The sequence below is a fragment of the Falsiroseomonas sp. E2-1-a20 genome, assembly GCF_051433195.1.
In the GTDB taxonomy this organism is placed as follows: Bacteria; Pseudomonadota; Alphaproteobacteria; order Acetobacterales; family Acetobacteraceae; genus Falsiroseomonas.
In genome coordinates this window covers 53,867-108,089 of the sequence record NZ_JBHMFT010000014.1, presented here as the reverse complement: position 1 = coordinate 108,089, position 54,223 = coordinate 53,867, and the positions used below count along the sequence as shown (strand labels likewise).

Here is a 54,223-nt window from a genome sequence, read left to right as displayed (position 1 = left end):
CGATCCGCGGACCCGCGCGATCCATGCGGCGGGGACAGTTGCAGGGCTGGGGCTGTTCGCCTGGGGTCTGCTGGTCGGGCCCCTGTGGTTGCTGCTGGCGGGACTCGTCGTCGGGTACGGCGCGGCTTGGATCTCGCATCTGGCCATCGAGGGAAACCGCCCGGCCACCTTCGGCCATCCGCTCTGGTCGCTGGGTAGCGACCTGCGGATGGCCTGGCTGCTGCTGACCGGCCGCCTGGATGCGGAACTGCGTCGGGCCGGGGTGCGGTAGCTCAGCCCACCGCGAACTTCACGGCGGAAAGGGCGGCGAGCAGCCATACGGCGCCATGCACCTCTCCGGCGCGGCCCGCCACTGTCTTCACCAGGGCGTAGCTGATGAAGCCCAGGCCGATGCCCGTGGCGATGGAGAAGGTGAAGGGCATCGCCAGCGCCGTCAGGATCGCCGGCAGGTATTCCGTGGTGTCGGCCCAATCCAGGTCCTGGAGCGCCTTCGCCATCAGGCAGGCGACGAAGACCAGGGCCGGGGCGGTGGCATAGCCCGGGATGCTGGTCGCCAGCGGGGCCAGGAACAGCGTCAGCAGGAACAGCACGCCGACGGTAACCGCCGTCAGCCCCGTGCGCCCCCCGGCCTGAATGCCGGCCGCGCTCTCGATGTAGGAGACGGTGGTCGAGGTGCCGAGGGCGGCGCCCATCATCGCACCGCCTGAATCCGCCATCAGCGCCCGGCCCAGCCGCGGCACGGTCCCGTCCGGATTCATCAGCCCGGCCCGATGCGTGGTGGCGATCAGCGTGCCGGTGTTGTCCAACAGGTCGACCAGGAAGAAGGTGAAGACGATCCCGACCAGGCCGATCCCGAGCGCGCCGGCGATGTCCATCTGCAGGAAGGTCGGCGCGAGGGAGGGCGGCAGGGACGCGATGCCGCCGAACTGCGTCAGTCCGAAGGGAAGCCCTGCCACCGCCGTGGCGATGATGCCGAGCACGATGGCACCTGGCACGGCCCGCGCGACCAGGCCTGCGATGAGCACGAAGCCGGCACAGGCCAGCAGGGTACTGGTTGCGGAAAGCGGCCCGAGCCCGACCAGCGTCGCAGGATTGGCCACCACGAGCCCCATTCCCCGCAACCCGATCAACCCCAGGAAGAAGCCGATTCCCGCGGCGATGCCGAGCTTCAGCGACATCGGGATGCCGTTCACCAGCCATTCCCGGATCCGCAGCACCGAGACCAGGAAGAACAGGAAGCCGGAGACGAAGACGGCGCCCAGCGCCACCTGCCAGGGGATGCCCACGGCGCCGACCACCACGAAGGCGAAGTAGGCGTTCAGCCCCATGCCGGGTGCCAGCGCGATGGGGAAGTTCGCCAGCACGCCCATCAGCACGCTGCCGATGGCGGCCGCGAGGCAGGTGGCGACGAAGGCGGCGCCCTGGTCGATGCCCGCGGCCGCCATGATCGAAGGGTTGACCACGACGATGTAGACCATGGTCAGGTACGTCGCGAGACCCGCCATCACCTCGGTGCGTGGCGTGCTGCCGCGGGCGGTAAGTTCAAAGAAGCGGTCCATGCGGGCGCGACTCCGGTTGCTGCGACGCAGCGTAAACCAGACAGGAATTCTTCGACCAGTCGTGCCCCTGTGGGCCGGAGGATTTTGCGTCAGCCCGGCGCGTGATCCGTGCAAAGCACCTGCACCAGCCCTACCAGCAGCGACTCCGCGAAGGCTCGCCCGACGAGTTGGACCGAACAGGGCAGGCCGCCATCCTCCGCCGGCCACGGGGTGGAGATGGCGGGGAGACCAGCGATATTGGCAAGCGCGGTGAAATCCGCCTGGTCCACTGGCGCGAGCATGCCATGCGGAAAGGCGCGCTGCGGCGCTGTCGGCATCAGGAGGACGTCGCACGCATCCAGCGCCCGGAGCACGGCGGCGCGGACTTCCGCAAGGTGGAACAGGGCGCGCACCAGGCGCACCGTGCCGGCATCCCGGCCGAATGCGAGTGCGGCGCGGAACTCCGGCGACGCGGCGCGTGGATCATCGATCAGCGCTGGATGCAGCGCGGCCGCCTCCGCCTCGATCAGCAGCAGGCCGGCGCGACGCGCGGCGGTGGGGTTCCAGGCTGGCATGGCGACGGGCACGACCGATGCGCCGATCCTGCGGAGTTGCGCCGCCGCGGCCATCCACGCGGCGCGGATGGCCGGCTCCATCGCAGCATCGAGGACCGGCTGCGGCAGACCGACTCGCAGACCGGCTGGCTCGGCAGGCGCATTCGGCACGGCACACCAACCGGCGGGCGCTGGCCTGAAGCCAGAATCGGCAGGATCATCCGCGACCATGGCCTCCACGCCGCGCGCCGCCATGGCCGCCGTGCGCGCCAGGGTCCCCAGGTGGTCCAGCGAAGGCGAGAGCGGCACCACGCCACTACGGCCCAGCAGCCCCGCCGTCGGCTTCAGGCCCACCACGCCGCAATACGCGGCCGGGATGCGGACCGAGCCCATCGTGTCCGTGCCAACCGCCAGGTCCACAAAGTCCGCCGCGACCGCCGCGGCCGAACCGCCGGAGGATCCGCCGGGCGTATGGCCGGCGCGCAGAGGGTTGATGCAACGGCCGAAGCCTGGCGTATCCGTCGTCGCGCCCAGGGCGCCCTCGTGCATCGCGAGCTTGCCGAGGATGACCGCGCCCGCCCGCCGCAGCGCGGCGACGCAGGGCGCATCGGCTGCGGCGACCCGGCCGCGAAAGGCGGCGAGGCCGGCGGTGGCCTGCAGGCCGGCGACGTCGACATTGTCCTTGATGCCTACGGCCAAGCCACGGAGCGCGCCTTGGGCAGGCCGAGCCGCCAGCGCGCCAGCGGCATCGACCTGCCAGAAGGCGCCGAGCGCGCCATCCTCCCGTGCGATGCGGTCGAGCCGGCCGGGTATGTCGGTCGGATTCATCGCGAGGTGCTGATGCGGCGGGCCGGCGTCCGCCGAGCTGGCGTGGGGCCTGTCAGGCTCATTTTGCATTTCCGGTTGCGCCAGCGGCCGGGCGCGCGATCAGGCCTGGCAGGTACTGGGCGGCGGGCCACGCGGTCAATCCCATCCGGCGCGAAGGCGCGCCGCATGAGACTGCCCAAGCCTGGGGCAGGTGCCGCAACCAACCGAGGCAGAAGGTGCGGCGCAGGCGCCAGCGGCGGCAGGGCGGCAGGTGCGTCGCCGTGGCACGCGCGTTGCTGGCTCCCATGGGGATGGTGGATGCGGAACCCATGGCGGAGTTGGACGGCGCGGCGGTGACCGCGGGGCTGTTTCATGTGGCGGTCAAGACCAACGACCTGGTGGCCACGGTCGCCTTCTACACGCGCATCATCGGGCTGCGGCAGGCGGCACGCCCGGATTTCGGCTATCCGGGCGCCTGGCTTGCCGTGCCGATGCCGGGCGGTGCCGCCATCCTTCACGTCTATGCCGGCGGCCCGGCCCTGGGGCGGGACGGGGTGGCGCCGATCGGGACCGGCGCGATCGACCATGTCTCGCTGACCTGCCACGGCTACCACGCCTTCATCGCCCGGTTCAGGGCCGCCGGCCTGGACTGGCGCGAGTTTCTCGTGCCGGGCACCCATCTCTGGCAGCTTTTCGTGCACGACCCCTCCGGCGTCCAGCTCGAACTGACCTTCGACGGGATGTCGGAACGTGGCGCGCGGCCGGACCAGTCGGACCACAGGCGCTACGTCGCCGGCGCCAACTTCCACGATCCCGCCACCTATCCGAATCTTGCATGAGGATGCCCCAATGATCCGCCGCCGCCCGCTGCTGCTGCTGGCATCCCTCGCCGCGCCGTCCATCGCCAGGGCGCAGGCGCGCGACCGCGTCCGCGTCGCCGTCTTCAACGTCTCCTCCGCACTGCCCTACCACGTGGCGGCCGAGCGTGGTTTCTTCGCGGCCGAGGGCATCGAGGCGAGCGCCATTCCGTTGCAGGCGGCGCCGCTGATCGTGCAGGCCATGGTCTCCGGCGATGTCGAGGCGGCGTCCAACCTGGTGACGCTGGAAGGCGCCAACATCAATGCGCGCCGCGCCGATACGGCGCTCTACATCGCGCTGAACGGCCAGAATGCGCGCTACCGGATGGAACAGTTCGTGGTCCGTCCGCAGCACCCGGCGCAGGCCATCCGCGACCTGAAGGGTGCGCGCATCCTGTCCGCGCCGGGCCCGGCCAACCTGTCCGCCGCGCGCGCCGTGCTGGCGGCGAACGGCCTGCAGGAAGGCCGCGACTACACCATCCAGGAACAGCAGATGGGCGTGCATGTCGGCGCCCTCGCGGCCGGCACCTTCGATGCCGCCTACACGCTGGAGCCGGTGGCGACGATCGCCGAGCGGGCCGGCGCCGCGCGGCGTCTGGAAGCGGGCGTCATCGCCACGCACCTGCTGGGCCGCGCGGAGGCGCAGGCCTTCGCGGCCGGCGCCGCCCTCACCGGCAAGTTCGTGCAGGAAAAGCCGGATGTCGCCCGCCGCTTCGCCAGCGCCTGGTCCAAGGCCTGCGCGCTGATCGCCTCCGACCCGGCGGCCGTGCGGCCGCTTCTGGTGCAGCACATGCAGACCTCGGCCGAGCTGGCACCCACCGTGCCGCTGGTGAACTTCGTCATGGTGCGCGACCTGACGCCGCAGGACATCGCCGACTTCCAGAAATTCGTGGACCTCGCCGTGGCGCAGGGCGTGGTGCGCAACCAGATCGCCGTCGGCAGCTTCCTGCGCGCCTTGTGAAGCCGCGCGACGCCGCCATCACGATCCGGGGGCTCAGCAAGTCCTTCGCAGGCCAGCCGGTCTACGAGGGTTTCAACCTCGACGTGCGCCGCGGGGATATCCTGGCCATCTTCGGGCCGAATGGCTGCGGGAAATCCACGCTCATCAACATGGCCGCGGGCCTGCTGCCGAAGGATGGCGGCGAGATCCTGTACGATGGCCGCGAGGTATCCGAGATCCGCGTCGGCTACGTCTTCCAGAACTACCGCGAGGCGCTGTTCCCCTGGCGGCGGTCGGTCGACAACATCCGCTACCCGTTGCGCCGCATGGGCCTGCCGGCCGCCGAGGTGGAGGCGCGCGTCGCGAGCCTTGCGGAACGCTTTCGCGTGCGGTTCGACCTGAACCGGTATCCCTACGAGTTGTCCGGCGGCCAGCAGCAGCTTGTCTCCATCATGCGCGCCCTGGCGGTGGAGCCGGAGGTGCTGTTCCTGGACGAGCCCTTCTCGGCGCTGGATTTCGAAACGACGCTTTCGCTGCGGAGCCTGTTGCAGCGGGTGCTGAAGGACCTTGGCGTCACAACCATCCTGGTCTCGCACGATCTCGAGGAATCCATCATCCTCGCCGACCGTCTGCTGATGCTGACGCGGCGACCCACGACGGTGGCGGATGACCTTGCCATCCCGCTGCCCTGGCCGCGGGAGGCGGAGGCACTGTCCACCCCGGACTTCGTGCGCCTGAAGGCGCATAGCCTCGACGTGTTCCAGAAGGCCGTCGCCACATGAAAGCCCTCGCCGCGCCCATCGCCGGGGCTGCCGGCTTCCTGCTGCTCTGGCAGGTCGCGGTGTGGCTGCGGGTGGCGGACCCGATCCTGCTGCCGCCGCCGGCGGAGGCCTTCAGCGAGACCTGGCGTGGCTTCGCCAGCGGCACGCTGCTGCACGATACCTGGCGGACGGTGGAACGCACCGGCCTCGCCTTTCTTATCGCGAGCGCCATTGGCGTTCCGCTCGGAGTCGCGCTGGGAGCGCAGGAGCGTTTGTATCGCAGCGTCGAATTCGTGGTGGACTTCTTCCGCTCCACCCCGGCCTCCGCGCTGTTTCCGCTGTTCCTGGTGCTGTTCGGACCAGGGGAGGGGACCAAGGTCGCGGTTGCGGCCTTCGGGGCGGCGCTGGTGATCCTTTTCAACGCCGCCTACGGCGTGATCAACGCCCGCCGCACCCGCGTCCTTGCGGCCCGCATCATGGGCGCCGGCAGCGGGCGCATCCTGGTCGACGTGCTGATCTGGGAGGCGCTGCCGCAGATCCTGGTCGGCATGCGCAGCGGAGTCTCGCTCGCCCTGGTGATCGTGGTGGTGGCGGAGATGTTCATCGGATCGACCGATGGCCTCGGCCATCGCGTCATCAACGCGCAGATGCTGTTCGAGAGCGGGCTGATGTACGGCGTCATCTTTGTCGCGGGTGCGCTGGGCTATCTGCTGAACCTGCTGTTCATCCTGCTGGAGAAGCGCTTCGTTCACTGGTCCGGACGCTGAGGCCTCAGTTGCGCCGCCGCCCGCGCCACGCAGCGCGCGAAGACCTCCAGCGAGTCGAAGGGCAGGTCCTGGTCGCCCTCGGGCAGCAGGATGGGCAGGCCGCCGCCGGCCTCCACCGCGCCGGGGATCATCAGGTTGTCCGGCAGGCCGAAGCCGCCGACCATCAGCCCGGGAATCGGGTCCGGCACGGCCGCACACTGCGCCGTGCTGCGGGTGGCGAAGGGCGTGGCGGTGTTGGAATAGGCGAAGATCGGCAGGCCGCGGCCAAGAAACCAGCCCAGTTCGACCAGGGTGCCAGCATCGGCCGAGGCGCCGCGGAACGGCGTCAGGTTGGCGATGACGAGATCGGCCCGCTGCATCATCGCCAGGTCCTTGGCGAAGATTACTCGCCACGCCTCCGCGTCCGGCATGGCGGCGAGGGTGGCCACATCCTCGTTCAGCGGCGGCAGGGCGGTCAGGCCATGGCTGGCGCAGATGGCGGCCTTGCGCGCGGCGTGCGCTGGCGCGTCGGGCAGGAACACGTCGGGGCCGGCGAGATAGGCGAGGGGCATGGGGCAAGCTGACCATGCCGCGCGCAGCCTGCGCAAGCGATGGGCAGTCTGGCATCCACATTCCGTGGTCGCGACAAAAATGCCTGTGGCCCGGCGCGGCCGGCTTCTGGCAGGCTTGATTGCATGAGGATGAATGCGTGAAGCCGGCTCCGTTCCAGTGGCATGCGCCGGAGACGATTGAGGAAGCACTGGCGCTGAAGGCGGAGCATGGCGACGCCGCGCGGTTCCTGGCCGGGGGCCAGTCCCTGGTGCCGGCCATGAATTTCCGGGTGGCGCAGCCCGCGGTGCTGGTCGACCTGGCCCGGGTTTTGGCGCTGGATCATCTGGAGTTTTCGGCGGACGGAACGCTGGCGATCGGCGCCATGACCCGCTATCGCCGAATCGAGCGCGATGCCGCGGTCACCCGCCGGCAGCCGCTGCTGGCGGAGGCGCTGGCGCAGGTTGCGCATCCGCAGATTCGCACGCGGGGCACACTCGGCGGCAACCTGGCCCATGCCGATCCGGCCAGCGAGATGCCGGCGGTGATGCTGGCGCTTCAGGCCAGCTTCGTGCTCCGCAGCAGGAACGGCTCGCGTATCGTGGTGGCGGAGGACTTCTTTGTAGGCCCACTGGCGACGGTGCTCAATGAGGAGGAGATGCTGGTCGAGATCCAGGTGCCACCCTTGCCGCCCGGTTCCGGCACGGCCTTTCTCGAGGTCGCGCGGCGGCGCGGAGACTACGCCATGATGGGCGTCGCGGCGGTGCTGCGGCGCGGCGCCGACGGCCGGTGCGCCGCGGCACGGATCGCGCTGTGCAGTGCCGGGCCGACGCCGATGCTGGCGGTGCGGGCAGCGCAGGGATTGGTCGGCACAGGGTTGACGGTGGCCGATGGTGCGGCGGCAGCCGAACTGGCGACGCGGGAAATCGAGCCGATGGGCAGTGTGCAGGCCTCGCCGGCCTATCAGCGGCACCTGGCTGGTGTCCTGGTGCGGCGCGCCCTGGCGGTGGCCGCGGAAAGGGCGGCGGCATGAAGGTGACGGTTCGGGTGAATGGCACGGACCATGTCCGCGATGTCGAGCCACGCCTGCTGCTGAGCGACTTCCTGCGTCACGAGATCGGCCTGACCGGCACTCATGTCGGCTGCGAGCATGGCGTCTGCGGAGCCTGCACCATCCTGTGGGACGGCGCACCCGCCCGCGCCTGCCTGGCCTTCGCCGTGCAGGCGCAGGGGCACGAAATCCGGACGGTGGAGGGCCTGGCACCAGGACCGGGCCGGCTCAATGCGTTGCAGCAGGCGTTCCAGGACGCGCATGGCCTGCAATGCGGCTACTGTACGCCCGGCATCCTGATGACCCTGACGGCCTTCCTGGCCGAGAATCCAACCCCCGATGAGGCGGAGGTGCGGGAGGCGCTGTCCGGCAATCTCTGCCGCTGCACGGGCTACCAGCACATCGTCGATGCGGTGCTGCGGGCGTCACGCGCGTGAACAGCTTCGGCAAGCCGCTGACCCGCAACGAGGACCCGCGCCTGCTGCGCGGCGAGGCGCTGTTCGTGGATGACGTCGAACTGCCCGGCCTGCTGCACGTCGCCTTCTTCCGCAGCCCGCACGCGCATGCACGCCTGCTGTCGCTGGACACCAAAGCTGCGAAGGCGCGGCCTGGCGTGGTGGCGGTGGTGACCGCCGCGGACCTTGGCGACTACTGGAAGCCCGGGCCGCTGCTGGTGCCGCCGCCGCCGGTGCCGGGCATGGAATTCCATCAGCGCTGCCAGGTGCCCCTGGTGCGCGACAAGGCGCGGCATGTGGGCGAGCCGGTGGCGATGGTGGTGGCGGAAAGCCGCTACCTCGCCGAGGATGCGGTGGGCGATATCCTGGCGGAATGGGAGACGCTGCCGGCGGTCGGTGACCTGGAGGCCGCCCTGGCGCCCGGCGCGACGCGTGTGCATGACGACCTCGCCGGCAATATCGCCGCACATGTGCATCAGGCGCGCGGTGACTACGCGGCGGCGGCCAGGTCCGCGCACGTCGTGCTCCGACGGCGCTTCACCTACGATCGCGGCGCGTCGATCCCGATGGAGACGCGCGGTGTCGTCGCGAACTGGGATCCGCGCGCGGATCGCCTGACCGTGTGGGACACGACCCAGGCGCCCGTCGTGATCCGCAACGGGCTGGCCGCCATGCTGGGGCTGTCGGAACGCCAGGTTCGCGTCGTCGCGCCGAACATCGGCGGCGGCTTCGGCCCCAAGATGATGATGTTCTATCCGGAGGAGGTGCTGGTTCCCTGGGCCGCCATGCAACTCGGCCGCCCGGTGAAGTGGATCGAGGACCGGCTGGAGCATTTCTTCGCCACGACGCATGAGCGCAGCCAGATCCACGATGCCGAGATCGCGCTGGATGCTACAGGGAAGATCCTGGGCGTGCGCGACGTCTTCCTGCACGACACCGGTGCGTACGATCCCTATGGCCTGACGGTGCCGCTGAACAGCCAGTGCACGCTGCTCGGCTGCTACGTCGTGCCAGCCTATGACAGCAGCTTCACCGCGGTGTTCACCAACCGCACGCTGGTCACGCCCTATCGCGGGGCCGGCCGCCAGCACGGTGTCTTCGTGATGGAGCGCCTGCTCGACCTCGCGGCGCGGCAGCTCGGGCTGGATCGCGCCGAGATCCGCCGCCGCAACTTCATCCCGGCCGACGCCTTTCCCTTCGACCAGGGCGTGATCTACCAGGATTTCTCCCGTCTTTCCTACGACAGCGGCAATTACGAGCCGATCCTCGACAAGGCGCTGGCCGCCATCGGCTACCAGGACTTCCTGTCGCGCGTGCAGCCGGAGGCGCGGGCGGCGGGCCGTGCCCTGGGCATCGGCCTGGTCTGCTATGTCGAAGGCACCGGGATCGGTCCCTATGAGGGGGCCAAGGTGCAGGTGCAGAGTTCCGGAAAAGTCAGCCTGGCGACCGGCATCGGCAGCCAGGGCCAGGGTCACGCCACGGCCTTCGCCCAGGTTGTGGCGGAACAGCTCGGCGTCGATGTGCGCGACGTCGAAGTCACCACCGGCGATACCGACCAGTTCTACTGGGGCGTCGGCACCTTCGCGAGCCGTGGCGCGGTCGTCGCTGGCTCCGCCGCGCATGAGGCGGCGAAGGTCGTGCGGCAGAAGGTGTTGCGGACGGCAGCCAGGCATTTCGAATGCGCCGAGGAGGACCTGGTGCTGGCCGACGGCGCCGTGCATGTCGCCGGCGTGCCGGACCATGCGATCCGCCTCGGCGCGCTGGCCGGCCTCGCCAACCCCATGCGCGGCGCGGTGACGCCTGGCACGGAGCCGGGGCTGGAGGCGACCAGCTATTTCGGCCCGGCCAGCGGCGCCACGGCGAGCGGTGTGCATGCGATGATCGTGGAAGTCGATCCCGCGACCATGCGGCCTACCATCCTGGACTACGTGGTGGTGCATGACTGCGGCACGGTGATCAATCCGCTGATCCTCGCCGGGCAGATCCATGGCGGCGTGGCGCAGGGCATCGGCAATGCCTTCTTCGAGAAGCTGGAGTGGGATTCGGAGGGCCAGTTGCTGAATGCCAGCCTGGCCGACTACCTCATCCCGACCGCGCTCGATGTGCCACGGATGCGGCTGGAGCACACGGTGACGCCTTCGCCGCTGAACCCGCTTGGCGTGAAAGGGGCTGGGGAGGCAGGGGCCATCCCGGTCGGCGCGCTGTTCGCCCAGGCGCTGGAGGATGCGCTCAACCTGCCGGGCCGGGGGATCGAGATCCTGGAAATGCCGCTGGGTCCCTGCCGGCTGTGGGAGATCAGCAACGGTGGCTGAGCCGGTCATCTCGGCCCGGAAGCTGTCGCTCGATTTTCCGACGCAGGACGGGACGGTGCATGCGCTGTCCGACGTGACGCTGGATGTCGCACCGGGCGAGTTCGTCTCGCTGATCGGGCCATCCGGCTGCGGCAAGACCACGCTGCTGCGCGTGATCGCGGACCTGGAGCGCGCGACCGCGGGCAGCATCAGTGTGAACGGCCGCACGCCGGAACAGGCGCGGCTGGCGCGCGACTACGGCTATGTCTTCCAGGCGCCGGCGCTGTATCCCTGGCGCACCATCCTCGGCAACGTCATGCTGCCGCTGGAGATCATGGGCGTGGCGCGGGCGGAGCGGGAAGCGCGGGCCCGGGCGCAACTGGCGCTGGTCAACCTCTCGGGTTTCGAGCGCAGGTTCCCCTGGCAGCTTTCCGGCGGCATGCAGCAACGCGCCTCCATCGCGCGAGCCCTGGCCTTCGAGCCGAAGCTGCTGCTGATGGACGAGCCCTTCGGTGCGCTCGACGAGATCGTCCGCGACCACCTGAACGAGCAACTGCTGAAGCTGTGGGCCGCGACGCGCAAGACCGTGGTCTTCGTCACCCATTCGATTCCCGAAGCCGTGTTCCTGTCCACCCGCATCGTGGTGATGTCGCCGCGCCCGGGACGCATCACCGACATCGTGGAGTGCGACCTCGGTCCGGATCGCCCGCTCGAGATCCGCGAGACGGCGGCATTCCTGCGCATCGCCCAGCGCGTGCGGGAAGGCCTGCGGGCCGGGCATTCCTACGATGTCTAGAAGCATCCTGCCCGTGCTGACCATCTGCGCGGTGCTGGCGGTGGCCTGGTACCTCGGCGCCATCTGGATGAACTGGCAGGTGGTGGCGGATACGCAGGCACGGGCGGGTGCGGCGCCGGATGCGGCGGAGATGGTGCGGCTGACGCTGAACCACGCGCGGCCACTGCTGCCCGCGCCGCACCAGATCCTGGAGGAGTTCTGGCGCACCACCGCGACACTGCCCGTGACCTCCCGCCGCAGCCTGGTGCACCACGCCTGGGTCACCCTGTCCGCCGCGCTGGTGGGGTTCGGCATGGGCGCGGCCTTCGCGGTGGTGCTGGCGGTGGCCATCGTCCACATCCGGGCACTGGAGCGCAGCCTGATGCCGTGGATCGTCGCCTCCCAAGCCGTGCCGGTGTTGGCCCTCGCGCCCATCGTCATCGTGGCGCTCGGCGCGCTGGGGCTGCAGGGGCTGCTGCCGAAGGCGATCATCGCGGCCTATCTGTGCTTCTTCCCGGTGGCCATCGGCATGGTGAAGGGGTTCCGGGCACCGGATGCGATGGCACTGGACCTGATGCGGACCTGGTCGGCCTCGCGCGCGCAGCTGTTCTGGAAGCTGCGGCTGCCGGCCTCGCTGCCCTACCTGTTCGCGGGCCTCAAGGTGGCCATCGCCGCCGCGGTGGTCGGGGCGATCGTGGCGGAGCTTCCGGCCGGGGCGCAGGCCGGGCTGGGCGCGCGCCTGCTGGCCGGCTCCTACTTCGGCCAGACCATCCAGATCTGGTCGGCCCTGCTGATGGCGGCGCTGCTCTCGGCCAGCCTGGTCGGGCTGCTGGGCGCGGCGGAGCGGATGCTCGCGCGCCGCATGGGGGCGCGTGCATGAGGACGGCGCCGCTGGCCGCCCTGGTCGGTGCCGGTTTCGCCGCGGCGATCGCCGGCGCGCATGGCGGCCTGCCCGGCGCCGGCATATGGGCCTCGGCGGCACTCCTGGCGTTGCTCGCCGCGGTCCTGGTGCAGCGCCTGGGGGATGCGCCCGGGGAGGGTTGGCGCGCGCTCGGTGCCCCGCTGGCCTTCGGCGCGACGCTGCTGGCATTGTGGGAGCTGCTGGTGGTGGGCCTCGGCGTGCCGATGGTGCTGCTGCCGGCGCCTTCTGCCATCGCCCTGCGCATGGCGGCCTCGGCGCATCTGCTGTGGCAGGATTTCGCGCAGACTTTCCTCAAGGCGGTCCTGGCCGGCTACGTCATCGGTGGCGCTGCCGGTTTCGCAATGGCGCTGCTGGCGGACCGGGTGCCGTTCCTGCGCCGTGGCCTGCTGCCGCTGGGCAACCTGGTCGCGTCCTTGCCGGTGGTCGGCATCGCGCCAATCATGGTGATGTGGTTCGGCTTCGACTGGCAGTCCAAGGCGGCCGTCGTCGTGGCCATGACGTTCTTCCCCATGCTGGTGAATACGGTGGCCGGGCTTGCCGCGGCCGGGGCGCTGGAGCGCGACCTGATGCGCAGCTATGCCGCCAGCCATCGGCAGACGCTGTGGCTGCTGCGCCTGCCGGCGGCGCTGCCCTTCATCTTCACAGCCCTGAAGGTCAACGCGCCGCTGGCCCTGATCGGCGCCATCGTGGCCGAGTTCTTCGGCAGCCCGACCACCGGCATGGGCTTTCGGATCACCACGGAGGCGGCGCGGCTGGCGCTCGACATGGTCTGGGCGGAAATCGTTGTCGCGGCGGTGGCTGGTTCGGCATTCTATGGACTGGTGGCGTTGGCCGAGCGCGCGGCAACCTTCTGGCACCCCTCGGTCCGCAACTGAAACAGGAGAGACAGGCATGCACAGGACACTTCTGGGTGGGTTGGTCGGACTTGGCCTTCTGGCCGGCGCAGCGGCGGCGAGCGCGCAGGAGCGGGTCACGCTGCAACTGAAGTGGGTCACGCAGGCGCAGTTTGCCGGCTACTACGTGGCGCAGGCACGCGGAATGTATCGCGCCGCCAACCTGGATGTCCGGATCAACGCAGGCGGGCCGGACATCGCGCCGCCGCAGGTGATGGCCGGTGGCCGTGCCGACGTCGTGGTGGAGTGGATGCCGGCGGCGCTGGCCAGCCGGGAGCGCGGCGTGCCGCTGGTGAACATCGCGCAGCCCTTCAAGCAATCCGGCCTGATGCTGACCTGCCGCGCCGAGACCGGCATCCGCACGCCGGCGGACCTGCGCGGCCGCACGCTGGGCGTCTGGTTCTCCGGCAACGAGTACCCGTTCCTCGCCTGGATGGCGCGCCTGAACCTGCCGACCAACGGCACGCCGCAGGGGGTGCGCGTGCTGCGCCAGGGCTTCAACGTGGACCCGCTGCTGCAGCGCCAGGCCGATTGCGTCTCCACCATGACCTACAACGAATACTGGCAGGTCATCGATGGCGGCTTCCGGCCGGAGCAGTTGACGGTGTTCCGCTACGCTGACCAGGGCGTCGCCACGCTGGAAGACGGCCTCTATGTTCTTGAAAGCCGCCTGACCGATGCAGCCTTCGTGGCCCGCATGGGCCGCTTCGTGCGGGCCTCCATGCAGGGATGGGACTGGGCGCGGGCGAACCCGGATGCGGCGGCGGCCATCGTGCTGGACAACGATGCCTCCGGCGCGCAGACCGAAGCGCATCAGCGGCGCATGATGGGCGAGATCGCCAAGCTGCTGGACACCACCAATGGTGGCCGCCTGGACCCGGCGGATTATGAGCGCACGGTGCAGACCCTGCTGTCCTCCGGCGGCGAATCGCCCGTCATCACGCGTGCGCCGACCGGCGCCTGGACGCATGCGGTGGTCGACGCGGCGCGCTGACCTTCAGGCGCGGGCGAAGACGCAGACCAGGCCGCCACCCGGCGGCCCCTGATGCTCCGCCCCGCCGCTGACGAAGACCTGGCCGGTGCCGGCCACGCTGGCGACGATGGCGCCCAGCGCACCCCGCAGGTGTCGCTGGGCGTCAAGGTCCGTATCGCCCAGCATGGTGTGGCGCGCGCCGCGGATCGCACCGTTCCGCTCCGGCTCGCCCTTCGCGATCACGCCCAGAACGCGGTCCCGCTGTCTGGCGGGCACCGATGGCGCGGCATCCAGCCCGGACGCGCGGAAGGCGGCGACGACGCCTCCGAGGTCGAGAAGGTCGGCCATCGGCGCGACGCCGGCCGTCAGGCCTGGCGCCCAGCCCTCTGCATGGCCGAAGACCACCACCTCATTCGCCGTGACCTCGATGCCGGAGGAGATGCTGGCGCGGTTTGAAAATCTGTTCAGGTCACGCAGCAGGTCATGCTCGGCAGCATCCAGAATGTCCCCGAGAGCCAGGCCAACGCCGAAGGCGGCGGCTGCGCGGGACAGCGCCATCAGCACGCGCGGGTCGGGCGAGCGCGCCTCCGGCCCGGGCGCCTGGGCGCAGGGCGCCTTTACCTGTACCAGCACGACATCCTCGGCCCGCGTGATGCCCGCCTGCGCCATGGCCTCCCGCACCGCCTGCGCCACCTGGCTGATCTGCGCATTCCGGCCGATAGCCGCCGCAGGTGTCGGCGGGCTGAAGGCGGTGCCGAGGGCCAGGCCACGTGCGCCGCCCTGCGCCCGATCCACGGCAAACACCAGGTAGTGCGGCGACAGCGCGCCTTCCGTGCCGCCGGACAGCACGCAGGGAAGGCGCGCGGCCAGCGAGGCAGCGTCCTCCCCCGTCTCCCGCGCCAGAAGCAGCATCAGCGACTGGGTGAAGTAGCCACGGGTGAAGTCGTTCAGCCCGCCATTGCCCTCGGTTTTGCCGATCACCGCCCGGATGTCGCCGGCGCGCAGCTCGCCCGTCGCGATCAGCGCGGCCAGGACCGAAAGGTCGCCCGGATGGGCCATGGGCAGGCGGTGGATGGAAAGCTTGGGCATGGCGGGAGCATAAGTCCTCTGGCGCGGCGATTGCACCGCCAAGGACGAAATTTCGGGACGGGCTCATGCGGATCGGCATCATCGGTACCGGCGTTGCCGGCAGCCTGCTGGCGGAGGGGCTTGAAGGCTTCGACGTCACGGCCTTCGAGCGTGTCGCGCCGGGTGACCAGGCGGAGGCCGGCACGGGGCTGAACATCGGTCCCAACGCGCTCAAGGCGCTGCGGCTGAACCGCACGGCGCGGCACGCGGCGCTGCGCGCGGCCTCGTTGCCCTGGCAGCGCTGGTTCATCGACCTGGCCGACGGCACCCGCCTGTTCAACCTCGACCTGCGGGAGGTGGCGGAGGAGCCCGGTGTCCGCATCCGCTGGTCCGAACTCTACCGCCTGCTGCGCGCCCCCGTGGCAGGCTGCACCCGCAGCGCGCACGCCCTGGAAGCGCTGGAGGAGGATGCCGCGGGCCGCCTCGTGCCCGTGTTCCGGACGCCCGGTGGCCTGGTGCGCGACGGCGGCTTCGATCTGCTGGTCGGTGCCGATGGCCGCTACAGCCGGCTGCGCAGCCTGGCGGCCGGAGAGCCTGAAGGGACGCTGCTCGGCGTCTGCATCTGGCGGCTGCTGGTGACGGAGGCTGGGGATTGTCCCTATGACGACTACGGCCAGTGGTTCAACGGCAATGCCCGCCTGCTGTCCTTTCGCGTACCGGGTGGCGCCGTCTACATTGCGGGCACCTTCCCACTCGGCATCGACCGCCAGATCCCGGATGCGATGAAGACCGCGGCGGCGCAGCGCGCGCTGTTCACGCCGGCCGATGCGCCGCCATGTCCGGCTGTCGCCTGGATGCTGGCCAAGATCGACGCGCATGTGGCGGAGATCCATTGGGCGCGGTCGGCCATCGTGCCGGTGCTGCGACATGCGCTGGATGGCCGCGCACTGTTCCTCGGCGATGCGGCGCAGGCGATGGTGCCGACGCTGGGGCAGGGCGCGACCCAGGCGGTGGAATGCGGCGTCATCGCTGCCAACGTGCTGCGCGCCGGCGGCGACGCGGCGGCCGTGGCCACGGCACGCGACCAGCGTGTTGAATTCGTCCGGCAGTTCTCGATGGAGTCTTCCGACACGCTGCTGCCACCGGTGGACGTGCAAGCCGGCACCGCGAAAAAGCGGCAGCCGGACTACCTCGCGAAGCTGAGGAAGCTCTACACCGAGGTCGTGTAGATCTATTCCGCCAGCGACATGCCGAGCGCGGGCTTCGCATCAGCCGGCAGCGGGCTTTCATAGGGCCGGCCGCCGGTGCGCGCCGCGTGGTCCGCCTTCGCCTTGGCGATCAGGTCCGGGTTGCGGTTGGCATCCACGGCCGTGCCGGCCATCACCTTCGCCACATGCACCATGCCGGTGTGCGCCGCCGGCGCCTTGCCCTGCGCCACGACCTGCCAGCTGTGACCCGGCGTGCCGATGGCATAGGTGGCGCCGCGCGCCTGGACCGTTGGCACCTTCCAGGACACGTCGCCGACATCCGTCGAGCCGTTCATGCCGGCCCCCTTCGCAGCCAGCGGGACGATGAGGTCGCACAGCGCCTTGCCAGTGTCGGGTACAACGCCCTGCCGCCGGTAGCCGGACAGGATGTCCTCCTCCCGCAGCGTCTTCTGGATTTCGGCCGCGAAGGTGCGATCCTCGTCGCTGAACTGCGGCGGCCCGAGCCGGTCGAAATTGTCGTGCCTCGCCTGTTCCAGCGGCGAATTGCCGAGCAGGTTGGACACGGCGGAGATCACCTGCGTGGAGACCGTCGTCTCGGTCATCAGCGCCGCGCCGTCCGCGATCTTCCGCACCCGCAGCACCAGGGCGTTCAACTCCACCAGGTTTCGGGCGCGGATCAGGTAGCGGACCTTGGCGCGGGACTGCACGACATTCGGTGCGATGCCGCCGGCGTCGAGATAGGCGTAGTGAATCCGCGCGTCCGCCGGCATATGCTCCCGCATGTAGTTCACGCCGACGCTCATCAATTCCACCGCATCCAGCGCGGACCGGCCGAGATGCGGCGAAGACGCCGCATGGCTGGCGCGGCCGACGAACGAAAAATCGATGCGCGTGTTGGCCAGAGAGATCGGCTCGTTGACGCCGGAGAAGCTGGCCGGGTGCCAGGAGATCGCGATGTCCACGTCGTCGAAGGCGCCCTCCCGCACCATGAAGCCCTTCGCCGCGCCGCCTTCCTCCGCCGGGCAGCCGTAGTAGCGCACGCGGCCGGGGACGCCGTTGGCCTTGAGGTAGTCCTTCACCGCAGCCGCCGCCAGCAGGCTTGCGGCACCGAGCACGTTGTGGCCACAGCCATGGCCCGTGCCGTCGCCGGGCACCGGCCGATGCTCCGCCACCCCGGCTTCCTGCGACAATCCGGGCAGCGCGTCATACTCGCCGAGAATGGCAATCACAGGCCCGCCTTCGCCGGCCTCGCCCATCACCGCTGTCGGGATGCCGGCGAGATCGCGGGTGATGCGGAACCCCTCGGCCTCCAGCATCGCGACATGTTCCACGACACTCCGGTGCTCGTTGTAGCAGAGTTCCGGCATGCCCCAGACGCGATCGCTGAGGGCCGCATAGGCCTCGCGCCGAATGTCGACTTCGCGCCAGACCTGTTCGTCATTGCGCATGTTCGCGCTCCCTGTCCTGTTCAACGCCGCGCCGGCACCCGGCCCTCTCCGATGTCCCACCAGATGCCGGCGATCAGGCCCAGCCCCTCGCGCAGCAGCGGCGCCAACGCGTGTTCGTCCGGGCCATGCTGGTTGCAGCCGGCATAGCTGTTGGGAATCCAGATCACCGGCGTGCCCAACTCCTCCAGGAACATGTCGGACGGATTGGAGCCGGAGGAATTCGGAACGATGTTCGGCGCCCGGTTGCTGGTCCGCGCCATGGAACCCGCGACCATCGCCACCCAGGGATCGTCCGGGTCGGTGCGGGATGCGCCGAACATGTCGCGTTCCATCATCGGCACGATCTCGACCTCCGGGAAGCCCCTGGCATCCAGGTGTCGCCGCAACGCCGGGATGAAGGCGGTGCCGGGAACGTCCGCGGTGTGCCGCACCTGCAGCCGCGCCCGCGCCTCGCCCTGCACGGCGTTGGTCGGCGCGTCCGGGTGGCCGACCAGCGCCGCCAGCACGATCACGCTGGTCCAGCCGAAGATCTTCTCGGCCTTCGACAGGCCAGGCTCGCCCCAGCCGGGATCACCTTCCGGCAGGCCGGGAATATCCTCGAAGACCAGGTCGCCGATGGCGCGCTTCACCGAAGCCGGCATGGCATCGGGCGTCCAGCCCTCGACCAGGATGCGCCCGTTGCGGTCGACGATGCTTGCCATGGCATGTGCGAGCACGAACCCCGGGTCCGTCAGCACGCCGCCCCAGTGGCCGGAATGGTGCGCATGGTCGCGCAGCCGCACCACCAGGTCGAAGGCCACGCCACCGCGGGCGCCCAGCTTCATCTCCGGCATGAAGGTGGTCTGCCGCGGACCGTCGAGGCCGATGAACACATCAGCCGCCAGCCGCGCACGCTCCGCCCGCAGCAGGTCGCGCAGGCCGGGCGAGCCCTGTTCCTCCCCGGTCTCCACCAGCACCTTCGCGTTGAAGCCGAGCCGGCCGCCCCGTTCCGCCAGCACCGCGCGCAGCGCCTCGATCGCGATCAGGTGCTGGCCCTTGTTGTCGACCGTGCCGCGGCCATACCACTTGTCGCCACGCGCGGTGACCTGCCAGGGGTCGAGCCCCTCGCTCCACTTCGGCGCCAGGCCGCGCACCACATCGCCATGGCCATACACCAGCACGGTCGGCAACGTTGGATCTTCGATGCGCGACGCCAGGAACACCGGTCCGCGCCCGGCGCGCGGATTGGGCAGCACCGCCTGGTCGAACGGCATGTCCCGCATCAGGTCTGGCAGCGTTTCGGTGCAGTAGCGTGTCAGGGCCGGCAGGCTGTCCGGCAGCTGGCTTTCCGTCGGCACCGCGACCAGGCGCTGCAACTCGGCAAGGTAGGCGCCGCTGTCGAAGCAGCCTTCCGCACGCGCGATGGCGCCAGCCCTGGTACCCGCCATGTCCAAGATCCCTCCCGTGGTGGGCGAAGCTTGGCATGGTGGTGCGGCATGCGGGAAGATGCCCGCCTATTCGGCGGCGAGCCGGCTGGTATCCAACTCTACTTGCGCAACATCATAGGCACGAAGCGATTCGAAGTAGCGAGGCAGCTCGGCCGCGAAAAGGCCACGTGTGACCCCGGCCGCGAGTCGCGGCACCGCGATCCCCATCGCATTGATGGAAGCGCCGGCTGGGCCGAACGACATCGTCGTGCCGATCCCGAACAGGTGGATGTCGCGGATCCAGGGCGTCTCGCCGGCCACGCGCTCCTCGAAGGCGTAGTCGGCACCGAGATACGGGAAGGCACCAAGCCGTGCATCCGCCTCGGCATCCGGCGGCGTATAGCGATCCGCCCAACTGGCGATGTTGTGCGCGCAGCCCGCCAGTTCCGGCACGCGCGTGGCGTCCATGCGCACGCCGGTCCCGCAGATCAGGAAGTCGGCCGTGACCTCGCCGCGTGCGGTCGAGAGAACGGCGCGACCATCCTCGCCGACCCGCGCACCGGTCCAGGGCCGGCCGACATGCATGCTGAACTGCGGAAACCGCAACACGCGTGCATAGGTGTCCGGGGGGAAGCCCTCGCGCAGGCCCAGCACATGCGCCATGAAGCGCCAGCGCCATGCATCCGGCATTTCGTGGATGTGCCGCAGGAAGCCGGCGAAGGTCAGCCAGCGATAGGGCTGCACCACCATCGGCTCCGCCCTGCGGCAGAACAGGTGCACCTCGGCCGCGCCCGCTTCCAGCGCCATCGCCGCATTGTCGAAGGCCGATGCGCCGGCACCCAGCACTGCGACGGCCTTGCCGCGCAGCCGGGCAAAATCGATCGGGTCCGCGCTATGGGCGCGCAGGTGGCGGGGCAGGGCGGTGACGAAATCCGGCATCCACCAGAAGCCCGCGCCTTCCTGCCCCGTGGCCAGCACGACCTTGCGCGCCAGCATTGGGCCGGCGCTGGTCTCGACCCGGAGGCAGGGCAGCCCGTCATCCGTCCGCGCCGGGTCGATGCGCCCGGCGGCGACGCCATTGCGCACCGGCACGCCGACGACGCGGCGCAGCCACAGGAGGTAGTCGGCCCAGAGCTCCTTCGGGATGTAGCGCAGCGTGTCCCAGGATGCGGTGCCGAACTGCGCCTCGTGCCAGGCCTGGTAGGTGAGTGAGGGCACGCCAAGATCCGGACCGCTCTGGTCCTTCCAGGACCGCAGGTTGTGCATGCGGGCGTAGGTCTGCCACGGCCCCTCGCGCCCGTAAGGCTCGCGGTCGATCACCAGGATGTTGCGCACCTTGTCGCGCATCAGCGCGAAGCCTGCCACCACGCCGCACTGCCCGCCGCCGACGATCAGCACATCCAGCACCGGCGCACCGCCGCTGGTCTTGGGTTGCAGCCATTCCATGCGGGGATGCGCGATCAGGTCGAGGTCGCGCCGCGCATCGGCCTCGAGCGCGGCGAGGGTGCTGGGTGCAGGCAAGACTCGGTCTCCGGGTTTCCACTCTAGCCGACCAAGATGGGCGCAATCCTGCCGGCCACCAGTCCGGAATCCTGGCGTCCCATCACGCGGCTTCGGCAGGTGCCGCGTATACCGGCAGGCGATGCATCCTCCGGACGCAGCGGCGGATCCACGCGGTCCGGACGCGAGGCAATCGGCCTTGCCAGCGCGGTCCGGTTGCGGCCACGCTCCATCCCGATGGAACAGCCAAGACGAACGGAGACGACGACCATGCTGCGACGGACCTTGTTGGGCACCAGCCTCGCCCTCGCCGCGCCGGCAACGCTGCGCGCCCAGGGGGCGCCGCAATTCACCTTCCGCCTGCACAGCTTCTCCTCGCCGACCGCGCTGGACCACACCATGCATCTCGACCCCTGGGCGGCGAAGGTGGCGGCTGAATCCGGCGGGCGCATCAAGATCGACGTGTTTCCCGCCATGCAGCTCGGCGGGCAGCCGCGCGACCTGGTGCAGCAGCTCGAGGACGGCGTCGTCGACATCATCTGGACGGTGCCGGGCTTCACGCCTGGCCGGTTCATGGGGACGGAGGGCCTGGAGCTTCCGTTCCTCAACACCGGGCTGAGCGTGACGGAAAGCGCGGCGGCCATGGAATTCGCCGGCAAGCACCTGGCGGAGACGGAATACCGCGGCATCAAGATCATCTCCATCCACTCGACCGACCGCGCGCTGATCCACACCTCCCGCAAGCCGATCCGCACGCTGGAAGATTTCCGCGGCATGAAGCTGCGCGTCGCCGGACGATTCATCGGGGAGGCGGTGACCGCGCTTGGCGCCACACCCGTCGGCATCCCGCTCGGCGGCGTGTACGAGGCGACGGCACGCAGCCAGGTGGACGGGTTCCTGATCAACTGGGCGATCACCCAGCCCTTCCGCCTGTACGAGGTGGCCAAGTTCCACAGCGAGCCGCCGGGCGTCGGCCTGTTCCAGGGCATGATCCTCACTTTGATGAACGGGCGCAGCTACAACCGCCTGCCGCCGGACCTGAAGGCCGTGATCGATGCCAATTCCGGCCCCGCGCTCGCGGTGAATCGCGGCGCCATCTGGGACTCGCAGACCGCCGCGGCCGTGGATGCGGCGCGCGGCGCGGGCAACGAGATCATCGCGATCGGGCCGGAGGAGAAGGCGCGCTGGCGCACCGCCGTGGCACCGGCCTATGAGGCCTGGGTGGCGGAGATGACTCGCCGCGGCCGCAATGGCCGTGCGATGTTCGAGGACCTGCAGGCGATCACGGCCAAGCACGGCCGCGCATGAACCTGCCGGCCCTGCGCGTCGGCCTGACGCGCCTTGCCGTGGCCTGCGCGCTGGTGAGCGGCTTCCTGCTGCTCGCCGCGGTCGCCGTCACCACCGCCTCCGTCATCCGCGGCGCCTTCGGCACGCCGATCCTGGGTGACAGTGAGGTGGTGGAGATGCTGCTGGGCGTCGCCGTCGTGCTGTGCATGCCGCTGTGCGAGATGAAGGGCGTGCATGTGCTGGTGGATTTCTTCACCCAGAAGCTGCCGCCGCGGGCGACGGGCGCGCTGGATGCCGTGATGCGGGTGGTGGTCGCCGTGGTCGTCGCGGTGCTGGCCTGGCGACTCATCGTCGGCGGCATCGGCATGTGGGAACGCGAGAGGGATACGATGTTCCTGCAATTGCCGTACTGGTGGGGCTACGCGGCGGCTGGTGCGGGCATGATGGCGTGGAGCCTCTGCACTCTCTTCGTCGCGGTCGAAGGCTTCGCCCGCCAGCGTCGGCCGGCATGACGGATTTCGGCGTCGGACTGCTGATGTTCGGCGGCGCTCTGGTGCTGATCGCGCTGCGCATGCCGGTCGGGATCGCCATGCTCCTCGTCGGTGGACTGGGCTACGCTGAGCTGTCGGGCTGGGACCGTCTGTTCGCCACGCTCAACACGCTGACGTTCAGCCGCTTTTCCTCCTACACCCTGTCGGTCATCCCGCTGTTCCTGCTGATGGGCGACTTTGCCACCAAGGGCGGCATGAATCGGGCCCTCTTCGCCTGCGCCCGCGCCTGGATGGGGCATTGGCGCGGTGGCCTTGCGGTGGCCAGTATCGGCGGCTGCGCGGCCTTCGGCGCCATCTGTGGATCGTCCCTCGCCACCGCCGCCACCATGTCCCAGGTGGCGCTGCCGGAGATGCGCAGGCATGGATATTCGCCGGCGCTTGCCACCGGCACCCTGGCCGCCGGCGGCACGCTCGGCATCCTGATCCCGCCCAGCGTCATCCTGGTGATCTACGCGATCTACACGGAACAGAGCATCGGCAGCCTGTTCATCGCCGCCGTCATCCCGGGCCTGCTCGCCACGATCGGCTACATGCTGGTGGTGAACATCTACACCCGGGTGGCCCCTGGCGCCGCGCCGCCCGCCGAGCGCATGCCCTACCGCGCGCGCCTGCGTGCGACGGCGGAGGTCTGGCCGGTGATGACGGTGTTCCTCGTCGTCGTCACGGGGATTTACGATGGCTGGTTCAGTGCGACCGAAGGCGCGGCCATCGGCGCGGCGGCCACCGGCCTGCTGGCTTTCGGACTCGGCGGCATGCGGTGGCAGGGTCTGCGCGAGAGCCTGCTGTCCACGGCCGAGACCACCGGGCTGATCTTCATCGTGCTGCTGGGCGCAGAGCTGTTCAGCGCGGCCCTGGCTCTGTCGCACCTGCCGTCGGAACTTTCCAGCATGGTCGCCGCCCTGCCGGTGCCGCCGCTGGCCATCCTGTTCGCCATCCTCGTAGTCTATCTCGTGCTCGGCTGCTTCATGGAAAGCATGGCGATGGTGCTGCTGACGCTGCCCATCTTCGTGCCGCTGATGCTGAGCCTGGATTTCGGGCTCGATCGCACGCAGGTGCTGGTCTGGTTCGGTATCCTGGTGCTGATGAGCGTGGAGGTCGGCATGATCTCGCCGCCCTTCGGACTGAACCTGTTCGTCATCAACGCCATGGCGAAGGACATCCCGATGGGCCAGACCTATCGCGGCGTGATGGGATTCTGCGCCTCCGACCTGCTGCGCATCGTGCTGCTGCTGTTCTTTCCGGCGCTGTGCTTGTGGCTGCCGGGGCTCTGGTAGCTACACCGTCAGCAGCTTCCGCACGGCGGCCTCGTCCAGCGTCCCGGCCGGCCCACCCAACGCCACTTCGCCGCGCACCATGACCGCGATGCTGTCAGCCAGCTCGCGGGCGAAATCGTAGTACTGTTCCACCAGGATCACCCCGATGCCGCGATCGCGCGAGAGGTGGCGAATGACGCGGGCGATGTCCTTGATGACGGAAGGCTGGATCCCTTCCGTCGGTTCGTCCAGGATCAGCAGGCGTGGCCGGGCACACAGCGCGCGGCCGATCGCCAGCTGCTGCTGCTGCCCACCGGACAGGTCGCCGCCGCGCCGGCGCAGGAACTGCCGCAGCACGGGGAAAAGGTCGAAGATTTCCGAATCGACACCGGAGCCGCGTGGCGCGGCCGCCAGAGCGGTCTCCAGGTTCTCCTGCACCGTCAGGAAGGGAAAGATCTCCCGCCCCTGCGGCACATAGCCGATTCCGGCGCGCGCACGCTCCGCCGGCCCCAGCCGCGTCACGTCGCGCCCTTCCCAGGTGATGCTGCCGGCGCGGACCTTCTCCAGCCCCATGATGGCGCGCAGAAGCGAGGATTTGCCGACGCCGTTCCGACCCAGCACAGCAGTGACCTTGCCAGGTTCGGCCACCAGCGAGACTCCGCGCAGGCACAGGCTTGCGCCGTAGGACAGGTCGATGGCGGCGACGTTCAGCATTTCAGCGCCCCAGATAGACTTCGATGACCCTGGGGTCGTTCTGCACGTGGTCGATGGAGCCCTCCGACAGCACGCTGCCATCGCACAGCACCGTCACCCGCCGGCCGAGCGCGCGGACGAATTCCAGGTCATGCTCGACGACCACGACGCTGCGCTTGCCGGCGATACGCACCAGTAGCGCGGCGGTCTGCTCGGTCTCCGAATCCGTCATGCCGGCGACGGGTTCGTCCACCAGCAGCAGTTCCGGGTCCTGCATCAGCAGCATGCCGATCTCCAGCCACTGCCGCTGCCCGTGGCTGAGGATGCCGGCCAGGTCGTGCGCCCGTTCGAGAAGGCCGATCTCCTCCAGCGTGGTCTCGACGCTGGTCCGCGCCTCGCCGGTCAGGATCCATCGCAGGCAGGCGATCGGCCCGCGCGGGGCCTTCAGCGCCAGCTCCATGTTCTCGAACACGGTCAAGGCATCGAACATCGTCGGCTTCTGGAACTTGCGGCCGATGCCGAGATTGGCGATGCCGGCCTCGTCCATCCGTGTCAGGTCGATCTCGCCGAAATTGACGGTGCCGGCGGTGGGGCGGGTCTTGCCGGTGATGACATCCATCATTGTCGTCTTGCCGGCGCCGTTTGGCCCGATCACGGAGCGGAGCTCCCCCGGCTCCACGATGAGGGAGAGGTTGTTAAGCGCACGGAATCCGTCGAAGACGACGGAGACGCCATCGAGGTACAGCCGGCGACCCTGGCTCACGGCCCGCGCCCCTTCATCAGCCCGATCAATCCCTTCGGCAGGAACAGCGTGACCGCCACGAACAGCCCGCCCAGTACGAACAGCCAGAGGTCCGGCGCCGCGGATGTGAGCCAGGTCTTCAGGGCATTGACCGAGAAGGCGCCGAGCACTGCGCCGACCAGCGTGCCGCGGCCGCCGACGGCAACCCAGATCACCGCCTCGATCGAGTTGGCCGGGCTGAACTCCCCGGGATTGATGATGCCGACCTGCGGCACATACAGCGCACCGGCCACACCGGCGAGCATGGCCGACAGCACGAAGGCGAACAGCTTGTGATGGGTGGTGTTGTAGCCGAGGAACCGCACCCGGCTTTCCGCGTCGCGGATCGCCGTCAGCACCCGGCCGTATTTGCTGCGGGTCAACCGCACGCAGATCATGAAGGCCAGCACCAACGCCAGGAGCGAGGCATAAAACAGGCCCGAGCGCATGACGGAGGTGTTCAGCGGCTGGCCAAGCAACTCCTTGAAGTCGGTGAAGCCGTTGTTGCCGCCGAAGCCCATGTCGTTGCGGAAGAAGGCCAGCATCAGCGCGAAGGTCATCGCCTGGGTCAGGATGGAGAAATAGACACCTGTGATGCGGCTGCGGAAGGACAGGAAGCCGACGACCAGGGCCAGCGCGCCAGGCACCAGCACAACCATCAGCATGGCAAAGGGGAAGCTGTCGAACCCCAGCCAGTACCACGGCAGTTCCTGGTAGCCCAGGAACACCATGAAGTCCGGTAGCACCGGATGGCCATAGGACCCGCGCGGCCCAATCAGCCGCATCAGGTGCATGCCCATGGCATAGCCACCGAGCGCGAAGAAGGCGCCGTGGCCAAGCGAGAGGATACCCGCATAGCCCCAGGCCAGGTCCAGCGACAGCGCCAGGATGGCGTAGCAGATCCACTTGCCGGTGATGGAGACCAGGAAGTCCGAGACGTGCAGCGGATGCGCCGCCGGCAGCAGGTTCAGCAGCGGCATGACGCCGAGCGCCAGGATGAAGACCAGCAGGCCGGCGCGCAGGCCCAGCCGCAACCTGGCATCCGGGGCAGGTGGGGACACCGCGATGCTCATGCGTCCGCGGCCCTTCCCTTCTGCGCGAACAGGCCGCGTGGCTTGCGCTGGATGAACAGCATCGCGGCCACCAGCACGAACACCTTGGCCAGGACCGCACCGGCCCAGGGCTCCAGCATCTTGTTGATGATGCCGAGCCCGAAGGCGCCCACAAGCGTGCCCGCCAGCGACCCGACGCCGCCGAACACCACCACCAGGAAGCTGTCGATGATGTAGCCGGTGCCGAGGTTGGGGCTGACATTGTCGATCTGGCTCAGCGCCACGCCGGCGATGCCGGCGATGCCCGACCCGAAGGCGAAGGTCAGCGCATCCACGCGGCCGGTCCGGATGCCCATGGATGAGGCAATGGCGCGCTTCTGCGTCACCGCGCGCATCTCCAGCCCGAATCGCGTAAAGCGGATGGCGGCCACCGTCAGGCCCAGGATCACCATGGAAAAGACCAGGATCCACAGCCGATTCTGCGTCACGGCAATGTCGCCCGGCAGCATCAGCGTACCCTGCATCCAGGCGGGGCTGATGATCTCGCGATTCTGCGCGCCGAAGGTGAGCCGGACCGATTGCTGGATCATCATGCCGACGCCGAAGGTCATCAGCAGCGTCTCCAGCGGCCGGCCGTACAGGTGGCGGATCAGTCCACGTTCCATCGCCGCGCCACAGGCGGCGGTCACCAGGAAGGCGGCCGGCACCGCAAGCGGCAGCGACCACGGCGCAAGCACCGGAATGCCGCGCAGCGCCTCCTGCACCACGAAGGTGGTGTAGGCGCCGAGCATGACGAACTCGCCATGCGCCATGTTGATCACGCCCATGACGCCGAAGGTCACTGCGAGTCCCAGTGCCGCCAGCAGAAGCACGGACCCGAGCGACAGCCCCTGGAACAGAGTCTCCGCCGCACGCCGTACCGCCAGGCGCTGATCGATCGCGGACACCGCATCCTCGATCTGCGCGCTCAACGCCGGATTGGCGGCCCGCATCTCCAGCAGTACGGCGCGTGCCTCCGGGGAGGCCGTCGCGCCAAGGGCGGCGATCCCGAGCAGTTTGTCCGCATGATCATTCGCCATGACGCGGGATGCCGCCAGGGCCAGGGCCAGCCGCGTGCGAATGGCGGGCACCGTCTCCCGCGCCAGGGCCGCATCAAGCAGCGGCACGTTCTCGGCCGATCGGCTGCGGAACACCGCCTCCGCCGCCGCCTGGCGTTCCGCGGGATCGGGCGAGACCAGTTGCAGGCGGCCAAGCGCCCCGCGCAACGCCACGCGCACCCGGTTGTTCAAGCGCACGGCTTCCGCGCCCGTGGCCTCGGTGGCCGCGCCTGACAACGCCTCGGTCGCGCCGGCCTCACCGCGGATCAGCAGTGTTCCATCGACGCGGCGCAGAAGGCGCCCATCGCTCAAGGCGCGGAGCAAGGGGAGGGCGGCCGGGTCGCCGCTGGCGCCGAGCCGGTCCACCGCTTCCGCCGTCTGGTTGAATCCGGTGCCAATCCCGGCGAGACGGGCGGCAAGCGTGTCCTGTGCGTGCACCGGCAAGGCCATGGCGCACATCAGCAGCAGGGCGAGAAGCGCGTTCTTCATGCGGTTGCGGAAAAGGGGGCGGCACGGTGCCGCCCCCCAACCCTCCTGATCAGCCGCGGCGGCGGTTCGCGTTCTCCGGGATGAAGGGGGACCAGTTCTCGGCCGCGATGACCGTCGGCGTCTTCCACACCGTGTTGAACTGCCCGTCGGCCTGGATCTCGCCGATCATCACGGGCTTGGTCAGGTGATGGTTGGCGCGCATCTCCTGGTTGAAGCCGGAAGGTGCATCGACCTTCTGGCCGATCATCGCCGCGCGCACCGCATCGACATTGGTCGTGCCGGCCTGGGTCACGGCCTGGGTCCACATCCTGAAGCCGGTGTAGGTGGCTTCCATCGGGTCGTTGGTCACGCGGCGCGGGTTCTTGATGTAGGCCTGCCACATCGCCTTGAACTCGGTGTTCACCGGGCTGTCGACGGACATGAAGTAGTTCCAGGCGGCCAGGTGGCCGACCAGCGGCCGCGCATCGATGCCGGCCAGTTCTTCCTCGCCGACGCTGAAGGCGACGGAGGGGATGTCCTCGGCCTTGATGCCCTGGTTGCCCAGCTCGCGGTAGAACGGCACGTTGGCATCGCCGTTGATCGTCGAGACGATGGCGGTCTTCTTGCCCTCGCCGGCGAAGCGCTTCACGCGGCTGACGATGCCCTGCCAGTCGCTGTGCCCGAACGGCGTGTATTCTTCCATGATGTCGGCATCCGGGATGCCCTTGCTGTTCAGGAAGGCGCGCAGGATGCGGTTGGTGGTGCGCGGATAGACGTAGTCCGTGCCGAGCAGCGCGATGCGCTTGGCCTCGCCGCCATCGGCGCTCATCAGGTATTCCACGGCCGGGATCGCCTGCTGGTTCGGCGCGGCACCGGTATAGAAGATGTTCTTGCTCTCCTCCTCGCCCTCATACTGGACGGGGTAGAACAGCATGCCGTTCAGTTCCTCGAACACCGGCAGGACGGATTTGCGGGACACGCTGGTCCAGCAGCCGAAGGTCACGTCGACCTTGGAGACGGCCAGCAATTCGCGCGCCTTCTCCGCGAACAGCGGCCAGTTGGAGGCGGGGTCGACGACCACCGCCTCGACCCGCCGGCCGAGCAGGCCGCCGCGGCCGTTGATCCACTCGACCATCATCAGCACGGTGTCGCGCAGCGCGGTCTCGCTGATCGCCATGGTGCCCGACAGCGAATGCAGGACGCCCACCTTGATCGGCGCGGCCTGCGCGAAGGAGGGGCGGATGGCGGGCGCGGCCAGCACGGTGCCGAGGCCGGCCAGGGCGGCGCGCCGCGTGATGGGCATGCGATGGATCATTGTTTTGAAGCCTCCTCGGGGATGCACGAACCGGCGGCACCGACGCCGCCCCTTGGCTGCGTCCCCACCCGAGCAACCACCGTTGCGAGATATGTGCCAACGCTTGGCATACGATCAGATCGGCGCGTTCTGTGGCTTCGCCGCGCAACAGCAACCCAGGCCTGCCCAAAGAAGCGGCGGTAACTGCCTGCGGTGGCCGCTCGGCGCTGCCCCCGCATGCAGTTGCGCCGGCCTTGGCTGCCCAATCCGCGACGTGCCATGCTGCGGGGGATGGACCAGACCGCGCCCCGAGCGCCTTCCCACCAGCGCGCCCGGGGCCGCGCGGAACTTGGCCTGCTTGCGGCGCCGGGCGGCGCGCGCATCGCGCATCTGTACCAGGCGGCGCCGATGCGCGTGTTGTTTCCCGATGCCGATCCGGATGAGCCGAAGCAGGCGGCGCTCGTCAATGTCGCCGGCGGCCTGGCGGGTGGCGATCGGCTGGAGGCGGTGCTGACCCTCGGCACCGATGCGCGCTTCACCGTCACGACCCCAGCGGCCGAAAAGGTCTATCGCAGCCTGGGTCCCATCACCGAGATCTCGAGCAGCCTGGTGCTGGCGGATCGGGCCACGGCGGAATGGCTGCCGCAGGAGACCATCCTGTTCGATGGTGCCCGGCTGGCGCGGCGGCTGGATATCTCGCTGGCACCTGACGCACGGCTCCTGGCGGCCGAAATGCTGGTGCTGGGCCGCGCCGCCCGCTCCGAGACCTTCGCCAGGGGCCTGCTGCGCGATCGCTGGTGCATCCGCCGCGACGGCCGCCGGCTTTGGGTGGATGCGCTGCACCTCGACCCTGGCGCGATCCCGCACCGGTTCACACTGGATGGCGCCGGTGCGCTGGCGACGCTGATGCTCGCCATGCCGGATGCCGCGGCGCATCGCGACCTGGCGCGCGAGGTCTCGGCGGGTGGCGCCGGCCTGGTGGCGCCAGGACTGCTGGTTGCGCGCTGGCTGGGGGAGGCCGGGCAGGTGCGCGCCGCGTTGGCCGCCGCCATCATGGCACTCCGTGCCCAGGCACTCGGCCTGCCGGCGCGGCTGCCGAGGCTCTGGCGTACATGAGGTGGCATGCGCCATGCTTGGTCCGAGCCGGAGGTAGCGCATGAACCTGACGCCGCGTGAGAAGGACAAGTTGCTGGTCGCCATGGCCGCGACCGTGGCGCGCCGCCGCCTGGAGCGTGGCGTCAGGCTGAACCACCCGGAAGCCGTCGCCCTCATCACCGACTATGTGGTCGAAGGGGCCCGCGATGGCCGCAGCGTGGCGGAGTTGATGCGGGATGGCGCGACCGTCGTGACGCGCGCGCAGGTGATGGAGGGCATCGCCGAGATGATCCATGAGATCCAGGTGGAGGCCACCTTCCCGGATGGCACGAAGCTGGTCACCGTGCATGAGCCGATCCGATGATCCCCGGCGAGATCTTCCCCGCCGCGGGTGACATCGAACTCAACGCCGGCCGCCCGGTGACCGAACTTGAGGTCGCCAATACCGGCGACCGCCCGATCCAGGTCGGCAGCCACTACCACTTCGCCGAAACCAACCCGGCGCTGCGCTTCGACCGCGCCGCGGCACATGGCCAGCGCCTGGATATCCCGGCCGGCACGGCGGTGCGCTTCGAGCCCGGCCAGTCGCGCAGCGTGCGCCTGGTGCCCTATGCCGGCGCGCGCATCGTGCACGGGTTCCGCGGCGAGACGGAGGGGAAGCTCTGATGCCCGCGAAGCTTTCGCGCCGCGCCTATGCCGGCATGTATGGCCCGACCACCGGCGACCGGATGCGCCTTGCCGATACCGACCTCATCATCGAGGTCGAGCGAGACCTGACGATCCATGGCGAGGAGGTGAAGTTCGGCGGCGGCAAGGTGATCCGCGACGGCATGGGCCAGTCCCAGGTCACACGGAAAAATGGGGCGGTCGATACCGTCATCACCAACGCGCTGATCCTCGACCACAGCGGAATCTACAAGGCCGACGTTGGCATCAAGGACGGCTTGGTCCATGCCATCGGCAAGGCCGGCAACCCCGACACCCAACCCGGCGTCACGATCATCATCGGCCCCGGTACCGAGGTTCTGGCCGGCGAGGGCCGCATCCTGACGGCGGGCGGCATCGACCCGCATATCCACTTCATCTGCCCGCAGCAGATCGAGGAGGCGCTGGTCTCCGGCATCACCACCATGTTCGGCGGTGGCACCGGCCCGGCGCATGGCACGCTGGCCACCACCGCCACGCCCGGCCCCTGGCACCTCGCGCGGATGCTGCAGGCGGCGGAGGCGTTTCCGATGAATCTCGGCTTCCTCGGCAAGGGCAATGCGGCGCTGCCGGAGGCCCTGGAGGAACAGATCCGCGCCGGCGCCTGCGGCCTGAAGCTGCATGAGGATTGGGGCACCACGCCCAAGGCCATCGATACCTGCCTCCGCGTCGCGGATGCCTTCGACATCCAGGTCGCGATCCATTCGGACACGCTCAACGAAAGCGGCTTCGTCGAGGACACCATCCGCGCCATCGGCGGCCGCAGCATCCAGGCCTTCCACACCGAAGGCGCCGGCGGCGGCCATGCGCCGGACATCCTGAAGGTGATCGGCGAGCCGAATTTCCTTCCGTCCTCGACCAACCCGACGATGCCCTACACGCGCAACACGGTGGATGAGCACCTAGATATGCTCATGGTCTGCCACCACCTCGATCCACGCATCCCGGAAGACGTCGCCTTCGCCGAATCGCGCATCAGGAAGGAGACGATCGCGGCCGAGGATATCCTGCACGACCTCGGCGCCATCAGCATGATGTCCTCCGACAGCCAGGCGATGGGGCGGGTGGGGGAGGTCATCATCCGGACCTGGCAGGCGGCGCACAAGATGAAGCAGCAGCGCGGAAGGCTGCCGGGCGAGACGGGCGACAACGACAACCTCCGCGTCCGCCGCTACATCGCGAAATACACCATCAACCCGGCCATCGCGCAGGGCATCGCCACCCATGTCGGCAGCATCGCCGTGGGCAAGCTGGCGGATCTGGTGCTGTGGTCGCCGGCCTTCTTCGGCGTGAAGCCAGACTACGTGCTGAAATGCGGCACCATCGCCATGGCGCCGATGGGCGATCCCAACGCCTCCATCCCGACGCCGCAGCCAATCCACTACCGCCCGATGTTCGGCGCCTACGGCCGCGCCAACACGCTGTCCTCCGTCACCTTCGTCTCGCAGGCGGCACTCGAGGCCGGCATCGGGCAGAGCCTTGGCCTGTCGCGCCCCTTGCTGGCGGTCTCCGGCACGCGCAACCTGTCGAAGCGCGACATGGTACTGAACGACGCCTTACCGAAGATCGAGGTGGATGCGGAGACCTATGAAGTGCGTGCCGACGGAGAATTGCTCATCTGCGAACCCGCCATGGAACTTCCCATGGCGCAGCGCTACTTCCTGTTCTGAGAGCCACACATGCCCAACACCACGCCGCCCCGCGCCATTGCCGTCCATGCCGCCGGCACCTGGCCGCAGCAGGAGATGCGGGACACCGTCACGGTCGATTTCGACGACCGCTTCCGCCGCCGCAAGATGTACCTGACGGAAGGCGGCGGGTCCTTCCTGCTCGACCTGCCGGAAGCGCAGGTGATGCGGGACGGCGATGGCCTGGAACTCGAACATGGCGGCTTCATCCGGCTGCGTGCGGCGGCGGAGGATCTGGTCGCCGTCACCGCGCCCAGCCCGGCCCTGCTGCTGCGCCTCGCCTGGCACCTCGGCAACCGCCACCTGCCGACGGAACTCGCCAGCGATCGCATCCTGATCCGGCACGACCACGTCATCATCCGGATGCTGGAGGGCCTTGGCGCGACGCTGGAGAAGGTCCGCGCGCCCTTCAACCCGGAAGGCGGCGCCTATGGCGAACACAACCGCCTGCCGGACCATCCGCATGGCCACCAGCACCACGGTGACGATGACCACCATCACCACTGATTTCGCCGCATTGGCGCGGCTGCTGGCCTGGCTGTCGCCCGCCTACCCCACCGGCGCCTTCAGCTACAGCCATGGGCTGGAGATGGCGGTGGAGGAGGGCGCGGTGACGGACCGCGCCAGCCTCGTCGCCTATGCCGAGGCCGCGCTGTCGCATGGTGCCGGCGCCGTCGATGGCGCATTGCTTGCGCTGTCCTGGCGCGCTGCCGAGGCCAGCGACGAGGCCGCGCTGGATGACCTCGCGGACCTTGCCGCCGCCATGCGCGGCACCGCCGAACTGGCGCTGGAGGCGACGCAGCCGGGCCACGCCTTCGCGCTCGCCACCAACGCCGCCTGGCCGCATCCGGCTTTCGCCGCGTTCACCGCGCGGCATCCCGGCCGCCTGACCCATGCCGTCGCCTTCGGGGTCGCGGCCGGCTGCCACGGGATCCCGCTGCGCGACGCCTGCTTCGCCTGGCTCGCCGCCTTCGCCGCCAACCTGGTCTCCGCCGGGGTCCGCCTTGTGCCGCTCGGGCAGACGGATGGGCAGGTCGCGACCGCGGCGCTGCTGCCCGCCCTCGTCGCCGCGACGGACGCCGCCCTGGCGGTGCGTGACGCGGAGGATATCGGCAGCGCCACGCCGGTCATCGACCTGTTCTCGCTGCGCCACGAGACGCAATACACAAGGCTTTTTCGGTCATGAACCCTTCAGAAGGCCGGCCGATCCAGGCCTCCGCGCGTGATGCGCTCTCCAGCCATCGGACAGCGAACGGCCCCTTCCGCATCGGCATCGGCGGCCCCGTCGGCTCCGGCAAGACGGCGCTGGTCGACCGCCTCTGCAAGGCGATGCGCGACAGCCACGACGTGGCCGCCATCACCAACGACATCTACACGAAGGAGGATGCGGAGTTCCTGACCCGCAGCGGCGCCCTTTCCGCCGACCGCATCATGGGCGTCGAGACCGGCGGCTGCCCGCATACCGCGATCCGGGAGGATGCCTCGATCAACCTTGCCGCCGTGGCGGAAATGTCCGGCCGGTTTCCGTCGCTGGAAATCCTGTTCATCGAATCGGGCGGCGACAACCTGGCCGCCACCTTCAGCCCGGAATTGGCCGACCTGACGATCTACGTCATCGACGTCTCGGCCGGGGACAAGATCCCGCGCAAGGGCGGGCCGGGCATCACGCGGTCCGACCTGCTTGTCATCAACAAGACCGATCTGGCACCACTGGTCGGCGCCGACCTTTCCGTCATGGACCGCGATGCCCGCAGGATGCGTGGCGCGCGGCCTTTCCTGTTCACGAACCTCAAGGAGAACCAGGGCGTGTCGGATATCGCAGCCTTCATTCTCAAATCCGGCGGCATCGCCTGATGCGCCGCGTCCTGACCCTCGCGGCGCTGCTGACGGCACCCGTCCCCGCGCTGGCCCACACCGGCGCGGACCACCTGCATGGCTTCGCGGCGGGTTTCCTGCATCCGGTCGGTGGGCTCGACCATGTGCTGGCGATGGTCGCGGTCGGCCTCTGGGCCGGGCTGATCGGTGGGCGCGCCGCCTGGGCGCTGCCGGCCGGCTTCCTGGGTGCCATGGCGGTCGGATTCGGTGTTGCCGCCGGCGGCCTTGGCCTTCCGATGGTGGAGGCCGGCATCCTCGCCTCCGTCATCGTGCTCGGCGCGCTGGTTGCCGCTTCCGCGCGGCTGTCGCTGGCGGTCGCGGTGCCGCTGGTCGCGCTGTTCGGGCTGTTGCACGGCCATGCGCATGGAACCGAACTGGCCGGGCAGGGGGCGGTCGGCTACGCGGCTGGCTTCCTGGCCGCCACCGCCGCCCTGCATGGGCTCGGCATCCTGGCCGCATGGCAGGTCACCAACCGGCTCGTCCTGCGCGTGGCCGGAGGCGCTACGGCGGCGCTGATGCTGGTCGTCGCCGGCCTCGGGTGAGCGGGTTTCGCCGCGCGGTCCTGGTGCCGGAACTGCTGGTCGCCGAACTGGCCGCCAGCCTGCGGTTCTGGTGCGGTCTCTGCGGCTTCCGCGTGGCCTATGACCGGCCGGAGGACCGCTTCGCCTATCTCGACCGCGAGGGCGCGCAGGTGATGCTGGAGGAGGCGGCTGGCCCGGGCCGCCGCTGGGTCACCGGCACGCTGGACCAGCCCTTCGGGCGCGGCATGAACCTGCAGATCGAGGTCACCGACACTGGCACGATCCTCACGGCGCTGCGCGGCGCGGACTGGCCGCTCTACCTGGAGCCGGAGGAGAAGTGGTACCGCGTGGCGGACGGTGCAGCCGGGGTGCGGCAATTCCTGGTGCAGGATCCCGATGGCTACCTGCTGCGCTTCTCCCAGCCGCTTCAGGCGGCCTCGCCGGCGGCCCAGCCGCTCGACCAGGCCCATTGGAAGTTGTAGCCGCCAAGCCAGCCCGTGACGTCCACGGCCTCACCGATCACGAACAGACCCGGCACATCCTTGGCCGCCAGCGTCTGCGACGACAGGCCAGCGGTATCGACGCCGCCCAGCGTGACCTCGGCTTTCGCGTAGCCCTCGGTCCCCGCGGGCTCCAGCCGCCAGGCCTTCAGCAGCGCGCCGAGCGCCTTCAGAGGTCCATCGCCGACCTCCCCGATCACCCGAGGCGGCAGGTGCCGGGCGGCCATGTCCTGCGCCAGGCGCCCCGGCAGGAACTCGGACAGCACCGTCTTCGGCTCCGCCCTGGGGCGCGCGCGCTTGCCGGCCAGCAGCAGCGCGGTGGCGTCACGCTCCGGCAGCAGGTCCAGCGTCAGCGCCTCCCCGCCGCGCCAATAGGAGGAGGCCTGGAGAATGGCGGGGCCGGACAGGCCGCGATGCGTGAACAGCAGCGCCTCCCGGAACGCCGTGCGGCCGACCTTCGCGACGCTGTCCAGCGCCACGCCGGACAGCGGCTGCATCAGTTCCAGCATCGGTCCCGCGAAGGTCAGCGGCACCAGGCCGGGCGCCGGCTCCACCAGCTTCAATCCGAAGCGCCGCGCCACGTCGTGCGCGAAGCCCGTTGCGCCCATCTTGGGGATGGACAGGCCCCCGGTGGCGAGCACGAGCGAATCGGCAGTGAAGCGGCCGCGATCCGTCGCCACGCTGAAGCGGTCGGCCCGCGACACCTCCGTCACCCGGTGCGCCAGCCGCAGGTCGACCCCTGCCGCCGTGCATTCCGCCAGCAGCATGGCAACGATCGCCCTTGCCGAGCCGTCGCAGAACAATTGCCCGAGCGTCTTCTCATGGAAGGCGATGCCGTGCTTCCGCACCAGCGCCACGAAATCCTGCTGCGTGTAGCGCGCAAGGGCGGAGCGGGCGAAGTGGGGATTGCCCGACAGGAACCGCTCCGGCACGCAGCCGGTGTTGGTGAAATTGCAGCGCCCGCCGCCGCTGATCAGGATCTTCTTCCCGGCTGCCTCGGCATGGTCCAGCAGCAGCACCCGCCGCCCCCGCTGCCCGGCCCGCATGGCGCAGAACAGCCCGGCCGCCCCGGCGCCGAGCACCACCACGTCGAAATGCGTCATCAGGCGGCTTCGGCCAGCCCGGCCATGTCGCGCCCCACCGCCTCCGCCACGCGGATGCCGTCGACGCCGGCGGAGAAGATGCCGCCGGCATAGCCTGCGCCTTCTCCCGCCGGGTACAGGCCGAGCGTGTTCACGCTGCGCAGCGCCGCGTCCCGCTTGATGCGGATGGGGGAGGAGGTGCGCGTTTCCACCCCCGTCATCACGGCCTCGGCCATGTCGAAGCCTGGGATCTGGCGGCCGAAGGCGGGCAGCGCTTCCCATATCGCGCTTACGGCGAAGTCGGGCAGGCAGGCGGCGAGGTCGGTCGGCGTTACGCCGGGCTTGTAGCTGGGCACCACGGCGCCGAGCGACGTGGAAGCCCGCCCCGCCAGGAAGTCGCCAACCAACTGCGCTGGCGCGCGGTAGTCGCCGCCCCCGGCCACGAAGGCACGCTCCTCCCAATGCCGTTGGAACGCGATTCCGGCCAACGGGTCACCGGGGTAATCCACCTCCGGGGTGATGCCGACGACGATGCCGGCATTGGCGTTGCGCTCGGCCCGCGAGTACTGGCTCATTCCGTTGGTCACCAGGCGCCCGGGTTCGCTCGCCGCGGCAACCACGGTGCCGCCGGGACACATGCAGAAGGAATAGACGCTGCGGCCATTCCTGCAGTGGTGCACCAGCTTGTAGTCGGCGGCGCCCAGGATGGTGTTGCCGGCGAAGGCGCCGAAGCGCGCGCGGTCGATGATCGACTGCGGATGCTCGATCCGCACGCCGATCGAGAAGGGCTTCGCCTCCACGAACACGCCGGCCGCGTGCAGGCTCGCAAAAGTGTCGCGGGCGGAGTGGCCGATGGCGAGCACCACGTGGCCCGTCTCGATCACCTCGCCCGCTTCCGTCACCACGCCGCGCATCCGGCGCTGGCCGTCACGCCCGGTCTCCACGAGGAAATCCACCACCTTGGTGCCGAAGCGGTATTCGCCGCCCAGCGCCTCGATCTTCGCGCGCAGGCTTTCCACCATCGTCACAAGGCGAAACGTGCCGATATGTGGCTTGGCGACGAACAGGATCTCCTCCGGCGCGCCCGCCTCGACGAATTCAGTCAGCACTTTGCGGCCAAGATGCTGCGGGTCCTTGATCCCGGACCACAGCTTTCCGTCGGAGAATGTGCCGGCCCCGCCCTCGCCGAACTGCACGTTGCTCTCGGGCACAAGCTGGTTGCGGCGCCAGAGGCCCCAGGTGTCCTTGGTGCGCTCCCGCACCACCTTGCCGCGGTCCAGGATGATCGGCCGGAAGCCCATCTCCGCCAGGATCAGCGCGGCGAAGATGCCGCAGGGGCCGGTGCCAATGACGACGGGGCGGGCCGGCAGCCGGGCAGGCGCCTGCGCCACCGGCCGGTAGCTGGTGTCCGGCGTCCGGCCGAGCGTGCGGGACAGCACCTTGTCGCCCGCCGCCCGCCGCAGCAGCCCTTGCTCGTCATCGACCGCGAAATCCACCGAATAGACCAGCAGGATCGCCGACCGGCGGCGCGCATCCCAGGCGCGGCGGGCGATGGAGAGGTCGCGCACCTCCGCTGGCCGCAGGCCCAGCGCCGCGCACAGCGCCTGCAGCACCGCCCCCTCGGGATGGTCCAGCGGCAGTTTCAGTTCGGTCAGGCGCAGCATTCAGACCCTCAGTATACCACCACCGACCGGATCGACTCGCCGCGCTCCATCAGCTCGAAGCCGTGGTTGATCTGGTCCAGGGGCGTCACATGGGTGATCAGGCTGTCGATGTCGATCTTCCCCTGCATGTACCAGTCGACGATCTTCGGCACGTCGGTCCGGCCGCGGGCGCCACCGAAGGCGGTGCCGCGCCAGGACCGGCCGGTGACCAGTTGGAACGGCCGGGTGCTGATCTCCTGCCCCGCGCCGGCGACGCCGATGATGATGCTCTCGCCCCAGCCGCGATGCGTGCATTCCAGCGCCTGGCGCATGACCTTGACGTTGCCGATGCACTCGAAGCTGAAATCGGCGCCGCCGCCGGTCAGGTCCACGATGGCCTGCACCACCTTGTCGTGGCCGACTTCGTTCGGGTTGATGAAGTCGGTCATGCCGAACTTCCGGGCCATCTCCTCCCGCCCATTGTTCAGGTCGATGCCGATGATCCGGTCGGCGCCGACCATGCGCGCGCCCTGGATCACGTTCAACCCGATGCCGCCCAGCCCGAACACCGCGACATTGGCGCCCGGCCAGACCTTGGCGGTGTTGATCACGGCGCCGATGCCGGTGGTGACGCCGCAGCCGATGTAGCAGATCTTCTCGAAGGGCGCGTCCTCCCGCACCTTCGCCACCGCGATCTCCGGCAGCACCGTGTAGTTGGCGAAGGTGGAACAGCCCATGTAGTGCATCACCGGCGCACCCTCGCAGGAGAAGCGCGAGGATCCGTCCGGCATCACGCCGCGGCCCTGGGTGCCGCGGATCGCGGTGCACAGGTTGCTGCGCTGCGACAGGCAGGTTTTGCACTGCCGGCATTCCGGCGTGTAGAGCGGGATCACGTGGTCGCCCGGCCTCACGCTGGTGACGCCGGCGCCGACCTCGCGGACGATGCCCGCGCCTTCATGGCCCAGGATGGCGGGGAACAGCCCCTCCGGATCGGCACCGGACAGGGTGTAGAGATCGGTGTGGCACAGGCCGGTGGCCTTCACCTCCACCAGAACCTCGCCCGCCCGCGGGCCGCCGATCTCCACTTCCGTCACCGAAAGGGGCTTGCCGGCCGCCCAGGCCACCGCTGCGCGTGTCTTCATGCAACCTGCTCCGTCTGCATCGCCTGCCTGCCTACAGCATCCGCGACGGCAGTTCGAGGCGGCCGCCTCAGCGACGCCACCTCGCGTGTCGCGGCGAATCCCAATTTTCGGGACTTGCGCAACAAGTAATGAAAGGCGACACCTTGGCGTAAGTCCTGGGGTGGTGGCGATGCGATTGGCCGTGCTGGCGCTGTCTGTCCTGCTCGGGTCCGTTGCACCCGTGGTGCTGATGCCCGCCTGGGCCCAGACCGGCAACCCGACCAACGACCAGCTTCTCGCGCGGGACGGGGCGGGCCAGCGGGATGCCTTCCGCAGCCTGCTTCGCACCAATGGCCTGGCGTGTTCGGAGGTTTCGAACCTTTACGCCGCCGGTCTCGACCGCGGCCGCACCGCCTATTGGGACATTCAGTGCCGCGATGGCGGCCCCTGGCGGATCGCGCTGCCGGCGGAGCGCTGGTCTACGCCGCGTCTCCTGAACTGCGGCCTGGCGAGCGGCCCGGGCGCCGGCGCCTGCTTCACCCCGGTCGGCAGCGCTGCGCCGCCTCGGGCGGTGATGGCCAACCGCCCGGCTGCGATCCCGCAATCCTGCCAGAGGGCCTGCAACAGCCAGCCACGCGCCCTGGTGCAGGCCTGCCAGCAAAGCTGCGCCCAGGGTGGCGTGCTGCCGGCCGCTGCACCTTCTGTCGGCGCGACGGCAGCGGCGCTGCGCGGCCGCTTCGGCTTCATCTATACGGCGGAACCACCCTCCACGGCCTATGGCTTCACCAGCGGGCAGTCGGACCGGCTCGCCGCCAGCATGACGGCCATCCGCGCCTGCGAGGCCGTGGTGGGCCGCAACCAGTGCCGCATTTCGCTCGAATTCCCCAACGCCTGCGGTGCCCTGGTCCAGGCGGTCAGCGACACCCCGGCCCAGCTGCGCCGCACGGCCACCGGCGCTGGGCAGACGCGCGAACAGGCCGAAGCCCAGGCCTTGCAGGTCTGCCGCATTGCGGAACGACCGGGCTCCGGCATCGTCTGCCGCGTCGCCGCCTCCGGCTGCTGAACCAGATGCCGCGCCCCTTGCCCGATCGGAACCCCACCATGCGCCGCTGCTTCCTCGGCTTCCTGATGATGCTGGGCCTTGTCGGCACGGCGCCGGCCCAGACCCTTGACGCGGTCCGGCAGCGCGGCGAGTTGCGCTGTGGCGTGTTTGGCCAGTTGCCCGGATTTTCCGCACCGGACCTGCAGGGCCGGATGCGCGGACTGGATGCGGATTTCTGCCGGGCGGTGGCCGCGGCCGTGCTGGGCGATGCGGAACAGGTGGGCTTCGTGCCCGCTTCGTCCCTCGAAGCCGGGCTGGCGCAGGTCGAGGCCGGCACCGTCGACCTGCTGTCCAGCAACATGACCATCACGGCCATGCGCGACGCCGGCCGCAACCTGACGCCGATCGGGGTTCTTCTCTACGACGGGCAGGCGGTGATGGTGCGGGCCGACGCCAACGTCGCCTCCTTCGCCCAGCTCGACGGCAAACGCATCTGCGTCGCCGCGCCGGAGGTCGATGGCAGCCTCGGCATCCTCCGCAACGCGGCGACGCGGGCCGGCATCACGGTGCAGCCGGTGGTGACCCGCCAGAGCGGTGCATCCCTGCTCGACGGCTTCAAGGACGGGCGCTGCGACGCGGTGACGGCCGATGCCGCCGCCCTCGCCACGCTGCGCGTGACGGACCTGCCGGACCCGGCCGGCGCCGTGCTGCTGCCCGAACGGTTGAGCCGCGAGCCGCTGACCCCCTTCGTGCGCGGCGGCGACGAGCGCTGGCGCCAGATCGTCACCTGGACGCTGCACGCCCTGGTGGCGGCGGAGGAGCTGGAGGTGTCCAGCACCACGCTCGATGCCGCTTTGCGGTCCGACAATGCCGAAATCCGCTTCCTGATCGGCCTCGACCGCGGCCTCGGCGCCCGGCTCGGCCTGAAGGACACCTGGGCAGCGGAGGCGATCCGCCAGGTCGGCAACTACGGCGAGATCTTCGAGCGCAACCTGGGCGAAGGCTCGCCGATCGGCCTGGAGCGCGGCCTGTCCGACCTGTGGCGCCGCGGCGGCCTGATGTACCCCTATCCCTTCCGCTGAGACTGGACGGCGGCGGCCCCGGCGCGGCACAACCGCGCCATGCCCCGCCGGCCCGCCAGCCCTGACCCGCGCCCCGTACGCCCGACCCATGGCGAGGCAATTGCCGCGCGGCTCGCGGAGGATATCGTCGCCGGCCTGATGAAGCCGGGCACCCCGCTCGATGAAATGGCCCTGGCGAAGTCCTTCGGCACCAGCCGGACCCCGGTGCGCGAAGCCTTGCGCCAATTGGCGCCGACCGGTCTGGTGCAGGTCGCCCCCCGCCGGGGTGCCGTGGTGGCCATCCCGGACAGCACGCAGCTTGGCGAGATGTTCCTGGTGATGGCGGAGCTGGAGGCGATGGCCGCCGCCCTGTGCGCATTGGCCATGACGCCTGACCAGCGGCGGAGCCTGGAACGCCAGCACCTGGCCATGGCCGCCATGGTGCGCATGGCCGATGTCGGCGCCTATCGCGCGGCCAATGTGGCCTTCCACCACCTGCTCTATCTTGGCGCACACAACGGCTATCTGCTTGAGATCGCCACCGCGACGCGTCGCAGGCTGGCGCCCTTCCGGGCGGCTCAGTTGGAGGCACCGGACCGGTTGCGGCGATCGCATGAGGAGCATGGTGCGATCCTCCTCGCGATCCAGCGCGGCGACGCAGCCGGAGCGGCCACGCGGCTGCGCGCGCATATCGGAGTGACCGAGCAGACCTGGACCTCGATGGCCGCGGCGCTGCACCAGCCCAGCGCTGCCTGAATCATGGGCATATCTGGCGCAAAAAGTGCGTCGTGCATACACGAGCGACTGCCTGCGTCTTTAAGGGATTGATCTGAAACGGCCTCGGTTGCGGCACGGGTCTTGCTAAACCTAGCGGCATGGTCGCAATCCACACAATGTGATGGCCCCCCTGCTGCCCCCCGGTATTGCCGCGCTCCACGCGGCCTATGCCGAAGGCCTGACGCCCGTGGGCCTGGCCGCACGGCTGGAGGCCCGGCACGTCGCGGTCGCCGATCCCGGCATCTACCTGTATCGCCCCACGCCCGAAGCGTTCTCGGCTGCCGCCGCCGGCCTGGCAGCCTTCGACCCGCACCGCTACCCGCTCTGGGGCGTGCCGGTCGCGGTGAAGGACAATATCGACGTCGCGGGCATGCCGACGACCGCCGCCTGCCCCGCCTATGCCCACTGGCCCACCACCAGCGCGCCGGCGGTGGCGCGACTGCTCGCTGCCGGGGCACTCATCACCGGCAAGACCAACCTGGACCAGTTCGCCACTGGCCTGGTCGGCGTGCGGACCCCGCATCCTGTCCCGCGCAACGCCTGCGCGCCGGACCGCGTGCCGGGCGGGTCCTCCTCCGGCTCCGCCGTCGCGGTGGCGCAGGGGCTGGCGCTGCTGGCGCTGGGCACGGACACCGCGGGATCGGGGCGCGTGCCGGCCGGCCTCAATGGCCTGGTCGGGTTGAAGCCCTCGGTCGGTGCCATTCCTTCCCGCGGCGTGGTGCCGGCCTGCCCGAGCCTCGACTGCATCTCGGTCTTCGCCCGCAACGTCGACGACGCCTGGACCGGCCATGCGGTGATGGCCGGGGAGGACGTGCTCGACCCTTGGTCCCGTCCCATCGAACTGGACAATCCCGGCGCGCCGATGGCCCGGCTCGGCATCCCGCGCGCCGCCGACCTGCACCTGGACGATGCCGATCAGCGCGCCGCCTGGGACGCCGCCATCGCGCGCGCCGGGCAGGTCGCGACGCTGGACGAAATCGACCTCAGCCCGTTCCTCGAGACCGCGCGCCTGCTGTACGAAGGTGCCTTCGTCGCCGAACGTGACGCCGCCTTCGGCCACCTGGTCCCGCGCGCGGCCATGCACCCGGTGACGCAGCGCATCCTGGCCGGCGCCGCCCGCTTCACCGCAACAGATGCCTTCACCGGCCTGCACCGCCTGGCCGCGCTGCGGCTTGCGACGCGCCCGGCCTGGTCGCGCATGGAGGCGCTGCTGGTGCCCACTGCGCCCAACTTCCCGACATTGGCGGAGCTGGAGGCGGACCCGATCGGCCCCAATGCCCGCCTCGGCACCTACACCAACTTCGTCAACCTGCTCGACCTCGCGGCGCTGGCCATCCCGGCGCCCCGCAGGCCCGATGGCCTGCCCTTCGGCGTCACGCTGATCGGCCCGCGTGGCAGCGACGCGGGCCTGGCCGCCACCGGCAAGCACCTGATGAAGGCCTTCGCATGATCGAGATCTGCGTCGTCGGCGCGCATCTGTCCGGCATGGTGCTGAACCCGGAATTGCTGCGAGAGGGCGCCGTTTACCGGCGCGCCGCGCATACCGTGCCGCTGTATCGCCTGTTCGCCCTCGCCGGTGGCCCACCGCGCCGTCCCGGCCTGCTGCGCGTGCCGGCTGGCCACGCCATCGCGACCGAGGTCTGGGCGCTGCCCGCAGATGGCTTCGGCCGCTTCGTCGCCGGCATTCCGGCCCCGCTCTGCATCGGCACGCTGCGCCTGGCCGATGGCACCACGCCGAAGGGCTTCCTCGTGGAGCCCGAGGGCCTGCACGGCGCCGAGGACATTTCCGACTTCGGAGGCTGGCGCGCCTTCATCGCCAGCCTCGTCACCGCATAGGGAGACCCGATCATGCTGAACCGCCGCCAGATCCTGACCGCCGCCGCCGCGACTATCACCGCCCCCTTGGCGGCACCCCACATCGCCAACGCGCAGGCCGCGCGCACGGTGAAGATGGGCTCGCTGCGCCTGATCCATTCGATGACGCCGCATTTCTACCAGCGCTTCGCGCCGGCGGGCCTGACCATCGAGATCATCACCTTCGACAGCCCGACCGATGGCAAGAACGCCGTCGTCACCGGCTCCGTCGCCTGCGGCGGCTTCGGAATCGCCGCCGCGACACTCGGTGCGGCAGCCGGCGAGCCTGTCGTCGTCGTCGGTGCCTTCTGCAACAAGGGCATGGGCGTGATCTCCAAGGCCGGTGGCCCGCTGCGCAGCATCGCGGACCTGCGTGGCAAGCGCATCGGCATCTGGCCCGGCTCGACGCAGGAAGTCTTCATCCTGGAGCGTCTGCGCGAGACCGGCATGTCCGTCCGCGACATCACCCCGGTGCGCGTGCCCTTTGGCGAGATGCACGCCATGCTGTCGCGCGGCGACATCGACGCCTATGTGGGCGCGGAGCCCGGCCCGGGCCTGTCCATCTCCTCCGGCGTCGGCCAGCTTGTCGAATACCCCTACGGCACCGCCATGGGCGGGCTGAACATGATCTTCGGCACCAGCGAGGATCTCATCAAATCCGACCCGGCGCTGGTGCGCACCATGCTCGGCATCCACCGCCGCGCCAGCGAGCACATGAAGGCGAACCCCGCCGAGGTGGCGGAGGCCACCGTCCGCATCCTGGGCGCGCCGCGCGCCGCCGTGGAACAGGCGCTGGGTGCCGGCAATGTCGAATACATCTGGAAGCTGGATGAGACCGTGCTGCGGCAGTCGCGCACCTATGCGCAGCAGATGCTGGAGCTGCGCCAGATCCGCCGCCTGCCCAACTTCGACACCTTCCTGAACCCCAGCTTCTCCAACGCCGTCGCCTCCGCGTAACGCCGGGGCAGGGGAGGGCAGCGCCATGTCGGACGTCACCATCGCTCCCCCGGGCGCTCCCCCGGGCGCGGCCCCGGCCGCCGCGCCGGCATTCTCGGCGCCGCGGCTGTGGCGCCGTGCGAAGCCGGTGCTGCTCTCCCTGATCGTGCCCTTGCTGCTGCTGCTGGGCTGGCACCTGGCAGTGGCCAACGGCATGACGCGGCTGATCCCCTCGCCGGCCGACGTCGCCGAATACATGGTGGACTTCGCCATCGGCGGGATCTGGGACGATGCCTTCTCCGCCACCCTGCACATCCACCTGCTGGCCTCCGCCAGCCGGGTCTATGGCGGCTTCCTGCTGGCCGCCGCGGTCGCCATCCCGCTCGGCCTGCTGATCGGGCGCAACGCCTTCGTGCGGCAGTTGCTCGATCCGTTCCTGCAACTGATGCGGCCGATCCCGGTCACCGCCTGGCTGCCGCTGTCGATGATCCTGTTCGGGCTCGGCGCGCGGTCCGCCTTCTTCCTGGTGTTCCTCGGCGCCTTCTACCCGATCCTGCTGAACACCATCTTCGGCGTGAAGAATGTCGAGCCGCGGCTGTTCGAGGCCGCCTCCATGCTCGGCTGCCGCGGCAATGCGCAGTTCTTCCGCGTCGTGCTGCCGGCGGCGCTGCCCTCCATCTTCACCGGACTTCGCCTCGGTCTTGGCCTCGCCTGGTTCGTCATCGTGGTCGGGGAGATGACGGGCGTGCCGCAGGGCCTCGGCGCCGTCATCATGGATGGCCGAACCCTGTCGCGCACCGAACTCGTGATCTGCGGCATGATCGTCATCGGCATCGCCGGCTTCATCTCCGACCGCGTCGTCGTCATGCTGATGAACCGCCTCCTGCGCTGGAGCCCCTCGCATCATGGCTGAGATACCGATCCTCGAGATCAAGGGCGTGGGCAAGACCTACATCCTGAACGACACGCGCATCGAGGCGCTGCGCGACGCGAACCTCTCGGTCCGCAAGGGCGAGTTCGTCTGCCTGATCGGCGCATCCGGCTGCGGCAAATCCACGCTGCTGCGGATCGTCGCGGGGTTCGAGCAGCCGACGGCGGGCGAGGCGCTGATGTGGGGCAAGCCGATCCCCGGCCCGGCACCGGACCGCGGCATGGTGTTCCAGGACTACGGCCTGTTCCCCTGGCTGACCGTCCGGGAAAACATCGGGTTCGGCCCGGCCAGCCGCGGCCGTCCGAAGGCGGAAGTGCGCGACACGGTCGAGCGTTTCATCTCCCTCATCGGCCTGACCCGCTTCGCCGACGCGTATCCGCACCAGCTCTCCGGCGGCATGAAGCAGCGCGTCGCCATCGCCCGCGTGCTTGCCAACGACGCCGAGGTGGTGCTGATGGACGAGCCTTTCGGAGCCCTGGATGCGATGACCCGCGAGCGCCTGCAGGACGAATTGCTCGAACTGTGGCAGCGCACCGGCCTGACGGTGCTGTTCGTAACCCATTCGATCGAGGAGGCGATCTTCCTGTCCGACCGTGTCGTGGTCATGGAACCCGGCCCTGGCCGGATTGCCAGCGCGGAGCATGTGGCGCTGGCGCGGCCGCGCGATGTATCCTCCCCGGAGTTCAACGAGGTGCGCCGCGACCTCGCCGCCCGGCTGCATTCGCACCACGCCAAGAAGGCCGCCTGATGCGCCCCGAGCAACGCCTGCGCTACAGCACGCCCGCCGACCGTCCGCCCAGCGCGTTGCCGAACGGTGCCAGGGTTGCCGTCTGGCCGGTGGTGAACGTGGAGAACTGGCTGATCGACAACCCGATGCCGCGCCAGGTCCTCGTCGCGCCCACCGGCGTGCCGCTGCTGCCGGATGTCGCCAACTGGGGCTGGCATGAATATGGCATGCGGGTCGGCTTCTGGCGCTTCCTGGAGGCCTTCGAGAAGCGGGGCATCCGGCCGACGCTCTCCGTCAACGGCTCCGTCTGCACCGCCTATCCGCGCGTGGCGCAGGCGGCGCATGAGGCGGGCTGGGACTTCATGGGCCACAACCACGTCCAGGTGCCGACCCACAAGGTGCCGGACCAACGCCTGATGATCCGCCAGACCATTGAGGCGATCCAGGACTGCACCGGAGCACCGCCGCTCGGCTGGCTGGCTCCGGGGCTGACCGAGACCCTGGAAACCCCGGACCTGCTGGCCGAGGCCGGGCTGCGCTACTGCGCCGACTGGCTGGTGGACGACCTGCCCTGCCGGCTGTCCACCGCCAGCGGCCCCATCCTCACCATGCCCTACAGCGTCGAGCTGAACGACATCCCCGTGGTGATGATCCAGCACCACGATGAACAGGAACTGCCGCGCCGCGCCCGACTGCACGCCGCGCGCCTGCTGGCGGAAGCCGGCACGACGCCGCGCATCATGTGCATCGCGATCCACCCCTACATCACCGGCGTGCCGCATCGCATCGCCGCGCTGGAGACGCTGCTGGACGACCTGGCGGCCATGCCCGGCATCGCCTTCATGCAGGCGCGAGAGATCCTGGACTGGTACGAGGGCAGCGGCGATCCGACCTGATACCCGCATGAACCTCCTGCTGATCAACGCCAACACGAGTTCCGACATCACCGCCAGGCTGGTCGGCATCGCCCGCGCCATGGCGGCACAGGACGTCACCATAACGGGCGCCACCGGCCGCTTCGGCGCCCGCTACATCGCCAGCCGCGCCAGCTCCGCCATCGCCGCCCATGCGGCCATCGATGCCTATGCCGAGCACGGGGCCGGGGCGGATGCCGTGCTGATCGGCTGCTTCGGCGATCCCGGGCTGGATGCCCTGCGCGAATTGGCCCCGGTGCCGGTGCTCGGCCTGGCCGATTCCTCCGCCGCCGCGGCGCAAGGCCGCCGTTTTGGCGTGGTGACCGGTGGCGCGGCCTGGAAGCCGATGCTGGAGGAGTTCTTTGCAGCCCGTGGCTACGGCACGCAACTCACGGGCGTCCGGACCGTGGCGCCCACGGGCGGCGAGATCGCGCGTGACCCGGACGCGGCGCTCGCGCTGCTCGCGGAGACCTGCCGCGACTGCGTGGAGCAGGACGGGGCGGAGGTGGTGATCCTGGGCGGCGCCGGCCTCGCCGGGCTGGCCGCGCGGCTGGACCTGCCGGTGCCCGTGCTGTGCTCGGTGGAGGAAGGTGTGCGGGCCGCGCTCGCGGCGCTGGGGCAGGGCGGCGCGGGGCTGGTCCCGCATGGGCCGGTCGAAACCATCGGGCTTTCGCCCGCACTGGCGACCCGCCTCGGCTAATCGCGCATGAAGCGTCGCTTCAGCGGGATCGCGAGCAGGGACAGCGCGGCCAACCCGAACAGCGCGCCCAGGATCTGCGGCGTCAGCACCTGGCCGATCTCGAACTGCCCGCCCGCATCCAGCACCCCGCCGAGCCCGGCTCCGGCCAGGCTGAACACGGCGGTGGCCGGGATGATGCCAACCAGGGTGGTCGCGGCAAAGACGCCCGGCCGAACGCCGCAGAAGGCCGGCACCAGGTTCACCAGGAAGAACGGCACCGGCACCAGCCGCAGCACCAGCAGGTAGGGCACCGCATCGCGCCGGATGCCCTCCGCGATGCCCTGCGCCCGCGGCCCCAGCCGGTCCAGCGCATCGGCGCCGAAGATGCGGCGGGCCAGCAGGAAGACCAGGACGGCGCCGATGGTCGCGGCCACCACGGTCAGCGCGGTGCCGGCCAGCGCGCCGAACAGGAAGCCCCCGGTGATGGTCAGCCACACCGCGCCCGGGACCGAGACCGCCACCGCCACCGCATAGACCAGTACGAACAGGCCGCCCGCCAGCAGCCGGTTCTCCGCAACCAGGGTGGTGAGCGTGGCGCGATGCCGGGCAAGCGTCTCCAGCGACAGGATCTCGCCGAGGCCGGCCGCCCGCAGCCCCACCACCAGCCCCACCACCGCCAGTAGGGCCCAAAGGCGCCGGTCCCGCAGCCACCTCATGCCGGGGCGCCCTGGTAGCGCGCCATGAAGCGCCGATCGATGGCGTCCTTCAGCCACCAGACCCAGCGGCCACGGACGGTCAACCCGTTGCGGGTGCCGATCGCCTTTCCGTCCCCCAGTGACAGCAGCCGGAGGTAATCCCCCTGCGGCCGGAAGGGTGAGGGCGCGCGTCCTTCCGCCACCGCGCGAATGTTGTCGGCCAGGACCGGGCCCTGCCGCACCGCGAAGACCCCGGCCTTGGGCAGCCCCTGCCCGAAGGAGGCGACGTCGCCCGCCGCGAAGATGTCAGGGTGCCCGGCGGCCCGCAGGCAGTCATCGACGCGCAGGAACCCGCGCGCGTCGCGCTGCAGACCGGTATTGGCCAACCAGGGCGCGGCGGCGGCTCCTGCCGCCCAGATCACGGCCTCTGCCGGCAGCATCTCGCCTTCCGCGAAATGCACCTGGCCCGCCGAGATGCGTACGGCGTCCTGCCCTTCCCGCAGCGCCACGCCCCGCTGCGCCAGCGCCCGCGCCACCAGCCGCCGCATCCGCGCGGGAAACCCCGGCAGCAGCCCCGACTTTCCCGCCACCAGGGTCACCGCCGCCCGCAGTCGCAGCGCGAGCGCCAGCGCGATCTCGGTTCCGGCCGCGCCGGCGCCGACCACGGCGATGGGCTGGCCAGGACGCGCGCCGGCGATGATGTCCGCCATCCGCGGTAGCAGCGCATCGATGGGCTTCAGCGGCAGCGCGTGTTCGGCCGCGCCGGGAACCCGGCTGGTATCCGGCGTGGCGCCGGTGTCGATCGACAGCAGGTCCCAGGGCAGGTCATCGCCATCCGCCCGCCGCACCCGGCGCGCGACGGGGTCGATTCCCGTGGCCCGATCCACCAGCAACGCCACGCCGCAGCGCGCCGTCAGCGCCGGCAGGTCGATCAGCGCCTGTTCCGGCCGGTACAGCCCCGCCAGCACCCCGGGCAGCATGCCGGAATAGGGCGACATCACCTCCCGCGTCAGCAGCGTCACCCGCCAGCCGGGCAGGGGGGCAGCACCAAGCTGCCGCAGCACCTCGACATGCGCGTGCCCGCCCCCCAGCAACAGCAGATGCCGCATGTGTCCCGCCAATTCCTGTGAAGCGAGGAGGTGGTGCCCGCGCCGCCGGCACCAACGCCGCGACGAGCCGCCCCCTCTTGGAGTCCCTGGCGATAATGCGCCACAAATGCGCATGAGCACCTACACCTTCGATCACATCCACCTCCGCAGCCCCGCCCCCGAGGCGACCGCGGCCTTCTATGTCTCGGCCTTCGGGGCCGAGATCCGGCAGCGGGTCACCCCCGGCGGCCGCCTGCGGGTCATCCTCGACCTGGCCGGCGTCCCGCTGTTCGTGGAGGAGGTGCCGGCGGACACCGCCGCCCCGCCCGCACCGCCCTTCCTCGGCATCGAACATGTCGGCCTCGGCGTCGGCGACCTCGACGCCGCGCTCGCCGACCTCGCCGCCAAGGGAGTGCCCTTGATCTCCGGCCCCACCGAGGCGCGCCCCGGCGTCCGCATCGCCTTCCTGCAGGCGCCGGACGGCGTGCGCGTGGAGCTGATCGAGCGCCGCGGCTGACCACGGATTGGCAGGCCGTCGCCGCCATCCTGGCGGGCGGCATCCTCGCGGCGGCACAGATCGGCAAGGTGCCGGCGGCGATGACGACCATCGGCGCCGAATTCGGCCTCGGCCTGTCGGGTGCCGCGCTGCTGGTTTCGCTGTTCGCCCTGATGGCGGCCCTGGGCGGCCTTGCCATCGGCCTTGGCGCCGCCCGGATCGGCCCGCGGCGGGCGCTGCTGGCGGGACTGGCGCTGGGTTCCGTAGCCGCGCTGGCCAGCGCCGTGGCGCCCACGGCACCCCTGCTGCTGGCCGCCCGCGTGGCGGAAGGCGCGGGCTTCCTGCTGATGACCGTGGCGGCGCCCGGGCTGATGGCCGCGGCCGCCGCGCCCGGCGACCGCGCCTTCGCCATGGGCCTCTGGGGCACCTACATGCCCGCCGGCATCGCGCTCGGCCTGCTCAGCGCGCCGCTGGTCGAGGCCTCCGGGTGGCGCGGCGCCTGGGGGGTGTTGGCGCTGCTGCTCGGCCTCGCCACGCTGGCCTGCTGGCGCCTGGTGCCGCCGGCCGCCGTTTCGGCGGCGCCGCCCAGGATGCCGGTGGCGCGGCAGTTGCGGGCGCTGGCCGAGGCGGGTCGGCCGCTGCGCATCGCCGCAACCTTCGCCGCCTACAATACGATGTATTTCGGCATCGCGGCCTTCCTGCCGGCGCGGCTGGAGTCGCTCGGCGCCGGTACCGGTGCGGCCGGGGCCGCGGCGGCCCTGGCGGCCATCGCCAGTGCCGCGGGAAACCTTGTCGCCGGCCTGTTGATGAGGCGGGGCGTTGCGCCCGCGCGGCTGGTGCTGGTGGGCGCGCTCGGCATGGCGCTGCTGGCGGCCTGCGTCTACCTGGTGCCGCAGCCGGCGGCGGTGCTGGCGCTGGCCGTGCTGGCCTGCGGCATCGGCGGCCTGCTGCCGGCCGCCTGCTTCGCGTTGCTGCCGCGCGCCGTGCCGGACCCGGCGCTGGTGGCGCCCGCGGTCGGGCTGGTGATCCAGGGCAACAACCTGGTGCAGCTTCTGGCGCCGCCACTGATCGGTGCCCTGGCCGCGCAGGCGTGGGCCCTGGCAGCGCTGCCGCTGATCGCCGCCGGCCTGCTCGCCACGCTTGCCGGACGCGGCCTGTCCCGCTGACCCTTGCCGGCGCGTACCACCACGGCCAAGCTACGCGCACGCGACCCGCAACGAGGCCGCAGCCACAGGGACCTCACGCCAGCCAGCCAGATCAAGGGAGCGCCATGATGACCAGCCGCCTCGACCGCCGCCATCTTCTCACCCTCGCAGCCGGCGCGCTGCCGCTGCTTGGCACCGCCGCCGCCGCGCGGCCGCTGGACCAGGTGCTGTCCACCAGGCGCCTGCGCGCCGGCATCAACCCGACCCTGCCGCCGATGGGCTTGTTCAACGAGCGCAACCAGATCGACGGCTTCGACGCCGACATCGCGCGGGAGATCGCGCGGCGCATGAATGTGGAGCTCGAGATCGTGCAGGTCGGCTCGCCCGACCGCATCCCCTTCCTGCAGTCGGACCGCATCGACATCGTGCTGGGCTCCATCACACGCACCGTGGAGCGCGCCCTGGTCATCGACTACACCGTGCCGCTGCACACGCAGTCCATGGTGGTGCTGACCAAGGCGAGCGGCACCGCCGTCCCGATCAACACGCCGGCGGATCTGAACAACCGCGCGGTGCGCCTGGTGCAGGTGCGCGGCACGGTGGGCGTGCCATGGATCGCCGCCAATGCGGCGCAGGCGCAGGTCACGCTGCTGGACAACTACCCCGATTGCTTCCGTGCGCTGGCGCAGGGCCGCGCCGATGCGATGGTGGATGTCGCCGAATCGGTCGTCATCCCGATGCGCAACTTCCCGGTGCAGTGGAAGATCCTGGACGAGGTGCTGGCCAGCTTCTGGGTCGGCATCGGTGTTCAGAAGGGCAACACCACGCTGAAGGACGTGCTGAACGTCATCCTGTTCGAGATGCACCGCTCCGGCTTCGTCAACACGACCTGGCAGAAGTATTTCGGCGTGCCGATGACGACGCCGATCCCGTTCAACCCGATGTTCTGATCGGCCCCGATGGTCGGAGCGCCGCAAGGCGCGGAGAGCTGAATCGGTGACGCAACCATGACGTTGCAATACGGGCAGGTCTGGCAATACCTGCCCGATTTCCTCCTCGGCGCGCTGACGGCCTTGTGGATCGCCGGCGTCGCCTTCGCCGGCGGCCTGCTGATCGGGCTCGCCGGCGCCTCGGCCCTGACCTACGCCGCCTGGCCGCTGCGCGCGCTGGTGATCGCCTATGTGCGCTTCTTCACCTACACGCCGCAGCTGGTGCAGATCTTCTTCCTGTTCTTCGCCCTGCCCGAGGCCGGCATCATCCTGTCCCCCGTCACCGCCGTGCTGATCGGCATGACCCTGAACGCCGGAGCCTACCTGACCGAGATCGAGCGCGCCGGGTTCGCCAGCGTGCCGCGCGCGGAACTGGAAGCCGCCGAGACGCTGGGGTTCGGCCGCGTGCAGACCGTGTGGTACGTCATCGCGCCGCACGTGATCCGCGCGCTGTATCCGGCGCTGTCCAGCCACTACATCATCATGACGCTCGGCACTTCCATGGCCGCCATCTTCGGGGTGGAGGAACTCACGGGGCGGGCGCTGAACGCCAATGCCATCTCCTTCCGCTCGGTCGAGATATTTTCCGTCGTCGCGGTGATCTACATCGCGCTGACCATCATCGCCTCCGCGCTGCTGTGGCTGGTCGGGCGCTGGCTGTTCCGGGTCAAGGCGAAGGTGTTCTGATGTCGGCCTGGGACATCATCCTGGCCGAGGCGCCGCGCTTCTACACCTGGTGGAACCTGCGCTTCCTGCTGATCGCCGTCGGCAACACGCTGATCGCCAGCGTGGCGGGCTGCGGCATCGGCTACGCGCTCGGCTTCCTGCTGGCGACGTTGCGCCTGCCGCAATTGGTGCCCTTCGCGCCGGTCCGGGGCGCCGCGATCCTGTGGGTGGAGACGTTTCGTCGAATCCCCTTCCTGGTGCTGCTGCTCCTGGTGTTCTTCCTGTCGCAATTTGCGCGACTCGAAGCACCGCTCTGGGCCATCGCGGTCACCGCCGTGGCGCTGCGCATGTCCGCGCTGGCGGCCGAGAACGTCCGCGCGGGGTTCGAGACGGTGCGGCCGACGCAGTGGGAAGCCGCGCTCACCATGAACCTGCCGGGCCTGACCACGCTGCGCCGCGTGGTCCTGCCGCAGAGCTGGCGCGTGATCCTGCCGCCCTCCATCGTGCATGTGCTGTCGATGGTGAAGGAGACCTCGCTGGTCAGCCAGATCGGCTTCATCGAGATCACCTTCGCCGCGAAGATGCTGACCCAGCGCGGCTTCTCCGCGCTGATCACCTACGGCACCGCGTTGATCCTGTATTTCTGCATCAGCTGGGTGCTGGCCAGTTCAGGACGGTGGCTGGAGCGAAGGCTGACCCTGCGTCCTACAATCCTGACGCCCTGAGTGCCGCCCGCATCAGCGCCGCCTCGGCACCCTCCACCGCCGGCTGCGGC

58 protein-coding genes (2 of these 58 cut by a window edge) are annotated in these 54,223 nt (G+C 70.0%); 40 read left to right on the top strand and 18 right to left on the bottom strand.

The features are described 5' to 3' along the window. Nucleotides 1-271: the 3' portion of an Mpo1-like protein gene (locus tag ACFHPP_RS17875; RefSeq protein WP_437164597.1), read on the top strand. Its footprint begins 62 nt before the window's first position; 271 of the gene's 333 nt are visible here — the last part of the coding sequence; the start codon falls outside the window, past its left edge; it ends in the stop codon at nt 269-271. Nucleotide 272: 1 nt separating this feature from the next. Here the strand turns inward: ACFHPP_RS17875 and ACFHPP_RS17870 are convergent, their stop codons facing one another. Together ACFHPP_RS17870 and ACFHPP_RS17865 are read right to left on the bottom strand one after the other, a co-directional pair. Beyond that, nucleotides 273-1,559 carry an NCS2 family permease gene (locus ACFHPP_RS17870; protein WP_437164596.1) on the bottom strand — a complete coding sequence of 429 codons (1,287 nt, stop codon included), beginning with the start codon at nt 1,557-1,559 and terminating at the stop codon, nt 273-275. An 89-nt stretch (nt 1,560-1,648) separates the two neighbouring features. After that, a complete protein-coding gene (locus ACFHPP_RS17865; protein WP_437164595.1) occupies nt 1,649-2,920 on the bottom strand; it encodes an amidase in 1,272 nt (423 codons plus the stop codon). A gap of 260 nt (nt 2,921-3,180) precedes the next feature. On the opposite strand from ACFHPP_RS17865, the gene ACFHPP_RS17860 reads away from it, so the two are divergent. Genes ACFHPP_RS17860 through ACFHPP_RS17845 form a run of 4 tightly spaced genes read left to right on the top strand, consistent with a single transcriptional unit; the run spans nt 3,181 to nt 6,224 of the window. After that, a complete protein-coding gene (locus ACFHPP_RS17860; protein ID WP_437164594.1) occupies nt 3,181-3,738 on the top strand; it encodes a VOC family protein in 558 nt (185 codons plus the stop codon). A 10-nt stretch (nt 3,739-3,748) separates the two neighbouring features. After that, a complete protein-coding gene (locus ACFHPP_RS17855; RefSeq protein WP_437164593.1) occupies nt 3,749-4,717 on the top strand; it encodes an ABC transporter substrate-binding protein in 969 nt (322 codons plus the stop codon). Continuing rightward, entirely contained in the window at nt 4,714-5,478 is a 765-nt protein-coding gene (locus ACFHPP_RS17850; RefSeq protein WP_437164592.1) for an ABC transporter ATP-binding protein, read from the top strand. Before ACFHPP_RS17855 ends, ACFHPP_RS17850 begins: the two co-directional genes overlap by 4 nt. Then, nucleotides 5,475-6,224 carry an ABC transporter permease gene (locus tag ACFHPP_RS17845; RefSeq protein ID WP_437164591.1) on the top strand — a complete coding sequence of 250 codons (750 nt, stop codon included), beginning with the start codon at nt 5,475-5,477 and terminating at the stop codon, nt 6,222-6,224. The genes ACFHPP_RS17850 and ACFHPP_RS17845 overlap by 4 nt, the downstream gene beginning before the upstream one ends. Here the strand turns inward: ACFHPP_RS17845 and ACFHPP_RS17840 are convergent. Continuing rightward, the gene (locus ACFHPP_RS17840; RefSeq protein ID WP_437164590.1) at nt 6,206-6,775 is read right to left on the bottom strand and encodes a nucleoside 2-deoxyribosyltransferase; all 570 of its coding nucleotides are present in this window, start codon (nt 6,773-6,775) and stop codon (nt 6,206-6,208) included. The genes ACFHPP_RS17845 and ACFHPP_RS17840 overlap by 19 nt on opposite strands. A 137-nt stretch (nt 6,776-6,912) precedes the next feature. Here ACFHPP_RS17840 and ACFHPP_RS17835 point away from each other — a divergent pair, with 137 nt between their 5' ends. From ACFHPP_RS17835 to ACFHPP_RS17805, 7 genes are read left to right on the top strand one after another with little or no spacing between them, the layout of a single operon-like run. Continuing rightward, on the top strand, nt 6,913-7,785 hold the full coding sequence (locus ACFHPP_RS17835) for an FAD binding domain-containing protein (RefSeq protein ID WP_437164589.1): 873 nt from the start codon (nt 6,913-6,915) through the stop codon (nt 7,783-7,785). Further along, on the top strand, nt 7,782-8,240 hold the full coding sequence (locus ACFHPP_RS17830; protein ID WP_437164588.1) for a (2Fe-2S)-binding protein: 459 nt from the start codon (nt 7,782-7,784) through the stop codon (nt 8,238-8,240). The genes ACFHPP_RS17835 and ACFHPP_RS17830 overlap by 4 nt, the downstream gene beginning before the upstream one ends. Then, nucleotides 8,237-10,570, top strand: coding sequence for a molybdopterin cofactor-binding domain-containing protein (locus tag ACFHPP_RS17825; protein WP_437164587.1), 2,334 nt, complete (start codon nt 8,237-8,239; stop codon nt 10,568-10,570). Before ACFHPP_RS17830 ends, ACFHPP_RS17825 begins: the two co-directional genes overlap by 4 nt. Next, entirely contained in the window at nt 10,563-11,345 is a 783-nt protein-coding gene (locus ACFHPP_RS17820) for an ABC transporter ATP-binding protein (protein ID WP_437164586.1), read from the top strand. Before ACFHPP_RS17825 ends, ACFHPP_RS17820 begins: the two co-directional genes overlap by 8 nt. Continuing rightward, nucleotides 11,338-12,204, top strand: a complete 867-nt coding sequence (locus ACFHPP_RS17815; protein ID WP_437164585.1) for an ABC transporter permease — start codon at nt 11,338-11,340, stop codon at nt 12,202-12,204. Before ACFHPP_RS17820 ends, ACFHPP_RS17815 begins: the two co-directional genes overlap by 8 nt. Further along, nucleotides 12,201-13,121: an ABC transporter permease gene (locus ACFHPP_RS17810; protein ID WP_437164584.1), complete on the top strand. Its 921-nt coding sequence runs from the start codon at nt 12,201-12,203 to the stop codon at nt 13,119-13,121. Before ACFHPP_RS17815 ends, ACFHPP_RS17810 begins: the two co-directional genes overlap by 4 nt. A 16-nt stretch (nt 13,122-13,137) precedes the next feature. Continuing rightward, the gene (locus ACFHPP_RS17805; protein ID WP_437164583.1) at nt 13,138-14,133 is read left to right on the top strand and encodes an ABC transporter substrate-binding protein; all 996 of its coding nucleotides are present in this window, start codon (nt 13,138-13,140) and stop codon (nt 14,131-14,133) included. Between the two features lie 3 nt (nt 14,134-14,136). Here ACFHPP_RS17805 and ACFHPP_RS17800 read toward each other — a convergent pair whose 3' ends face one another. Continuing rightward, a complete protein-coding gene (locus ACFHPP_RS17800) occupies nt 14,137-15,201 on the bottom strand; it encodes a ring-opening amidohydrolase (RefSeq protein WP_437164582.1) in 1,065 nt (354 codons plus the stop codon). A gap of 65 nt (nt 15,202-15,266) precedes the next feature. On the opposite strand from ACFHPP_RS17800, the gene ACFHPP_RS17795 reads away from it, so the two are divergent. Next, nucleotides 15,267-16,409, top strand: a complete 1,143-nt coding sequence (locus ACFHPP_RS17795) for an FAD-dependent oxidoreductase (RefSeq protein WP_437164581.1) — start codon at nt 15,267-15,269, stop codon at nt 16,407-16,409. A 2-nt stretch (nt 16,410-16,411) separates the two neighbouring features. On the opposite strand, the gene ACFHPP_RS17790 is transcribed toward ACFHPP_RS17795, so the two are convergent. The 3 genes from ACFHPP_RS17790 to ACFHPP_RS17780 all read right to left on the bottom strand — a co-directional run bounded on the left by ACFHPP_RS17790 (nt 16,412) and on the right by ACFHPP_RS17780 (nt 20,763). Then, nucleotides 16,412-17,836: a M20 family metallopeptidase gene (locus ACFHPP_RS17790; RefSeq protein ID WP_437164580.1), complete on the bottom strand. Its 1,425-nt coding sequence runs from the start codon at nt 17,834-17,836 to the stop codon at nt 16,412-16,414. Nucleotides 17,837-17,856: 20 nt separating this feature from the next. Then, nucleotides 17,857-19,263 (bottom strand): M20/M25/M40 family metallo-hydrolase, encoded by a 1,407-nt coding sequence (locus ACFHPP_RS17785; protein WP_437164579.1) that lies wholly within the window; start codon nt 19,261-19,263, stop codon nt 17,857-17,859. A 66-nt stretch (nt 19,264-19,329) separates the two neighbouring features. Continuing rightward, nucleotides 19,330-20,763, bottom strand: a complete 1,434-nt coding sequence (locus ACFHPP_RS17780; RefSeq protein ID WP_437164578.1) for an NAD(P)-binding domain-containing protein — start codon at nt 20,761-20,763, stop codon at nt 19,330-19,332. 249 nt (nt 20,764-21,012) lie between these two features. Between ACFHPP_RS17780 and ACFHPP_RS17775 the strand changes: the two genes are divergently transcribed. From ACFHPP_RS17775 to ACFHPP_RS17765, 3 genes are read left to right on the top strand one after another with little or no spacing between them, the layout of a single operon-like run. After that, nucleotides 21,013-22,050: a TRAP transporter substrate-binding protein gene (locus ACFHPP_RS17775; protein WP_437164577.1), complete on the top strand. Its 1,038-nt coding sequence runs from the start codon at nt 21,013-21,015 to the stop codon at nt 22,048-22,050. Beyond that, on the top strand, nt 22,047-22,541 hold the full coding sequence (locus ACFHPP_RS17770; RefSeq protein ID WP_437164576.1) for a TRAP transporter small permease subunit: 495 nt from the start codon (nt 22,047-22,049) through the stop codon (nt 22,539-22,541). The genes ACFHPP_RS17775 and ACFHPP_RS17770 overlap by 4 nt, the downstream gene beginning before the upstream one ends. Further along, nucleotides 22,538-23,854, top strand: coding sequence for a TRAP transporter large permease (locus ACFHPP_RS17765; protein ID WP_437164575.1), 1,317 nt, complete (start codon nt 22,538-22,540; stop codon nt 23,852-23,854). The genes ACFHPP_RS17770 and ACFHPP_RS17765 overlap by 4 nt, the downstream gene beginning before the upstream one ends. Here the strand turns inward: ACFHPP_RS17765 and urtE are convergent, their stop codons facing one another. The 5 genes from urtE to urtA form a co-directional block, all read right to left on the bottom strand. After that, entirely contained in the window at nt 23,855-24,547 is a 693-nt protein-coding gene (urtE, locus tag ACFHPP_RS17760; RefSeq protein WP_437164574.1) for an urea ABC transporter ATP-binding subunit UrtE, read from the bottom strand. A 1-nt stretch (nt 24,548) separates the two neighbouring features. Next, nucleotides 24,549-25,289, bottom strand: coding sequence for an urea ABC transporter ATP-binding protein UrtD (gene urtD, locus ACFHPP_RS17755; protein ID WP_437164573.1), 741 nt, complete (start codon nt 25,287-25,289; stop codon nt 24,549-24,551). Beyond that, nucleotides 25,286-26,287 (bottom strand): urea ABC transporter permease subunit UrtC, encoded by a 1,002-nt coding sequence (urtC, locus tag ACFHPP_RS17750; RefSeq protein ID WP_437164640.1) that lies wholly within the window; start codon nt 26,285-26,287, stop codon nt 25,286-25,288. The genes urtD and urtC overlap by 4 nt, the downstream gene beginning before the upstream one ends. 89 nt (nt 26,288-26,376) lie before the next feature. After that, nucleotides 26,377-27,945, bottom strand: a complete 1,569-nt coding sequence (gene urtB, locus ACFHPP_RS17745) for an urea ABC transporter permease subunit UrtB (RefSeq protein ID WP_437164572.1) — start codon at nt 27,943-27,945, stop codon at nt 26,377-26,379. A gap of 49 nt (nt 27,946-27,994) precedes the next feature. Next, nucleotides 27,995-29,239: an urea ABC transporter substrate-binding protein gene (urtA, locus tag ACFHPP_RS17740; protein WP_437164571.1), complete on the bottom strand. Its 1,245-nt coding sequence runs from the start codon at nt 29,237-29,239 to the stop codon at nt 27,995-27,997. 270 nt (nt 29,240-29,509) lie between these two features. Here urtA and ACFHPP_RS17735 point away from each other — a divergent pair, with 270 nt between their 5' ends. From ACFHPP_RS17735 to ACFHPP_RS17695, 9 genes are read left to right on the top strand one after another with little or no spacing between them, the layout of a single operon-like run. Then, nucleotides 29,510-30,334, top strand: a complete 825-nt coding sequence (locus tag ACFHPP_RS17735) for an urease accessory protein UreD (protein WP_437164570.1) — start codon at nt 29,510-29,512, stop codon at nt 30,332-30,334. A 40-nt stretch (nt 30,335-30,374) separates the two neighbouring features. Continuing rightward, nucleotides 30,375-30,677: an urease subunit gamma gene (locus tag ACFHPP_RS17730; protein WP_430669193.1), complete on the top strand. Its 303-nt coding sequence runs from the start codon at nt 30,375-30,377 to the stop codon at nt 30,675-30,677. Next, a complete protein-coding gene (locus tag ACFHPP_RS17725) occupies nt 30,674-30,979 on the top strand; it encodes an urease subunit beta (RefSeq protein WP_437164569.1) in 306 nt (101 codons plus the stop codon). The genes ACFHPP_RS17730 and ACFHPP_RS17725 overlap by 4 nt, the downstream gene beginning before the upstream one ends. Beyond that, complete coding sequence (gene ureC / locus ACFHPP_RS17720) at nt 30,979-32,688, top strand: urease subunit alpha (RefSeq protein ID WP_437164568.1); 1,710 nt, start codon at nt 30,979-30,981, stop codon at nt 32,686-32,688. Before ACFHPP_RS17725 ends, ureC begins: the two co-directional genes overlap by 1 nt. A 9-nt stretch (nt 32,689-32,697) precedes the next feature. Beyond that, nucleotides 32,698-33,213, top strand: coding sequence for an urease accessory protein UreE (locus ACFHPP_RS17715; protein ID WP_437164567.1), 516 nt, complete (start codon nt 32,698-32,700; stop codon nt 33,211-33,213). Continuing rightward, nucleotides 33,170-33,892 carry an urease accessory protein UreF gene (locus ACFHPP_RS17710; RefSeq protein WP_437164566.1) on the top strand — a complete coding sequence of 241 codons (723 nt, stop codon included), beginning with the start codon at nt 33,170-33,172 and terminating at the stop codon, nt 33,890-33,892. Before ACFHPP_RS17715 ends, ACFHPP_RS17710 begins: the two co-directional genes overlap by 44 nt. Then, complete coding sequence (ureG, locus tag ACFHPP_RS17705) at nt 33,889-34,560, top strand: urease accessory protein UreG (RefSeq protein ID WP_437164565.1); 672 nt, start codon at nt 33,889-33,891, stop codon at nt 34,558-34,560. The genes ACFHPP_RS17710 and ureG overlap by 4 nt, the downstream gene beginning before the upstream one ends. After that, a complete protein-coding gene (locus ACFHPP_RS17700; RefSeq protein WP_437164564.1) occupies nt 34,560-35,123 on the top strand; it encodes a HupE/UreJ family protein in 564 nt (187 codons plus the stop codon). The genes ureG and ACFHPP_RS17700 overlap by 1 nt, the downstream gene beginning before the upstream one ends. Then, on the top strand, nt 35,120-35,584 hold the full coding sequence (locus ACFHPP_RS17695) for a bleomycin resistance protein (RefSeq protein ID WP_437164563.1): 465 nt from the start codon (nt 35,120-35,122) through the stop codon (nt 35,582-35,584). The genes ACFHPP_RS17700 and ACFHPP_RS17695 overlap by 4 nt, the downstream gene beginning before the upstream one ends. Here ACFHPP_RS17695 and ACFHPP_RS17690 read toward each other — a convergent pair. From ACFHPP_RS17690 to ACFHPP_RS17680, 3 genes are read right to left on the bottom strand one after another with little or no spacing between them, the layout of a single operon-like run. Next, the gene (locus ACFHPP_RS17690; protein WP_437164562.1) at nt 35,530-36,705 is read right to left on the bottom strand and encodes an NAD(P)/FAD-dependent oxidoreductase; all 1,176 of its coding nucleotides are present in this window, start codon (nt 36,703-36,705) and stop codon (nt 35,530-35,532) included. The two genes, ACFHPP_RS17695 and ACFHPP_RS17690, sit on opposite strands and share 55 nt — an antisense overlap. Continuing rightward, a complete protein-coding gene (locus ACFHPP_RS17685) occupies nt 36,705-38,348 on the bottom strand; it encodes an NAD(P)/FAD-dependent oxidoreductase (protein WP_437164561.1) in 1,644 nt (547 codons plus the stop codon). Before ACFHPP_RS17685 ends, ACFHPP_RS17690 begins: the two co-directional genes overlap by 1 nt. 8 nt (nt 38,349-38,356) lie before the next feature. Beyond that, nucleotides 38,357-39,469 (bottom strand): S-(hydroxymethyl)glutathione dehydrogenase/class III alcohol dehydrogenase, encoded by a 1,113-nt coding sequence (locus ACFHPP_RS17680; RefSeq protein WP_437164560.1) that lies wholly within the window; start codon nt 39,467-39,469, stop codon nt 38,357-38,359. Between the two features lie 169 nt (nt 39,470-39,638). Between ACFHPP_RS17680 and ACFHPP_RS17675 the strand changes: the two genes are divergently transcribed. From ACFHPP_RS17675 to ACFHPP_RS17630, 10 genes are all read left to right on the top strand, one after another. Further along, the gene (locus tag ACFHPP_RS17675) at nt 39,639-40,511 is read left to right on the top strand and encodes a DUF4189 domain-containing protein (RefSeq protein WP_437164559.1); all 873 of its coding nucleotides are present in this window, start codon (nt 39,639-39,641) and stop codon (nt 40,509-40,511) included. 38 nt (nt 40,512-40,549) lie between these two features. After that, on the top strand, nt 40,550-41,572 hold the full coding sequence (locus tag ACFHPP_RS17670; protein WP_437164558.1) for a transporter substrate-binding domain-containing protein: 1,023 nt from the start codon (nt 40,550-40,552) through the stop codon (nt 41,570-41,572). 39 nt (nt 41,573-41,611) lie between these two features. Next, nucleotides 41,612-42,307, top strand: coding sequence for a GntR family transcriptional regulator (locus tag ACFHPP_RS17665; protein ID WP_437164557.1), 696 nt, complete (start codon nt 41,612-41,614; stop codon nt 42,305-42,307). A gap of 142 nt (nt 42,308-42,449) precedes the next feature. Continuing rightward, on the top strand, nt 42,450-43,778 hold the full coding sequence (atzF, locus tag ACFHPP_RS17660; protein ID WP_437164556.1) for an allophanate hydrolase: 1,329 nt from the start codon (nt 42,450-42,452) through the stop codon (nt 43,776-43,778). Beyond that, complete coding sequence (locus tag ACFHPP_RS17655; RefSeq protein WP_437164555.1) at nt 43,775-44,164, top strand: allophanate hydrolase-related protein; 390 nt, start codon at nt 43,775-43,777, stop codon at nt 44,162-44,164. The genes atzF and ACFHPP_RS17655 overlap by 4 nt, the downstream gene beginning before the upstream one ends. A 12-nt stretch (nt 44,165-44,176) precedes the next feature. Continuing rightward, on the top strand, nt 44,177-45,139 hold the full coding sequence (locus tag ACFHPP_RS17650; protein WP_437164554.1) for an ABC transporter substrate-binding protein: 963 nt from the start codon (nt 44,177-44,179) through the stop codon (nt 45,137-45,139). A gap of 25 nt (nt 45,140-45,164) precedes the next feature. Beyond that, nucleotides 45,165-46,031: an ABC transporter permease gene (locus tag ACFHPP_RS17645; protein WP_437164553.1), complete on the top strand. Its 867-nt coding sequence runs from the start codon at nt 45,165-45,167 to the stop codon at nt 46,029-46,031. Beyond that, nucleotides 46,024-46,797, top strand: a complete 774-nt coding sequence (locus tag ACFHPP_RS17640) for an ABC transporter ATP-binding protein (protein WP_437164552.1) — start codon at nt 46,024-46,026, stop codon at nt 46,795-46,797. Before ACFHPP_RS17645 ends, ACFHPP_RS17640 begins: the two co-directional genes overlap by 8 nt. Beyond that, nucleotides 46,797-47,672 (top strand): polysaccharide deacetylase family protein, encoded by an 876-nt coding sequence (locus ACFHPP_RS17635; RefSeq protein ID WP_437164551.1) that lies wholly within the window; start codon nt 46,797-46,799, stop codon nt 47,670-47,672. The genes ACFHPP_RS17640 and ACFHPP_RS17635 overlap by 1 nt, the downstream gene beginning before the upstream one ends. 7 nt (nt 47,673-47,679) lie before the next feature. Beyond that, nucleotides 47,680-48,390: an aspartate/glutamate racemase family protein gene (locus ACFHPP_RS17630; protein ID WP_437164550.1), complete on the top strand. Its 711-nt coding sequence runs from the start codon at nt 47,680-47,682 to the stop codon at nt 48,388-48,390. Here the strand turns inward: ACFHPP_RS17630 and ACFHPP_RS17625 are convergent. Further along, nucleotides 48,387-49,085, bottom strand: a complete 699-nt coding sequence (locus ACFHPP_RS17625; RefSeq protein ID WP_437164549.1) for a TVP38/TMEM64 family protein — start codon at nt 49,083-49,085, stop codon at nt 48,387-48,389. The two genes, ACFHPP_RS17630 and ACFHPP_RS17625, sit on opposite strands and share 4 nt — an antisense overlap. Beyond that, nucleotides 49,082-50,173: an FAD-dependent oxidoreductase gene (locus ACFHPP_RS17620; RefSeq protein ID WP_437164548.1), complete on the bottom strand. Its 1,092-nt coding sequence runs from the start codon at nt 50,171-50,173 to the stop codon at nt 49,082-49,084. Before ACFHPP_RS17620 ends, ACFHPP_RS17625 begins: the two co-directional genes overlap by 4 nt. A gap of 112 nt (nt 50,174-50,285) precedes the next feature. On the opposite strand from ACFHPP_RS17620, the gene ACFHPP_RS17615 reads away from it, so the two are divergent. The 5 genes from ACFHPP_RS17615 to ACFHPP_RS17595 all read left to right on the top strand — a co-directional run bounded on the left by ACFHPP_RS17615 (nt 50,286) and on the right by ACFHPP_RS17595 (nt 54,173). After that, on the top strand, nt 50,286-50,669 hold the full coding sequence (locus tag ACFHPP_RS17615; RefSeq protein WP_430669170.1) for a VOC family protein: 384 nt from the start codon (nt 50,286-50,288) through the stop codon (nt 50,667-50,669). Further along, nucleotides 50,666-51,814: an MFS transporter gene (locus tag ACFHPP_RS17610; RefSeq protein WP_437164639.1), complete on the top strand. Its 1,149-nt coding sequence runs from the start codon at nt 50,666-50,668 to the stop codon at nt 51,812-51,814. The genes ACFHPP_RS17615 and ACFHPP_RS17610 overlap by 4 nt, the downstream gene beginning before the upstream one ends. A 104-nt stretch (nt 51,815-51,918) precedes the next feature. After that, nucleotides 51,919-52,743, top strand: a complete 825-nt coding sequence (locus tag ACFHPP_RS17605) for a transporter substrate-binding domain-containing protein (RefSeq protein ID WP_437164547.1) — start codon at nt 51,919-51,921, stop codon at nt 52,741-52,743. 57 nt (nt 52,744-52,800) lie between these two features. Beyond that, nucleotides 52,801-53,469, top strand: coding sequence for an amino acid ABC transporter permease (locus tag ACFHPP_RS17600; protein ID WP_437164546.1), 669 nt, complete (start codon nt 52,801-52,803; stop codon nt 53,467-53,469). Then, a complete protein-coding gene (locus tag ACFHPP_RS17595; protein ID WP_437164545.1) occupies nt 53,469-54,173 on the top strand; it encodes an amino acid ABC transporter permease in 705 nt (234 codons plus the stop codon). Before ACFHPP_RS17600 ends, ACFHPP_RS17595 begins: the two co-directional genes overlap by 1 nt. Here the strand turns inward: ACFHPP_RS17595 and ACFHPP_RS17590 are convergent. After that, a protein-coding gene (locus tag ACFHPP_RS17590) for a dihydrodipicolinate synthase family protein (protein WP_437164544.1) crosses the window boundary here: on the bottom strand, nt 54,154-54,223 show its end. 854 nt of this gene lie beyond the right edge of the window; 70 of the gene's 924 nt are visible here — the last part of the coding sequence; its start codon lies off the right edge, out of view; the stop codon is at nt 54,154-54,156. The genes ACFHPP_RS17595 and ACFHPP_RS17590 overlap by 20 nt on opposite strands.

Coding starts and splice junctions, on each gene's coding strand:
- urtC (WP_437164640.1), bottom strand. CDS start 26,287: ATGCCGCTGCTGAACCTGCTGCCGGCGGCGCATCCGCTGCACGTCTCG.
- ACFHPP_RS17710 (WP_437164566.1), top strand. CDS start 33,170: ATGGCCACCAGCACCACGGTGACGATGACCACCATCACCACTGATTTC.
- ACFHPP_RS17730 (WP_430669193.1), top strand. CDS start 30,375: ATGAACCTGACGCCGCGTGAGAAGGACAAGTTGCTGGTCGCCATGGCC.
- ACFHPP_RS17655 (WP_437164555.1), top strand. CDS start 43,775: ATGATCGAGATCTGCGTCGTCGGCGCGCATCTGTCCGGCATGGTGCTG.
- ACFHPP_RS17765 (WP_437164575.1), top strand. CDS start 22,538: ATGACGGATTTCGGCGTCGGACTGCTGATGTTCGGCGGCGCTCTGGTG.
- ACFHPP_RS17795 (WP_437164581.1), top strand. CDS start 15,267: ATGCGGATCGGCATCATCGGTACCGGCGTTGCCGGCAGCCTGCTGGCG.
- ureC (WP_437164568.1), top strand. CDS start 30,979: ATGCCCGCGAAGCTTTCGCGCCGCGCCTATGCCGGCATGTATGGCCCG.
- ACFHPP_RS17680 (WP_437164560.1), bottom strand. CDS start 39,469: ATGAAGACACGCGCAGCGGTGGCCTGGGCGGCCGGCAAGCCCCTTTCG.
- ACFHPP_RS17600 (WP_437164546.1), top strand. CDS start 52,801: ATGACGTTGCAATACGGGCAGGTCTGGCAATACCTGCCCGATTTCCTC.
- ACFHPP_RS17620 (WP_437164548.1), bottom strand. CDS start 50,173: ATGCGGCATCTGCTGTTGCTGGGGGGCGGGCACGCGCATGTCGAGGTG.
- ACFHPP_RS17715 (WP_437164567.1), top strand. CDS start 32,698: ATGCCCAACACCACGCCGCCCCGCGCCATTGCCGTCCATGCCGCCGGC.
- ACFHPP_RS17700 (WP_437164564.1), top strand. CDS start 34,560: ATGCGCCGCGTCCTGACCCTCGCGGCGCTGCTGACGGCACCCGTCCCC.
- ACFHPP_RS17785 (WP_437164579.1), bottom strand. CDS start 19,263: ATGGCGGGTACCAGGGCTGGCGCCATCGCGCGTGCGGAAGGCTGCTTC.
- ACFHPP_RS17865 (WP_437164595.1), bottom strand. CDS start 2,920: ATGAATCCGACCGACATACCCGGCCGGCTCGACCGCATCGCACGGGAG.
- ACFHPP_RS17855 (WP_437164593.1), top strand. CDS start 3,749: ATGATCCGCCGCCGCCCGCTGCTGCTGCTGGCATCCCTCGCCGCGCCG.
- ACFHPP_RS17775 (WP_437164577.1), top strand. CDS start 21,013: ATGCTGCGACGGACCTTGTTGGGCACCAGCCTCGCCCTCGCCGCGCCG.
- ACFHPP_RS17625 (WP_437164549.1), bottom strand. CDS start 49,085: ATGAGGTGGCTGCGGGACCGGCGCCTTTGGGCCCTACTGGCGGTGGTG.
- ACFHPP_RS17845 (WP_437164591.1), top strand. CDS start 5,475: ATGAAAGCCCTCGCCGCGCCCATCGCCGGGGCTGCCGGCTTCCTGCTG.
- ACFHPP_RS17675 (WP_437164559.1), top strand. CDS start 39,639: ATGCGATTGGCCGTGCTGGCGCTGTCTGTCCTGCTCGGGTCCGTTGCA.
- ACFHPP_RS17840 (WP_437164590.1), bottom strand. CDS start 6,775: ATGCCCCTCGCCTATCTCGCCGGCCCCGACGTGTTCCTGCCCGACGCG.
- ACFHPP_RS17810 (WP_437164584.1), top strand. CDS start 12,201: ATGAGGACGGCGCCGCTGGCCGCCCTGGTCGGTGCCGGTTTCGCCGCG.
- ACFHPP_RS17670 (WP_437164558.1), top strand. CDS start 40,550: ATGCGCCGCTGCTTCCTCGGCTTCCTGATGATGCTGGGCCTTGTCGGC.
- ACFHPP_RS17635 (WP_437164551.1), top strand. CDS start 46,797: ATGCGCCCCGAGCAACGCCTGCGCTACAGCACGCCCGCCGACCGTCCG.
- ACFHPP_RS17725 (WP_437164569.1), top strand. CDS start 30,674: ATGATCCCCGGCGAGATCTTCCCCGCCGCGGGTGACATCGAACTCAAC.
- ACFHPP_RS17830 (WP_437164588.1), top strand. CDS start 7,782: ATGAAGGTGACGGTTCGGGTGAATGGCACGGACCATGTCCGCGATGTC.
- urtA (WP_437164571.1), bottom strand. CDS start 29,239: ATGATCCATCGCATGCCCATCACGCGGCGCGCCGCCCTGGCCGGCCTC.
- ACFHPP_RS17805 (WP_437164583.1), top strand. CDS start 13,138: ATGCACAGGACACTTCTGGGTGGGTTGGTCGGACTTGGCCTTCTGGCC.
- ACFHPP_RS17690 (WP_437164562.1), bottom strand. CDS start 36,705: ATGACGCATTTCGACGTGGTGGTGCTCGGCGCCGGGGCGGCCGGGCTG.
- ACFHPP_RS17665 (WP_437164557.1), top strand. CDS start 41,612: ATGCCCCGCCGGCCCGCCAGCCCTGACCCGCGCCCCGTACGCCCGACC.
- ACFHPP_RS17605 (WP_437164547.1), top strand. CDS start 51,919: ATGATGACCAGCCGCCTCGACCGCCGCCATCTTCTCACCCTCGCAGCC.
- ACFHPP_RS17685 (WP_437164561.1), bottom strand. CDS start 38,348: ATGCTGCGCCTGACCGAACTGAAACTGCCGCTGGACCATCCCGAGGGG.
- ACFHPP_RS17615 (WP_430669170.1), top strand. CDS start 50,286: ATGAGCACCTACACCTTCGATCACATCCACCTCCGCAGCCCCGCCCCC.
- ACFHPP_RS17815 (WP_437164585.1), top strand. CDS start 11,338: ATGTCTAGAAGCATCCTGCCCGTGCTGACCATCTGCGCGGTGCTGGCG.
- ACFHPP_RS17595 (WP_437164545.1), top strand. CDS start 53,469: ATGTCGGCCTGGGACATCATCCTGGCCGAGGCGCCGCGCTTCTACACC.
- atzF (WP_437164556.1), top strand. CDS start 42,450: ATGGCCCCCCTGCTGCCCCCCGGTATTGCCGCGCTCCACGCGGCCTAT.
- ACFHPP_RS17650 (WP_437164554.1), top strand. CDS start 44,177: ATGCTGAACCGCCGCCAGATCCTGACCGCCGCCGCCGCGACTATCACC.
- urtE (WP_437164574.1), bottom strand. CDS start 24,547: ATGCTGAACGTCGCCGCCATCGACCTGTCCTACGGCGCAAGCCTGTGC.
- ACFHPP_RS17770 (WP_437164576.1), top strand. CDS start 22,047: ATGAACCTGCCGGCCCTGCGCGTCGGCCTGACGCGCCTTGCCGTGGCC.
- ACFHPP_RS17645 (WP_437164553.1), top strand. CDS start 45,165: ATGTCGGACGTCACCATCGCTCCCCCGGGCGCTCCCCCGGGCGCGGCC.
- urtB (WP_437164572.1), bottom strand. CDS start 27,945: ATGAAGAACGCGCTTCTCGCCCTGCTGCTGATGTGCGCCATGGCCTTG.
- ACFHPP_RS17630 (WP_437164550.1), top strand. CDS start 47,680: ATGAACCTCCTGCTGATCAACGCCAACACGAGTTCCGACATCACCGCC.
- ACFHPP_RS17870 (WP_437164596.1), bottom strand. CDS start 1,559: ATGGACCGCTTCTTTGAACTTACCGCCCGCGGCAGCACGCCACGCACC.
- ACFHPP_RS17790 (WP_437164580.1), bottom strand. CDS start 17,836: ATGCGCAATGACGAACAGGTCTGGCGCGAAGTCGACATTCGGCGCGAG.
- ACFHPP_RS17735 (WP_437164570.1), top strand. CDS start 29,510: ATGGACCAGACCGCGCCCCGAGCGCCTTCCCACCAGCGCGCCCGGGGC.
- ACFHPP_RS17800 (WP_437164582.1), bottom strand. CDS start 15,201: ATGCCCAAGCTTTCCATCCACCGCCTGCCCATGGCCCATCCGGGCGAC.
- ureG (WP_437164565.1), top strand. CDS start 33,889: ATGAACCCTTCAGAAGGCCGGCCGATCCAGGCCTCCGCGCGTGATGCG.
- ACFHPP_RS17640 (WP_437164552.1), top strand. CDS start 46,024: ATGGCTGAGATACCGATCCTCGAGATCAAGGGCGTGGGCAAGACCTAC.